This window comes from Magnetospirillum sp. XM-1, assembly GCF_001511835.1.
Taxonomy (GTDB): domain Bacteria; phylum Pseudomonadota; class Alphaproteobacteria; order Rhodospirillales; family Magnetospirillaceae; genus Phaeospirillum.
The window spans coordinates 559,570-614,060 of the sequence record NZ_LN997848.1 but is presented as its reverse complement, the minus strand read 5'-3'; the positions used below and the strand labels follow the sequence as shown (position 1 = coordinate 614,060).

Below are 54,491 nucleotides of genomic sequence, written 5' to 3'. Positions count from 1 at the left end.
GTCTCCACCAGGAAGCCCTCGTATGCGGCGTTGACGCTGGTCCGCCCTCCTCCAAAGACCCTGGCCTCGCTGCTGTTCTCGACCGAGCGCAGAGAACCGTCGATGCGCCAGAATTTGACGTCATGGAGTGCCCACAGATTCTCTTCCATCCCTGACGGGTGGGGCTGAACAGGAGCGGCTGAAAGAATGTCGGCCATTGAGAGCGTCCCTTCCTGACGGTTCTGAGGGGCAATCAGGCTCGGCCAATCTATCCAAAGTTTGGAAAACGCAATCTGCGACTACCCGTTTCCCATTGCCACGGAACAGCTGGTGAAATGGTACGGGCCAAATCGCAGTACCCAGAGATTTACCGGCGCTTCGGCCAATTGCTGGCGGAAGAGCGGACGAGCCGTGGCCTGTCTCAGAGCGAGGTGGCCCGCCGCCTTGGCAAGCCGCCGTCCGCCGTGTGGAAGTACGAAAATGGCGAGCTTCGGCTGGACGTGGTGGAGTTCCTGGCCTTCGCCAAGGCGGTAGGCTTTGATCCGCTCGACCTGATGCGCCGCCTTGCCGTTCAGGACGAACAGAGCCCCGATCCGTAGGCGAACCGGGGCTCCGTCATTTCCTATGCTTTCCTCGGCCGACCCCGGCGGCGGGTCGGCTTCGACGGCACTTCGTGCCCGTGCAGCCAAGCCAGCACACTGGGGGGCCAGAACAGGACGGTGGCCTGACGGCTGCTCCCCACTTTCATGCGGGGCGGAGCATCACGACCGCGCTTCACCCTGTCGCGCAGGGTGTCTTCCGCCATGCGCAGGAAATAGGCGGTCTCGGCATAGGTCCAGGGAATGGTGAAATTGAGGGAAATGGCCTTCGTCTCGGTGGATTGGTCAGACATGGAGGGGCTCCCGGCGCCGGCCGAAGCCGGCGTCTAGGGGCGTCGCGCTCCTCGGGACCGCATGTGCGGATCGCCGGCGCGACGTCGCCGCCCGCGAATGAGGGCGGCGGGAGATCTGGGGAAGTTGATGCGCCGAAGGGCCGAGAGGTCCAACGGGGCGGCCGGTTCGCGGGGAAACGGCGAAACTCGCGAGGCGAGGGCAGCGTTCGGTCGGCTGACCGGGGCAACTACGATACCCCGTCGGAGACACCAAACGGCCCCGACTTCCTCACCCTAGCACCGGAACCGGCGGCGGGCAAGGTGAGGCGTTCCCCGTCGTGGTGTAATTTTGGTGTACCGGGGTGCAAATTTTGGCCCCGATGAGGCCCCCAAGCCCACCCCAAGATGCCCCCATATTTGGCGCTATCTCATTGAATTTACTGGCGAAAAATTGGCGTCCCGGAAGGGAAGAAACCTTCAATTTCAATAAGTTACTGAGTTATTGAAAATAAATGGTTTTTCGGCTCAAAATGGTAAACACAAATGGTAAACATGCCCTTGTGGGGGTGCTATGGCAGTGGTTTGGCGGGGGGCATCCTGTCGCTTTGTGATCCGGGTGCCGGAAGACCTTGTGACCACCTTAGGAAAGCAGATCTCTGAGACCCAGAAGGGGCTATCGCCTGCTGTTCCAATGCGACGGATAAAAGATCTCGAGCTGCAGTGGCGGGCCTCAAAAAAGGAGATGTTCGAGCAAGTTCGAACTGCGTCAAACGGATCCCACTACATTTCTCGGCTGGAACTTCGTCAGGCTGCCAGGGATGCGGCATTGCGCGGCGTTGGGCATTTTCCCGATCCCATCACAACCAGTGGCCTCGGGGTTGGTGGAATGGCGCCACCCCCGCCAACGGTTGGGGAACTTCGCGCCGAACTGGATGCCATCGGGGTGACATCCAAGATTTATGCCGATGGCTGGATAAACGACAAGGGATGGGTGTTGGCGAAGGAGGGGTATGACTTCTTTTTGGGCTGCGTCCGGAACGCACTTGAAGATCGGATTGCCTATGACCTCATGAAGCATCTGGGGCACATAGATGATCGTGGAGGCGATCTGGCGACGCAATTAATGCTGCATCCTGCTCGCTCCCCAGGTGAAAAATCGATCCTTAACCAGAATAAAATTGATGATGCTGAGTGGAATCTCGGCCGCCGTCGCCTGACGTTGATACAGGCAATCGGTGAGTTTAAGCAGAGAAATGACTTTGATCGGCTGCGCTACACAACCAAGATGACATTTGAAGATACATTTGTTGTTTTAACCGCAAAGTTCGGGGCGACCCGTGAGGTTCACACTATTGTCCCCGAAGATTTTTCAGCTCTCGGCGCAGATTTGCCGAAGCTGCCACTCTATATGAAGCGAAAGATTAAAGACGGATATAAGCTTGAAGCCTTAACCAAGGAAAATGATGAGAAAATTGCAAAGGCAACCGTAAACCGTCATATTAGCAATATTAAGCAGATATGGAAGTGGCTCGCCGCCCAGCGCCTGATAAAGCATGATTCAACTGGTGAACTTAGAACAACCAAGGGGGAGCAAAAGCACCCGCGTCAGGTTCTGACTTCCGATGACATAAAGAATATTTTTATTTTGAAGGCTGAGGAGATTCATGGTGGCGACATGAACTCGATGAATTTCTGGCTGCCGTGGATTGGGCTGTACACGGGGGCAAGACGGGGCGAGATTGCCCAGCTAACGCCAAACGATATACGAATGTATGCAGGCGTTGAGTGCTTCCATATCGAAACACTCGAAGACAATGGCGCGATATCAGAAAAAACAATTAAGACAAACGCATCTCGGCGAGTTGTGCCTGTTCACTCGAAGCTTATTCAGCTTGGCCTGCTTGATTTTCGTGAGCGAGCAAAGGCGAATGAGAATGGCAAGCTTTTCTGCGAGTTGACGTGGAATCGCACCCATAGATGGATGGGAAGAGTCGAAAAATATTTGTCGCGGGTGCTGCACCCTGTAATGGGCGGGCGCCAATCGGGGAAGACATTCCATTCCTTCCGACACACCGTCAACAATCGGCTGCTTTGGAAGGCCGAGGTCGATCCTGGCATCGTTGACGCGCTGCTTGGCTGGTCGTCGGAGGAGCGCAAGGACGTCACGGCAGAGATCAAGAAAGACCTCATGCGTATGCACTATGGCAAGGCCACCCTGGCGATTGACCGTTTGAGGGATGGCATCGAAAAACTCGTCTTTCCCGAGCTTGATTGACAGCTGAATGATGGGGGCCATGACAGTCACCGAGACGATATCGCGATCAGGAGGACTGCGGCTCCCAGCCGATGTGACCATCGAAGATATTCTTGGCCAGATCACGCTGCCTTTACCGTCCCAGATGCCCCCCATACCCTCTGGGTCTTCTGGAGTGGTGGCTTCGATAATCAGAACCCCTTGCCAGGAACCGTGCCTGCATGACGCGGTTTACGTCGGCTACCACCTCATCCCAGCATCCCTGACAGCAAGAGTTCGTCCGGGATGCGACGTCCATGAACTGCTCTATCTGCTCGAGGCCGCTACGCCCCATGTGCCGATAGGTCGGTGTTCGTGCTGTCATGCTCCTGGCCGGGAAACCACAGGGGTGGATTTCCAAGATCTGGCCTGCCACCTGGAGATTGATCGGCAATCACCCGATGAAAGCTATGAGCACCTCGGGGTGTGGTCGTCTTTTGTGGGCGATCATTGTTGGACCACCCTTGGACTTCATTGGGTTATCCGTACCACTCGTTTGGAAAAGTCGTGGCTACGTCCCGGATGCCGACCTTTTCGCCGAGTTGGATATCTTTGGGGTCGAAAGCCTTAATTTTCATCGTGGGGCCTGACGTCTAGCGCGGGTGGATGCTGTGCTCTTAACACGGTACGGTAACTGCCGTAATATCCCATGATGGGGTCAGATCTGGTCACTGTTTGTCTCTGGCGTTTTCTCTATGATGCCGGTCGATTAGTGTCAAAACTGGACACATTACGGTGAGCCTGCGCTCTTCCTTGGCTTGACAATGCGGTAGCTCTGGCTAGGTTGTTCAACTGCCAATTTGCGCAGAAGAATCGCGTTTACACCTTGCGAAACGTCACACAGGGGCGGCATCCGGCAGGCTTAAACTGAGAAGGTTTGGGGGGAGCGTCAGAGTTACGTGCGGTCAGATATTCTCCAGTGGCTAGCGACCTCGAAGAATGGGCTCGAAATTCGAGCCTTGGCGAAGGCGCTTGGCTGGGACGATTTAATATCCCTGAACCGAGAGCTTCTTTCGCTCCAGAGCAATGGATACACAAGAATATCGCAGAATCGCTGGCAGGTTACGCCGAGTGGCCGACAGACGGTAATCGCGAATACCAAAAAGCCAACCAGTCGATCTCAGGCCGTCAAGGTTGAGAAATCTGGCAGCAAGCTCGAGACTGCAGCACCGGCAAAAACCTCCAATAAGATAGATGCTGACGCGCTGGCCACCATCCCTGTGCAGGCGCGCCGTCAGCAAGAAGCTGTTACCAATGTTTCCGCCACACGGTCCCAGGGGGGGCTCAATGTTCCCGCTCTGCTGTCATACTACCGCGCTTGCCTGTCTATCGAAGACCGGAGCGACCCGAAGGCAGGCTGGGACGAGGCTGGAACTCGGTTTGCGCCCGTTCGTCTGAGCGGGCCTTGGTGGCCAACGGATGGTCGTCCAGCAATTCTCACTGTCGCCCGGTCACTATTGCCTGAAGGTTTCCAACAGGCGATGGGGCGCTCCACCGGCGACGGAACGATTCATCTCGGCTTCCCACTCGACGTTTTCGGTCAAAAGTCCGCCGGGATCATGGTGCGCGCTGTGTGCTCAGTGCCTTTGCGCTGGAAGGCCACGCAGGACGATGTCGTCGTTTTTGAGACCGTAGAGACCAGCGTCACCCTCAATGCTGGGTGGATGGCCTATCACCGTAAGCATGTGAATTTCCAGGCGTTGGCGGAACGCATCGGTAATGGTGTGGTCGACGACGACACGGAGGATGGAGAGGCTGATGCGCTGCAGACGCAGCAATTCGACCTCAAAGAACTCTGCCTTTTGCTCAACATGGCGTTTGCCAAGAAGCGAAATGGCGACCTGAAGCCGGAAGCCACCGACTTCAGCCTTCCTTCGTCAGTGGGCATGCACAACGTCGCTGCCTTGTTTGTGACCAGCGGCGCCCGTTATTCCGCCGCCTCTATCCGTGACCTCGAGGTCCTGTCCAAGGCCCCGGTGACGGAACACCAAGGGACAGCCTTGGGCACGTTGCTCGGCCTTACGCCTCCTGCCCGGACGGATGATAATGCCGTTCTCGAGCCTATCGACCTAACTTACAGCCAACTGGCTGCCGTCAGGAGTGCGCTGTCCGAACCACTGACTGTCATCACCGGGCCGCCCGGGACTGGCAAATCTCAGGTGGTGACCGCCATTTTAGGCAGCGCCGCAGCACACGGGCGCACCGTACTTTTTGCCAGCCGAAACCATGCGGCGCTGGATGCCGTGGAGCCTAGGCTGGCCGAGTTGTCGCCAGACCGGCCGCTCATGGTGCGCTTTAGTCGACGTTGGGGCGACGGGACGTCGGTGCGCATCGCCGACCTTATCCGCGCCATTGTTGCTCGACCCGTGACTGCCCAGGATGCTGGGGCCCCCGACAACTTGATTATGTCGCTCTCTCACCTGGATAAGGAGAGGGCCGCGGTAATGGGCCGCGCGGCCAAAATAGCCTTGGATCGTGAAGCGGTTGCAGCGCTATGCTGCCGTCAGCTTGATCAGATGCGGGGTAATCAGATACTGCCCAAGCGCCGCCGTGGTGGTCAGCGAGACTCGGCCCGCGACAAGCTGTTCGCGCTCGGCGATTGCCCGTGCGGCATCGTCGGCGGCGGTGATCGACGGCTTTGCCATGTCATAGATGCGCTGCCCCTCATCCGTCAGCGATAGGGCTCGCGTTGAACGCTGGAACAGCGACGTTCGCAAGAGCAGCTCAAGATCGGCAAGTCTTCGGCTTACGGTGGATTTTGGCAGGCCGAGTGTCTTGGCCGCAGCTGTGAAGCTGCCTTCGTCGGCAATGGTCACGAGCAGCGCAAGATCGTCGAGCGATGGCTTCATTGTTCTGAAAATGGAACAGTGCTGTCCAAACTTCAAGCCTTATGTGGACAGTGATTAAGGCGCATATGGATATCAACACAGTCAGAGGACTATGCCATGATCCGTTTTACGTCTGTCTACACCCCGACGCAGATGCGCCATGGCGCGGAATTTGCGGCCCGCCAGTATCCTCGCCAGGCGTTTGGCAACCTTATCGATCCGGTCATCAACATTGACTGGTTCGAAATGAATGCCCCAACCTTTCCGCCTCACCCCCATGCGGGTTTCTCCGCCGTCACCTATCTGTTCGCCGATTCGCCCAATGGGTTCATCAATCGCGACAGTCTGGGCGACGTACAGCCCATTCACCCTGGTGGCCTGCATTGGAGCCGAGCGTCACGCGGGTTGATGCATGAAGAATTCCCGGTTCCCGAAGCAGGTCTCGTGCATGGGCTGCAGATTTTCATCAACCTGCCGGCGGCCAGCCAGGCCGATCCCGCCGCAGCCTTTTCGGTCCCGGCCGCCATGGTCAAAAGCCTTTCCGGCAAAGGCTGGGAAAGCCGTGTCGCGGTCGATGGAACGACGGTGGGTGAAATCGCCGGAGCCCTGCCGTCACCGGTCCGGATCGAGGAAATCTCGCTGGCCCCATCGGCGATGCGTGACATCGACATACCTGCGGGTTGGGGGGGCATTGTCGTTGTGCTCGAGGGAGACGTTTCGATCGGTGACGTGACCCTTGCCGCCACGCAGGCTATTGGCTTTGCCACCGACGTCGAAGGGCCGTTCCGGATCGCCACAGGTGCTGGTCAAGCCCGCATTGCGGTGGTTTCGGGGGCGCAACTCAAGCAGCCGATTTATGCCCAAGGCCCGCTCATGCTTGCCAGCCACGAGGCCCTCGAAGAGGCGCGTCGCCGCGTCGCCTCGCTCAGCTTGCCCGCCTGACCCCTGCCACATGTTATCCACACAAAGGAATCACATCATGACGAACCGCTTTTCTGCTGAAAATGCCGCGCTTCTGCTGATCGACCATCAGGTCGGCACCATGCAGCTGATCAAGAATATCGACCGCGATCTTGCCGCCAAGCAGTCGATCGCCCTGGCCAAGATGGACAGGCCGTGATGGATGCTTCGGGCTCGCCCAGCGATATTTCGGAAGAGTTCTCACGCCAGCGGATGCACGACGCAGGTGTCGTCCTGACCGCCACTAATACGCTGATGGCGGAAATTGCCCAGGACTGGTTCCCGAATCACCTTCTGACGTCTGCGGCTCCACAAAGAGTAGATCGACAAGGATGCCGACACTAGACCCATGGTTCCGGCCAGGAAGATGAAGTGGCCTTCCACGGAGCCTCCGCTGGTCATGGGCTCTGTCAGCCGCTCCAAGACGAACAGGGCCGTCGTGATGCAGACAGCCACCACCGCATGGAAGCCCTTTTCCAGCCTAGTCAACGTCCGCCTCGTGGGATTGTCCATAATCCACGCCCCCTTCTCGATGTCCTCGGCATATGGTCATTCTTGGGAACCCCCACAAGAGATGTTGACAAGTTTAGTAGGATATTGGCCGCTGCCCCGCGGACAGTGACGTGGAGCGCGGAGAAACAATCAAACCTCCAACGGCGTCCTGCTCCGTCATTGCCCGGAGACAGCCGCGTATGTGCCGCTAGTCCTGAGTGCTTTGGCAGGGTAAAGCAGAAGCCGCCACCACATCAGTTAACCACGGACAGGCCCCGATTTTTGAATCGCTTGAGCATGTCCTCAACCGGTTCCGGGTCATGATTGATGGCATCCTCTTCTGCTCGCCATGAACCGCAACTGACCCATTTTTCGACGATATTCACCCGTTCGCAGCTACTTCCATTCCCCCGGACCCAGGCGCTGGTCGAAGAGATCGTCCGATCCCCGCCGAGGTTGGTCAGGTTGACCTTCCGGATCTCCGGACCCACGCCGAACTCGGGATGCTTTCCGAGCCAAGAACTGACGCATGCCCGCAAATCGTTGACATTTGGAACCCGCGAGTTTGGGAAGAACTGCTTGGTGAAGATGCTCACCATCTCGTGCAATTTGGGGGCTGACACATAGGTAAAGGCTTCATCGCCGAAAACCTCATGGGCCACCATTTCCCAGGCTGGCCGTTGGTTGCTGGCCAATTCATTGAAATCTTCACCATGATAGGCGCTCGGAGCACCCTTATCCTTGTGTCGGACAAGAATGTTGTGCAGCCAGCGCCCAACCTCGCGGGCGTCTCGAGTGACCCAGATGTTTTCTGAGATCCACAACTTTGCCTCGTCGATGGTGATACCTCGCAAGTCGGCAATAACCTCTGGCATGGGTCTCGATGCTTTGATTACCGACCAACGGCGGTCGCTATTGTCATGGCCAACTCGAATTACACCCCGAATATCATTTCCGCCAATTAGGTATAGTGCCGTGTTTTCAACTTGATATGGTCGCTGAAATTTTTCGTTGATGACAACATATCGGTTTCCGACAAGTCGCTTCATCTTTTCCATGTCCAACTTATCATTCTGACTTTCGTCGATAAATACGATCGTTTTTCCAGCAATAACGCCATTAAACGAACCTGATACATTATCTGTACTGACGGAAGCCACTTGGTGCCGTCCGAAAATTGTGCAAAGGACGTTGTCGACAAAGACATTTTTGCCAATTCCTCCTTGCGGATAAAACACCATGCAGGGGATGGTGAAATCCTCCGGCCGTAGATATTTGCGAGCAATCACATGCTCAATGTGGTCCTGCGCCTCCTCATTTTCGCCGGATAAAGTCCAGGTGAGATAATTAAAAAATGGGTGAACATCATCGACGTTGGGCTGGACCCAGTCGCGCCGGTCAATGAGATTGAGGTGCTGCTCCGGCGCCTGATCGAAGGTGGCGGTGATATCGCGGTAAATGCGGCCATCCGCCTCCAAGATCTTGGTGAAGAGCATAAATCCCTCACTCGATTGGAGTTCGGCGTGGCTGTTTTGCAAGGCCTGCTTATTGAGAAATCCCCAACCGGCCGGGCTTCGTTCGACATAGCAGCCTTGGCCCCGGATGTAGCGATAGTCCTGTCGCTGAATGATCTCCTTGATCCGACGTTCAAGGTCCAGCCGTTGCTGCTCGCGCAGCGCGGCAGCAGCCTGCTTATCCGCCTGGGCCGCAGTCTTCCTGGCAACCTTCAGTTGTTCAGCCTGGATCGTAAGGTCTTGGATTTTGGCGTCAATGGAGGTGTTCATGCCAGGCCTCCTACGAACTTGCCGTTTGCGAAATTGATCAGGTAGCCAAGGCTGATACCCTTACCCTGTCGCACCTGCTGGAGACAGTGGCGCCACTTGGCATCGCAGTCTGCCGCCGACTTTTGCCGCATCAAGCCCCCGAGGCTGACGGAACGGAAATCATCCAGAGTGAATCCGTTGCTGGCCATGGCAATCCCAATCCGCCACCAGATGGGCTCCTGGCCGACATACCGCCCCTTGAGCTTGGCCAGAAGTTTGTCTCTTTCGGTGTCAGTAATCTCTCGATGTTCGATGGCAGGGGCTGTTTTTTCCCGTTCGATACGGGCTGCTGCGGCTGTCGCCCACCCCGACCATTCCAATACCTGGCCATCGTTGACCCATGATTCTGCCAGGACCAATCGATCGGCGGGACATGTTGGGAGATAAAATCCGCGACTCAGATCAAGCTGTGACCGATCCCCGATGCCCGCCCAAGCTTTGATCTCGGGACGCATGTCGCGGAACACTGCTGCCGGTGCAGGCGTGTTTAAAGGGAAGAACGCCCGAAATGCATCCTGGCCGCCTTTTTTGGCCGAGCGGTGGGAATAGGTTGTATAGGCCACATGCCTCCATGGTCGGAACTTGGCCTTGAAAGCGGAAATGCTGAAGCCGCCATCTATGTCCAGGGCCAACATACTGTATTCGACCACATTGGCCGCACAGCGCCGGACTGGATCTCCGCCACCTTCAACGAAGCGGGCGGGGCAGACCATCAGGGTGTCCTTGGCCTCGGTCGCGGTATGGGCGGTCAGTAATGAACAAACTGCATCCCAGTTGGCACTTTCACCAACAGAAGCAATGTTGTCTTTAGAGTTTCCAAAAAATGTTAAATGATACTTCATCGCTACACCTCATATGTTGTCCCGACAGGAGGCTTGCCTCCTCCTGCCGGGAAGTTGTCGCGAGGTGGGGGCGACGATGTGCATACTTATTTATCGATGCTGTAAACGCGCACAGACTATATTTAATCATCGCAATATCTCCACCTCGTTTTATGTAGTCACAGGCAAGGACGACATTAGTTGTATTTATTTTTGTTAGTCGCCTGAGTGCGTCGATATTCGGTTGTCATGTATGCTGACTGATCGTGGTGAATAAATGTCGCAATCGCAGCCATAAACTGGTCCATCCAAAAGCGATTCATGCGGCTGAAGTCATATCCATGCACGCTCACGACATGATCAATGATATCGCCTGACGTCTTGAGTGCATCCGGAGGAAATCCATCTATGTTATCGTATACTGCTTGAAGATCGGCCTCCGGAAAGCCAACGCCAATGTCGTTGATTTCAAATATAATGAACGCTCTATCACTCATGATCACATTACCCTTCTGATAAGCCTGACGCGGAATGCGTAAGCAACTCATTGGACGATATCTGTCGCTGTGGTATTCCGTCATTATTTCGTTTTACTTCCTGTGTTGTGCCCGCCAGGGAGTGTTAGTTGCCGCGGAATGCAACCACGCCGAGCTATCGGCAATAATTGATCCCCCTTGTGCGGCGGCAGAGCGCAGTATTCAGCCCATAACTCTGTTGTGGCGCCCGCGACCCGGAGCGGATTCAAAAGTGAATTCTTGGGAATGCTGCGAAATCGCCGGGACGAGCGTCGCAATTTGTTGCGCCATCTTGATGGCGAAAGATATCGAAAAATGCAAAACGAGGGGCTAACGTTGCGTCATACCCAAGCAACACGGAGGTAATAATGGGTGTGACGAATAAAATAGGAAAGCACATGCCAAAATTGTGCTCAGCAAGCCACGCAATGGCGACGCTTGATCCAGACTTGTTTGTTATAAAGCCGCCACAATCATTTGATGGTCTTGACGTTATTGTTATCCGGCTTACCGATCAAGTGGCAGCTGAATTGCTTCGATCTGCTCGCAAACGCGGCGATGTCATCAGGCGTGCATCCACTGGACAGCGATGGATGGGGGCAGTCGAGGACGTCTGCCTGATCAGTCCTGATCCAAAGCGACGCAAGGAGATATTGGCGATGGGCAAAATTAATTATAGCAACATAATTGAAATGTAGGAGCTGAAAATGGCTGATGCAAAAATTACAGAATCAAACGATTGTACAATAAATGATGGCACCAAGGATCCCTCAATCGATTATAAAGCAAGAATAAATGCGATTACATCGCAATTAAATGAGGTAATTGATCTTATGGAACGTGTGCGGGACTACATGGACGGTCGCACCAACGAGTTGGGAGAGTATGTTTACGATGAGGATTTTGATGGTCATCGCATGCTTTTGGATGGCCTTATATTAAAAAAGAGAGCGCTTGGAATTGAGCGCGCAAAGGAACTGCTTTGGGTAAGAGACAAAGAATTCCAAGAGAAGACCATGGAGGATCTTGAGTTCATAAATCAATACTTTGCACGAGGCTACCTTGATCTCGAAGATAAGGGGAGGTTTGATATTTCCGATGCGGAGTTGATGTGCATTGAGTATCTTTGTGAGCTTAAATTCGAACATATCCTTATAGGCAAAAGCGTTGAAATGTTTGGGTCGGAGGGCGCGGCTGAGTATTTTCAGGATGAAATCCACGAGACGCGCTATAAGATAAGAGAGTACATTCATGATGCAGCTCTAAATGGTAGCATTAAACTGTCTGTTAAACATTAATGTCATCTTCTAAAGATGTGTGTGCGTTCTAACTGAGCGCACACATACCGCTTTATTGCATTCAAGGAGGCCATCAATGGCTGACCAAAAGGTATCTTTTGCCGCCCGCATCGTGGCTTCGTACTTGGGTAACCACGAGGTCCCCATTCACGATCTCTCCGCGCTCATCAAGGCGACCTATACAGCTTTGGCCGGGACTGAAGCGCCATCCCCAGTCGATGCGGATCGTCCAGTCCCGGCAGTACCTATCAAAAAGTCCATAACGCGCGATTTTGTCAGCTGCCTTGAGTGTGCCAAGAAGCAGAAGATGCTTAGGCGCCATTTGGCGACCGCGCATGGCCTCTCTGTCGAGGAATATCGGGCCAAATGGTCTTTACCAGCCGATTACCCCATGGCCGCCCCAAGCTACGCCAAAAAGCGCTCGGAGATGGCCATTAAGATTGGCCTTGGGCGGAAACCCAAGGCTGCTGTGGCAGAGGCGGGCGTCGATACGGTAGAGGCGGAGAAGCCGCTCCACACCTATCCTGCATCCCGGTGGTCGAAGCCTGCGGGGTGATGGGGCCGTGAGCATATCGGCGAAGGGTGGTGGGTTCTATCCAGAGTAGGATCTCGCCTTCACGAACTCACATTACCCCCAATATCCACCCCTCTACCTGGGCCACGGTGCGTTCCGGAGGCGATAGGTGTGGCTGAAGGTACTGGCCAAGGCTTTCATCACGATCAACGCCAGCCATCCAAGCCGCGATGCTGTAGGCATCATGTTGGTCCGATGTTCGATCCTGACGAGGAAAACCGCGGCTGTATAAGGCCGGATAGGCTTCAACGACAGCTGACTTACCGTGAGGAATGGACCAGCCATCAAACGGCCAAAAGTGAACTCTGTGGCCGACCAGTTTTCGGATGTGTCGCAGCCATGGGATCCCGGCATGGGTCGATTTCGCGACCTGGCCTTGGATGTCAAAATGAAAGTTAGATTTGGCCTTGGCGCGCTCTTCGCACAATCGTCTCCAGCGGCTGTTGCCTATTCGGGCTGCGCCATTCCCAACCGATCCATCCCGGACGAAATCAACGTAAACGTAGTCGCCATCCGTCGGCCAATGAGCCTGGAAATCATCCAAAAACGTCGGCCAATCCGGCGGGATTCTATGAAGCTCGAAATACCTCAAGGGAAATGAAAATCCGTGGTCGATACCGACCAGAGTGGGGATATCGCTGGATAGCTGCTCCACCAGCCAGTGGGCGATATCCTTGCGTGACCAGTAGCGTCGGACTGCAGTTGGGGATTTTGACGGTGGGGGTGGAATCTCGACCGGATCAGTGGGGCCATCGGTTGAAAACACCCGAAGACCTTTCAGATTGGCGGTAGGGACCTCTGCGCCGCTGTAGTCGATGCCGATGTAGCGTTGGAAAAGCGGCATGATGATGCTCGATTAGGCGTGATCCGGCCCGATCATGGTCCTTCTGTCTAAGGAAGGGTAGCGCTATCCGATTTGGCAAACAAAATGGTAAACATTTATGGTAAACGCGCCTTGCGGCACATCTGGTAAGTTATTGATTTTATTGAAAAAATCGGCGATGGCGTCCCGGAAGGGATTCGAACCCCTGACCTACGGTTTAGGAAACCGTTGCTCTATCCTGCTGAGCTACCGGGACGCGGGACGCTGCGGTCGGGCGGGTTATATCATTGCGGCGGGGCGGGGCGGAAGGGTGATTCGGTCGAGGGAGAAACGCGCGGATCCCTTCCCGCAGCCACGGCAACCCGCCCTTGACCCGCGCCCTGCTTGACGGTGACGCGGGGGCTTTCTACAGTGATCGTTCCCGCGCGATGATCTTTTCCGCGCGGTGACGGGCGGGTGGTCGCGCTTCCCCTGTCCGCCGTTGGAATTCGACAAGGAACCTGCCTATGAAAGTTGTGACCGATTCCTCGTTCGAGGCCGAGGTGCTCAAGGCTTCCGGCCCTGTTCTGGTGGATTTCTGGGCCGAATGGTGCGGCCCCTGCCGCCAGATCGCTCCGGCGCTCGAGGAACTCTCCAAGGACAGGGCCGACAAGATCACCGTCGCCAAGATCAACATCGACGAGAATCCCGGCACCCCGGGCAAGTACGGCGTGCGCGGCATTCCCACCTTGATGATCTTCAAGGACGGCCAGGTCGCCGCCACCAAGATCGGCGCTCTGCCCAAGAGCAAGCTTTACGAATGGGTGGATTCCAGCCTGTAACAACGGCCGGAATCGTCCTTCACCGGATGATCGAGCCCCGCTTCGGCGGGGCTCGATGCGCTTCTCGGGGCAAACCATGGCCGTTTTCGACGAGCAGAGCCGCCAGCGGCTGATCACGTTCCTGCAGCAATCCTTCGACGACGACAACGCCGCCGACATGGAGAGCTTCGCCCAGAATTTCCTGCACAACGGCGCCCTGTGGGACCGGCTGGCGGATTTGTTCCCCACCGCATCGGCCTCGGCCATGCGCGCGACCATGACCGAAGCCTTCGCCGCGTGGCAGAAGAGCCGCCAGACCCTGCACTGAGCGCTCAGTCGTCGAGCGTGAAGCCCACCTTGAGCACCACCTGCCAGTGGGCCACCTGCCCCTTGTCGATATGGCCGCGAGTCTCGGTGACCTCGAACCAGCGCAGATTGTGGATGGTCTGCGACGCCTTGGCCACGGCGTTGCGGATGGCGTCCTCGTAGCTCTTGTCCGAGCTGCCGGCCAGTTCGACGATCTTGTAGACGTGCTCTCCCATGACGATTTCCCTTATTCCAGACCCGGGTATTTTCTGGATATGGGAGCGGGTTCCCGCCGCCGCCAGACCCGCGGGCTAAATCGGTACTCTGATGCCGAATTAAGCGATTGACGCGGCCTCCGCCCCCCGATACCCTTCGTCATAGATCTTCCCTGACGAGAGGCGATGATGGGCTATTCCCTGGCAGAATTCCTGGCGCATGCCATTGCTTTGGAGACCGAGGCGGCAGAGCGCTACGCCGAGCTGGCCGACATGATGGAGGCCCACAACAACCTGGAGACCGCCGCGGTGTTCCGCGACATGGCGCGGTTCTCCACCCTGCACGGCGACGAGATCCGGCAGCGTTCGCGCGCGCTGGAACTGCCCAAGCTGATGAGCTGGCAGTATCGCTGGAAGACTCCGCCGGAGGTGGGCGACGAGAACGACATCCACTATCTGATGACGCCCTACCACGCGCTGCGCTATGCCCGCGACAACGAGATCCGCGGCATGGAGTACTACAAGGACGCCGCCGCCAATTCCTCCGACCCCGAGGTGCGGCGCCTGGGCACCGACTTCGCCGCGGAAGAGGCCGAGCACGTGGTGGCGCTCGACAAGTGGATCGAGAAGACGCCGCGCCCCTCCATCACCTGGAGCGAGGACGCCGATCCCGCCCAGTCGGGGGAATAGGCGGTTCGCCGACAATGGTGAAAGGGGGCCGAAAGGCCCCCTTTTCTTTTCAGCCGCGTAGGGTCTTGTCGTGGCTGCGCTTGACCACGGCGACGCCCAGCACGCCGAGCGCGATGCCCCAGATGGGCGCGGTGTTGACCAGGGCGGTGATGATGCCCGGCGCCTGGGCCGGCTCGACGATGATGGCCCAGGAAATGGCGCCCATGGTGGCGGTCCAGGTGGCCGCCACGGCATAGCCGAAGGTGGGCCGCCAGCAGCGGACATAACGGTCGCCCGAGGCGGCTTCGGCCCGCATGGTGGCGTTGATCTCGGCCAATTGGCGGGTTTCCTCGCGGGCCAGCTCGACCTCGTGGGCCAGCCAGGCCTGCTGCAGCTGCAGCGCCAGGGCGGGATCGGCCTTGATGGCGGCCAGGGCGTCCTCGCCGCTCGGTTTGCCGGTGACGCTTTTCGCCACGCCGACCACCTGGTCGGCGACCTTGGCCGCGCCTTCCGCATCGTCGCCGCCGATCCAGCGGATCAGGCCGGGGACGAACTGGGCGAGGCCCAGCGCGATGGTGATGGGGTCCATGATCGTCGTCTCCTAGCGGGCGGCCGACTGGGCGCCGTCCAGCTTGCCCTCGATGCGGACCAGATGCTCGGTGAGCCGCTGCTCCACGTCCTTGAGATAGCCGGTGGTGGCGTAGCTCTTGGCCACCTCCAGCTTGTAGGCGGCCAGGGCCTCGCGGGCCTGGCCCATGCCCACGTCCAGGCGATGCTCCAACTCGTCGATGCGATGGTCGGCCTCGTGACGGACCCGCCAGACAGTCATGGCCATGGCACCCAGGACGGGCAGCTCGACGGCGGTGACCCACCAGCGGGGGTCGAAAGCGATGGAATCCATGAAATGTCTCCTGATGACAGCCGCCGCCCGGCGACTGAGGGGCTAGAATTCAAAATCCGAATGGGCCACCACCGCGCGGCCGCCGGGCCGCCAGTCGGGGCGGCCGGCGATGGCGGACAGGGGGCGCGACAGGCGCACCGGCTGGGACAAGAGGCAGCCGGCGACGGCGTCCAGGCCATCGTCACGGCCCTTGCCGCCGGGCTGCCATTCGCGCATCTCGGCGATGAAGGGGGTGTCCCAGACACTGCGGTGGACGTGGAGCGCGCCCGCGGCCAGCACGGCGTCGAAGGCGTCGATGATGCGCTGGTCCTTGGCCCGCTTGGCCACGGCCTCGATGACGGCGCAGGAGATGCCGGCGCCCCCCAGTTCCCGGCGCAGCAGCCCGGGCAGGAAGCGGCCCAGCCCGTTGGTCTCCAGTTGCACCGCCGGCAGATGCAGGTCGGCGGCGAAGCGGGCGACCTGGCGGCAGAGCTGGGTGGCCTCGTCGGTCTCGGTGCGGGCGGGATCGTGCTCGAGATAGCGCACCCGGTGCAGCCAGTAGAGGCCGTCCTCATCGGTGAACAGCGCCGCCACCACCGAGGAATCGCCCTTGCCGGGCGCGCCATAGGCCGGGTCCCACCAGCAGGCGGCCGAGACCATGCGCCTGGCCCCGATGGTCAGCAGCGGAACGCCGTTGCCCTCGCCATAGGACAGCTCGGCCTCGTAGAGGCGCAGGCGGTCGGGGTCGAGACGGCCATCGGCGATGTTGACGGGGCGCAGCATCATCTGGCTGTCGAACTTGTTGGGACCCGAGCGCTTGCGCAGGTTTCCGATGCGTTCGGGCGGAAAGCGCTCGGGCCAGGCGGAGCGGCCCTTGGAATCGATCAGCGGCAGTTCCAGGCGGTGAAAGCCGTCCAGGAACGGTCGGCTCTCGCCCGCCTCGAGCCGGGGGCGGTCGGCGTAGATGGTGTAGAAGGAATGGGGCGTGCCGACGTAAAGCTGGGTGCCGCCCGGCACCATCACGTATTCGATCTCGGCCAGCCGCTCGCGCAAATCGGTCCGCTTGGGCGCCGAGTCGCAGGTGTTGGGCACCTCCACATCGTCGCAGATGACGATTTCGGCGCGCGAGCCGGTGATGTTGGCGCCGATCCCCTTGGCCACCATGGAAGGATCGCGCAGCTCGCCCGGCCGGTTGACGGTGAACTGGTCGGCAGCCCACTGGTCGCGGCGCCTGGGCTTCAATCCCTGGGTCAGCGGGTGGCGCTCGACGATGCGCTTGACGTTTCGCACCATCTTCTTGGCCAGGGCGAAGTCGGCGGCCAGCACCATGATGCGCAGGTCGGGATTGACCGCCAGCACCCAGGCGCAGAACAGGCCGACGATGGTGGACTTGCCGCTGGAGCGGAACGCCATCAGCAGCAATTCCCGTTCCCGCCCATGCCAGCGCGCCGCCAGCCAGCGGGCCATGCGCAGCTGGTGCCGGGGCGTGCCCAGCCCCAAACGCTGGTTCCAGATCCAGACGAATTCAGGGAAGTTGACGGATTTCATTGCTCCTCCTCGTCGATGGCGTCGAGGGCGGCGCGGGCGCCTTCCAGCAGGCGCTCGAAGCCGTCGTCGCTATCGGGCTCGGCCGAGCCCTCGGCCCAGCGGGCCAGCTTGACCAGCAGGTCCACATGGGCCAGCGCCGCCTTGGCCGCAGCGTGCCAGGCGGCAAAGCCCTTGGCGTCGGTGGGCGGCGAAGTGGCGGTGAAGTCCTCGTAGCCGGCCAGCGCCGCCGCCACATCCTCGGGCAGGGTTACGGCCAGCCGTCCACGCAGGCCGGACAGGTCCTCGGCCATGGTTGGCCTCCTCTTGGCGGGCGGTGAGAAAATACGCCCCCGCCGCCCGGGAATGGGCGGCGGGGGCATTCCCTAGAAGGCGCTCAGGTCAGGCGCGGATTGCTCCTGGCGCTCGCCTTGTCGGGAAGGTCGGTCAGGTTCCGCGACTTGAGCAAGGCGTCGGCCGACGGCAAACGGATGTGAGTGGTCATGCTGTTTTCCTTTCGGACATGAAAAAGCCCGCCGGTTCATGCGACCGGCGGGCTTGGTCGTCCCCTTGCAGGGAAAGTGGAATCAGGTGACGAGGGCGGCCCGTAGAAGGGCGGCCTGGGCGTTGAGCTCGGCCAGCATGGCGACGTCGGCGGCTTCCGGAGCGGTTCCGGCGGCCTGGGCCTCCAGGATGGCGCGCAGGGACCGCACCGACCTGGCGTCGGTCTCGGCCAGCCGCGCCCGGATCCCGGCATTGATCTGCTCGGGAGAGGGCGGCTGCGCCGTGAACTGGCTGCCATCCCAGCAATCGCCGAGCGAAGCGGTCTCGGAAGCGACAAGGGCGGCCCCTTCCGGCGCAACCCAGTCACTGCCGGAATCGTGCATCACGACGTTGGTCACGATGCCGTTTTCGATGATTGCGGTGCGAATCATGGCTAATACCTCACGATGACTGCGCCGGCGCTTCCGCCAACGCTGCCGGTACCGCCGGCGCCGATGGTTACGGTGATCTGCTGGCCGGGGGTGACGGGGATCAGGGCAATGGCGACCGCGCCGTTATTACCCTTCATGAGTGAGCTCCACGGGGCGTAAGTGTCCCCTTGGCCGTAGGTGGTGGGCTTGTTGCAGTCGGAGGGAGCCTCGACGCCGGTACCCATGCCAAAGACGCCGGCCCCCACCACATAGGCTGGAGGCGTACCGCTGCCGCTCGCCGTTAGCGTCGGCCCGCTTCCCGAATACGTCGCTCCACCGCCGCCGCCCGGAGCAACGGCGTAGGAACCGAAGGACGAGCTTCCGCCGTTGCCTCCGGGGGTGCCACTGCCGTTGGTGTAGCCCGACCCGCCGCCGCCGCCGATGACGTTGACAGCCAGCAGGGTCACTCCGGCAGGGACGGTGAATGTCCCCGAGGAGGTGATGATTTGGCTGTTGGCAAAGGAGGCCAGCGGGGACCATGCACCATCTCCTCGAAGGAACTTGGTGGCATCGGGAATTCCCGCGCCCAGCCCGGCGAATGGAGGGGCGCCGCTGAACGCCGCCCCGAGAAGTCCAAGGGGCCGCATGCTAGTAGTCCTTGCGCTGGGCGCTGACCACCACGCCGCCGGCCAGGGCCACGCCGATGGCGGCATAAAGCTTCCAGCCCGATTGCAGGCGCAGCGGGTTGAACTCGGTGATGGCGGTGCCGTCGATATGGGTGAACGCCGTCGCGGCCGCCAGGGTGGTCTGGGCCATGGTGTAGGCGGGCATCAGGGTGGTGGCGATCAGGAAGTAATTGGCGCCGTCATGGGCGTAGAGCTGCGCCTGGGTGGCGGTCACCGTGGCCCGCGGAATGGCGGCGATGTGGGTGTATTCGGACCCGTTCGAGCCGGCGGAAGACAGCAGGACGGCGTTGGTCCCGTCGTTGTAGGTGGTCTTGGCCGCCGTGCAGACGCAGGCGTCCAGCGCCATGCCCTGTGCGAAGGCGGCGGTATTGGTCACGGTCATCTCTGATCTCCTTAATGGCTGAGCGCCGCCGCCATGGCGTGCAGGGCGGCGACGTTGGGAAGGTTGGCGCCGGCATTGCCGGCGGCGAGCGCGGCGGCGCTGCCGAGGGCGGGCTTGCCCGACAGGTCGGCATAGGCGCCGCTGGTGGCCACGTTCGCCAGCCCCGTCACCGACAGGGTGAGGCTATCGCCGGCGGGGTCGGTGCTGATCGCCATGTTCGCGCCCGCCACCAGGATCAGGGTGTCGCCGGTCTGGTCGGCAGACAGGCTCCCCTGCCCCGCCACCGCGACGGTGCTGAAGGTGTGGACGCCCGCCGCCGCCTGGGCCAGTGCCGCCGAGGCCGCCGCCGCGCTGGCCGAGCCCGAGGCGCTCAGTTCCGAGGCATGGGCCGAGGCCTGGCTGGTCACGGCGGCGCCGGCCGCCGCCTGGGCGGTAGCGGCGGCGGCGGCGGCACTGGACTGGGAGGCCGCCGCATCTGCCGCCGCCTGAAGAGCGACGGCCTCGCTGGCCTGGGCGGCGCCTTGCGACAGGGCGGCGGCGGCGGCGGCGGCATCGGCGGCCAGGCGGTCGGCCTGCACCGCGATCCGGTCCGCCGCCACACCGACCCTGTCGGCGGCCACGGCGGTCCGGTCGGCGCCGGTCACCACCACGTCGGCGTCGCAGATGTCGCGTGCCGTCACCGCGCCGGCGGCGGCCGACGACGCTGAAACCTGGCTGGCGGCGGCGGCCTCCGCCTTGGCCGTGGCCAAGGCCAGAACGGCATCCACCTCGACGGCGCTGTTGGCCAGGCCGTCGCCGGCATCGTTCCAGCGGATGGCGCGGCCGGCGGATGGTTCGGGCAGGGTCAGGTCGGCGGTGGACAGGCTGCGAAACGAACGCTTCACCGCCAGCCCGGCCTCGTCGGCGACCTGCTGCAACGCCGCCACGTGGTAGCCGAACTCCTGATTCAGCGGCTTGGCCTGAACCGAGGTGTCGGGAAATTCCGGCATCCGGTTGATCGCCATGCGGCGGCGCAGCGTCACCTGGGACGAAGCCGGCGGCGGCACGGTGAAGATCACGGTTCCCCCCACCGCCACCCCCACGCCGGAGATGGCGTAGGCCTCGGCCGGCTGAAGACTCTGGTCGACCCAAACCTCCATGTCACCGGGTTCATAGACGGGAAAAGGAAAGCCGAACGCCGCCTGGACGCCGTTGGCGACGAACTGGACGCGCGGCACGAGAGTTTGACTGATCATGTTATGTTCTCCTTGGAGTACTGTGCGCCAGATCTGGCGCACAGCACGATCAGCCGCCATTGAGGCGGCGGCCAAGCGGCCGGAAGGCCGCGCCCGGCGCGAGGGACAAACAGGTAACTTATTCGGCCCCCTTGATCTCGGTGGAGACCGAGATGACGGTGCAGGGCAGCGGCAGGTCCTGCTCGATGCGCCACAGGGGCTGCATGACGTCGCGGGTCCAGCCGATGGCCCGGACCTTGACGTCGCCGGAAAAGGCCGGCGGGCGGGTGGCGAAGCGGTCGGCTCCCCGCCGCCGGAACGGTATCGGGGTGGCGCCGCGCCCGGTGTCGATGAACAGCGCCTTGGTCTCCAGCACCCGGAAGCAGGCCTGGACCAGCCGGACGGCACGGCCCGTCGCCATGGGCTGTCCGGAAGCGGCCTGGGGCGGCAAGGGCTCGATGCGGTGGGCATAGGCCAGGCCGGCCTCGATGGTGGTCGCGGCCACCGGCAGGGTGATCTCTCCATCCACCACCATCACCTCGGCGACGGTGGTTCCGTCCATCAGCACCCGCACGCTCCGTCCGTCCAGATGCCCAAGACCGTTCCAGACGGCAGACGGCGTCTCGCGGCTTCCCGCCAGGGCGGCGTCGAGGTTGAGGGTCTCGTCGAAGCACTCGATGAAATGGCCGCCGTCGCGCTGAACCAGCACATAGGTGTCGCCGTCCACCGCCGCCACCGACTTGAAGGCGCCCTGGGTCTCGAACACCGTCCAGGCCGTCACCTTCTCGGCGCGGTAGACGGTGAGCGTCGCCATGGTTCCGTCCGCCATGACCACATGGAACAGGCGGCGGCCCGCGTCGTAATCCTGGTCCACCGGATCGTTCATGACGTGCTTGGCGACCATGGCGAGGTCGTTGGCCTGATAGGCCTGGTCCACGTCGGCGAACAGGAACTCGCGCAGGTCGCGGCCGTTGCGCGAGATGAAATGGGTGGCCCCGTCCACGTCCCGGGGGGGGACGCTGCGCTCTACCGGCGAGCCCACCCGGGTCTGGCGGTTGAGCTGGATCTTGGTCGGCGTGAGCGGCGCGCCCACCACCATCCATTCCGCTCCCGAGGTGAACACCTGCAGGTGGCGACCCGAGAACACCGCCCGGATGGCGTCCACCTGGGTGGACAGCAGGCTGAGTTCGATCGCCTCGTCGTCCAGACCGGTCCCTAAGTCGAAGTTGAACAGGTCCATGGACTTGGACAGCCACAGACGGTTGGGCAGATCGCGCGAGCCGCCGATGGCCAGCCGCCCCTGGTGGAAGCAGGCCGAAACCGGCCAGCCGCGCAGCGAGGAAAAGGACGGTTCCTCCCAATCCTTGGTGGCCGCCGTGCCGGACAGGGTTTGCTTGACCTCGGCATTGGCTTGGGTGGGCGACGAAACCGACGTGATCAGCACCTGCTTGCCCCCCACCCGGAAGCGCAAGCCCACATGGGCCGCCTGGAACACCGGGGCGGACGCCGACAGGGTGATGGAGCCGCTGGTGCCATTGGGGGCCAGCGTCACCCCGTCCTCGGCGAATTTGTGGGAGGGAACGAACAGGACGCCGTTCTCCTCGAAATAGCTCCACTCGGCCATGGTCCAGGTATCCACCCCGGTGCGGGTGATCTTGCGCGGCGCCACGTCGGGATGGACCACCAGCAATGTGTCGGCGCTTTGGGTCCAGTTCAGCTGGGCGACCTGGGCGGCATTCCACGGCGTGGCCAGCTCGGCCACCTTCTCGCCCTCGGCATAGATGTCCAGCCAGCCGTCGGACAGGGCCAGCAGGTAGGTCTGCTCGGTGTTGAACTCGAAGGCGACCAGCCGCCCCGGCCCCCGGGCCGTGGCCACGTGGCGCAGCCCGGCCCGGCGACGGACCCCGCCGATGGGGGCCACCACCACGTTGCGTAGAACCCGCGCCCCGTTGGCGTAGAGCGCCAGGTCGCCGCGCCCGGCCAGATCCACATCGACCTCGCCGGCGGTGAAGCTGGTCTTGGTGAAGATGGGCAGGCCGCTCATGACCGCACCTCCACCAGGGGAAAGTCGGTGATGGCCGACGGCGTGTGGCTCTGGGCGTCGATCAGCTTGGCACGGCGGAACTCGTCCTCGGCCAGGCGGAACAGGAACTGCGCCCGTGTGGTGCTCTCGGTGAGCGGAATGCAGAACTCGGCGGTGAGCCGCGCCATCAGCATCTGGTCAAAATAGGGCGGAAAGGCCGCTTCGTCCGGGCGGTAGACATAGGTCAGCACCACCTCGTCGGCATCGCACAGAAGGCGCGAGCCGCTGATGCGGAACACCAGGCCCGAGCCCCTGCCGCTGGGCCCGGCCGACAGCACCCGCAGGAAGTCGGTGGGCAGCTGGTAGGCATGGGCGAAATCGGCGAGCGGCTCGCCGGCCAGGCGGGCCAGGGTCGCCTGGCCGGTGGCGAAGCTCCACGGATGGGACGACAGCGCCCCGTCGCGCAAGGGGGGATAGAGGTTGGCGGCCACTTCCGATTCGGCCGAGCCGTCGTCGAAGCCGGCGATGGGGGCGGCGCCCAGGCGGATCAGGGCGCGCGAGCACAAGGCGATGGCGGACAGGGCCATGGCGGGTTCTCCTGGAATGTGTGTCTTGAATGACGGGCTATCGCCCGGATCCATTTGGGGCGATGCCCCAAACCCCCTTCATTTTCAAAACCAAGGGTGGTCTGGAGGCACCGCCTCCAGCCGGGGCCGGGGCGGGAGCCCCGCTAACTCCAAGCCCCGCCCCCGCTGCGTGAGAGGATCGCGCGGGGGCGGGGCGGCGGCCGGCGGCTGACACGGCGGGGGGAAGGGAAAACCCGCCGGAGCGCCAGGGCCGGAATTGTGAATTGCCAAGAAGGGCCTCCCCCGGATTCCTCCGGGGGAGAGGGTTCCGTCTCGTCCGCGAACCGGGAACCGGTCCGCGGGCGAGACGGCAAGCGCAAGGCGCGCCGCGGCTTATGCCGCGAGAGCCAAGCCGCCGGAGGCGGCGCCCGGCGATTGAGGGCGAATAGACCGGCTAGCGCGTATCCGCGCCGCCGATCTGGGTCAGGTCGTTGACGTCGACCACGCCGCCGGTATTGGCGGAGACCAGGAACAGGCCGGCCTTCATGGTGCCGGCGGTGTCCACGTTGGCGACGACGATGTCGCCGACGCGCAGCATGGTCGAGGCGGCGTTGAAATAGCCGCTGGTGTCGACCGTGTTGGCGGTGTCGGCGGTGGTGTAGTGCCACAGCGTGAAGCCGTTGGCATAGGCCAGGACCGACAGGTCCTTGGACTGATAGGCCATGATGGAAGCTCCCTTAGGATTCGAGGCAGCGCAGCGAGACGACGCCGGTGGAATCGACCAGCGCGGCGCCCTGGCTCATGAAGTTGTTGACGAACCAGGCGGCGCGATCGCCCTGGTAGGTGATCTCCGACTTGACCTCGGCGCCGCAGGCATGGCCGATTGCCGATTTGTGGTACCAGTAGCAGTAGCGCACGCCCGACGACTTGGTCAGACCCGAATGCGGCATCCAGGTGGTGCCCAGCCACTTCTTGGCCTGGGTGCCCTTCCAGGGCAGGTCGGCGGAACCGACATAGTCGGTGCTGGAGAATTCCTCGATGCCCATCAGCTCGGACCACTGCTTCCAGCCGACGATGGCATAGCGCTCGCCGTCGTCGGGGACTTCGGCGTCGCCCAGCATCTCGAAGGCTTCCAGCACCTTGTCCCGGGTCAGGCCGGTGGTGCCGTCCAGGGCGTAATTGGCCGACTTGTCCAGCTCGGCGATGATCAGCTCGTCGGTCTTGCGGCCCAGCGCGTAGGCGCCGGCGTTGACCAGCACGGCGCGCTCGTCGTGCTCGACCTTCAGTTCGTCCAGCTTGTCCAGCCAGTCGCCGGCGTAATAGTCGAACAGCTGGCATTCGACGGACGAGTGGTCGATGTTCATCACCGGCACCTTGCCGTGGCGGGCCTTGGTGCTGGCGGTGCCCTTGCCGACCTTCTGGAAGACGGCGATGGCGCCCTTGACGTTGTTGCGCACGCGCACGGTGTTGCGCAGCTTGGTGCCCATGCGCTGGTAGGCGGAATGGACCTCGTGGCCGTACTGCGTCGAGTAGGCGTTGACGATGCTCGTGGACATGTTTTGTTCCTCTGCGAGGTTGTGTGGCGATGGCCTTGGGCCCCGTCGGTTCTGCCCGGCCGGGCGCGCCGGCGGCCGGGCGCCGTCGAAAGCGGTGCCGGACAATCCGGCGGGCCGGGCCGAGCGGCCCGGTTGTCCCCGGATGAAGAAGAGAAGAAATCTGGTTCGACACCCCTGCCGTAGACGCAGTTCGGGTGTTGATGGGAATTTATATACCGGCTAATGGGAATATTGTCAACACGAATTTTTCATCGGCAGAATTCGTCACCAGCCGCCGCTGGACCTGCGCCGGCCTCTGCGTAACAATACATACATGCGCAATAGGGATGCGAGGCCGCCATGCTGATCTGGCGCGACGCGATGGCCATCGGCCAGCCCGACATCGATCACGCCCGCAAACACGTGATCGGGCGAATAAACGATTTCGAGCGGGCGCTGGGCACCAGCGGGCCCCACATCGCCCTGGGCCTGTTCCTGACCGGCCTTTACGAGGAAACCAGCACCGCCTTCAGCCGCGAGGAGAAGATCCAGCGCGAATGCTCGTTCCCCTTCACCGAGCCGCACCACCGGGAACATGCCGCCCTGCTGGAAAAGGTCGAGGTGATGAAGGAGCAGTACGACGAGCTGGACGCGCGAAGCGACTGCACCTTGCTGGTCCGCGAACTGGCGATGCTGGCCAAGGAATGGATCACCGTCCACATCGTCCAGAGCGACCTGAAGCTGAAGCCCTACTGGCTCAACCACAACGGCATCTATCTCAGGGGCCAGAGGTAGCCGTCACCCAAAAGCAGAAGGCCCGGTCATTTCTGACCGGGCCTTCGCTATTTTGGTGGAGCTAGACGGAATCGAACCGACGACCTCTTGAATGCCATTCAAGCGCTCTCCCAACTGAGCTATAGCCCCTGAAACTTGTTACCTGCGGGCTTGGGGCCCCGCCGGTGGAGGCGGAACATATGGTTTCCCGGGTGGCCTTGCAAGCGAAAAATTCGCTCTTCGGCACACTTCGGAAAATCACACCTCGTCCTCGATCTCCTCGTCCATGTGCTCCATGACTTCGGCCATGTCGTCGTCGTCCTCGCCCAGGTCGGACGCGTCCTCGATCAGGCCGCTTTCATCGTCGTCGGCGCCATCGGCCTCGGTGTCGAGGGCTTCGTCCTCGTCATCGACCGCCGGCAAGTCATCGGCATCGATATCCGCCGCCACAGGAACGGCCGCCGCCACGGGCGCCGCCTTTTCCGCCGCCGCCGCGCTGCCACGACGCACCTTGAAGGGCATGTCGGGCTCGACCGTCGACCCGCACTTCGGGCAGACGATAGGGGTGCGCGTCAGGTCATAGAAACGGCATCCGCAGCTCTGGCAGGTGCGCTTCTGTCCCCATTCCGGCTTTGCCACTCTCGTCCTCCTTCAACGTGTCACTCGAACTCAGGTCGAAGGGGCCATTTGCCATGTTCCCCACCCTGTGTCAAAACGAAAAAGCGTGGGCGGTGCAGCATGGAACGCAGGTCTATGACGCCGATGCCGCCTATGCTAGAGCTTCGCCGGGCAACTTTTGCCCTTGCCGCTGGTTATCAGGAGTGATCATGGCCAAGCCGCTTTCATCCCGTCGGGCCGCACCTTTGGCCGGTTCGGCGCGCGTGCCGGGCGACAAGTCCATCTCGCACCGCGCCCTGATGCTGGGCGCGCTGGCGGTGGGCGAAAGCGTGGTGACCGGCCTGCTGGAAGGCGACGATGTTTTGCGCACCGCCGCCTGCATGCGGGCCCTGGGCGCCGAGGTGGAGCGCCAGGCCGACGGATCGTGGCGGCTGTTCGGACGCGGCGTCGGCGGATTGATGGAGCCGGCGGACGTTCTGGACATGGGCAATTCCGGCACCGGGGCGCGGCTGCTGATGGGCCTGGTGGCCACCCATCCCTTCACCAGCTTCTTCACCGGCGACGGATCGCTTCGCTCGCGGCCCATGCGCCGGGTGACCGAGCCGCTCGGCCGCATGGGCGCCCGCTTCGTCAGCCGCGACGGCGGCCGCCTGCCGCTGGCGGTGACCGGCACGGCGCAGCCCACGCCCATCACCTACGAGCTTCCCGTCGCCTCGGCCCAGGTGAAGTCGGCCATCATGCTGGCCGGCCTCAACACCGCCGGCGAGACCACGGTGATCGAGCGCGAAGCCACCCGCGACCACACCGAGCTGATGCTCCGGAATTTCGGCGCCACCGTGCGGGTCGAGGACGCCGAGGGCGGCGGCCGCGCCATCACCGTGGTGGGCTTTCCCGAACTGACCGGCCGCCCGGTGGTGGTTCCCGCCGACCCCTCGTCGGCCGCCTTCCCGGTGGTGGCGGCCCTGCTGGTGGAAGGCTCGGAAATCCGCCTGCCCGGCGTCGGCACCAATCCGCTGCGCACCGGGCTTTACCAGACCCTGCTGGAAATGGGCGCCGACATCCGCTTCGACAATCCCCGCGACCAGGCGGGCGAGCCGGTGGCCGACCTGGTGGTCCGCGCCTCGCGGCTTAAGGGCGTCGACGTCCCGGCCGAGCGCGCACCGTCCATGATCGACGAATACCCGATTCTGGCCGTTGCCGCCGCCTTCGCCGAGGGCACCACCCGCATGCGCGGCCTGGGCGAACTGCGGGTCAAGGAAAGCGACCGCCTGGCCGCCATGGCCCGTGGGCTGGCCGCCTGCGGCGTGGCGGTGGAGGAGGAGCGGGATGCCCTCATCGTCCACGGCACGGGACGCGTTCCCGACGGCGACGCCACCGTCACCACCCATTTCGACCACCGCATCGCCATGTCCTTCCTGGTGATGGGCATGGCCTCGGCCCGCCCCGTTGCCGTGGACGACGCCGAAGCCATCGACACCAGCTTCCCCGCCTTCGTCGAACTGATGAACGGGTTGGGAGCGAAGATTTCCGGGGAAAATCCGTGAGCATCGTCATCGCCATCGACGGACCGGCCGCCGCCGGCAAGGGGACCCTGGCACGGCGTCTGGCCGCCGAGCTGGGCTTCGATTATCTCGACACCGGCCTGATCTACCGCGCCGTAGGCATGAAGCTGGCCCGCGCCGGGCGTGATCCCGCCGACGTGGCCCTGGCCGAACAGGCGGCCCAGTCCCTGTCGCCCGCCGACCTCGCCGCCGATGACCTGCGCATCGACGCGGCGGCTCAGGCGGCCTCCAAGGTGGCCTCCATCCCCGGCGTGCGCGCCGCGCTCCTTGACTTCCAGCGCCGCTTCGCCGCTACGCCCCCGGGGAGCAAGGGGGCGGTTCTCGACGGCCGCGACATCGGCACGGTGGTCTGCCCCGAGGCGGGCGTGAAGCTGTTCGTCACGGCCAGCGTGGAAAAAAGGGCCGAGCGGCGGCTGAAAGAGTTGCAGGAAAAGGGCCTGGGGGCTATATACGGCACCGTCCTGGCCGACATGCGGGAACGTGACGAGCGCGATACCAACCGCGCGGTCGCCCCGCTGGTTCCGGCCCAGGATGCCGCCGTGCTGGACACGTCCGACCTCGATGCCGACCAGGCTTTCGCCGCCGCGCTTCGGATCGTCCGCTCCAAACGGTAGCCTTACAGAGCACATTGACGCCGCCTGGGCACCCCTGGGCGGTGGTTTTGTTTTTTTGAGAAACACCCCGTTTTCAAAGACCGCCGGAGACAACCGGCAGGCCGGAAAGACACGACACGAAAGGAACTACCCTTACAATGACCAATACCGCTACTGCGCAGGCCGTCGACGATTTCGCCGCCCTGCTGGACGAGACCCTCGGTGTGGGCGGCTCGTTCGAAGGCTCCGTGATCACCGGCACCATCGTCGAGGTCGACGGTGACGTCGCCGTGATCGACGTGGGCCTCAAGTCCGAGGGCCGCGTCCCTCTGAAGGAATTCGCCACCGCCGGCCGCGCCGCCGACATCAAGGCCGGCGACCAGGTCGACGTGTTCGTCGAGCGCTATGAAGACCGCAACGGCGAGGTCGTCCTCAGCCGTGAGAAGGCCAAGCGCGAAGAGGCCTGGACCCTGCTGGAGAAGTCGTTCGAGGCGCAGCAGCGCGTCACCGGCGTGATCTTCGGCCGCGTCAAGGGCGGTTTCACCGTCGATCTGTCGGGCGCCGTGGCGTTCCTGCCGGGCAGCCAGGTCGACATCCGCCCCGTGCGCGACATCACCCCGCTGCTGGGCACCCCCCAGCCCTTCCAGATCCTCAAGATGGACCGCTCGCGCGGCAACATCGTGGTGTCGCGTCGCGCCGTTCTCGAAGAGACCCGCGCCGAGCAGCGCTCCGAGCTGATCGAGAACCTCAAGGAAGGCCAGATCCTCGAGGGCGTGGTCAAGAACATCACCGATTACGGTGCGTTCGTGGACCTGGGCGGCGTCGACGGCCTGCTGCACGTCACCGACATCGCCTGGAAGCGCATCAACCACCCGTCCGAGGCGCTGCACATCGGCCAGACCGTCAAGGTCCAGGTCATCCGCTTCAACCCGGAAACCCAGCGCATCTCGCTCGGCATCAAGCAGCTTGACGCCGATCCGTGGGAGGGTGTCGAGGCCAAGTACCCGGTCAACGCCAAGTTCTCGGGCCGCGTCACCAACATCACCGACTACGGCGCGTTCGTCGAGCTGGAGCCCGGTGTCGAGGGTCTGGTGCACGTCTCCGAAATGTCGTGGACCAAGAAGAACGTCCACCCCGGCAAGATCGTCTCCACTTCGCAGGAAGTCGAGGTCATGGTGCTGGACGTGGATCCGCAGAAGCGCCGCATCTCGCTCGGCCTCAAGCAGACCATGAACAACCCGTGGGAAGGCTTCCTGGATCGCTTCCCCCAGGGCACCCTGGTCGAGGGCGAGATCAAGAACATCACCGAGTTCGGCCTGTTCATCGGCCTGCCCGGCGACATCGACGGCATGGTCCACCTGTCGGATCTGGATTGGGCGACTCCTGGCGAGCAGGCCATCCAGAACTTCAAGAAGGGCGATGTGGTCAAGGCCAAGGTTCTTGACGTCGACGTCGAGAAGGAGCGCATCAGCCTCGGCATCAAGCAGCTGGGCGCCGACCCCTATCAGGACGCCGTGGCGTCCATCAAGAAGGGCGACGTGGTCACCTGCACCGTGACCCAGGTTACCGAGAACGGCCTGGAAGTCACCGTCGAGGGCATGACCGGCTTCATCCGCAAGTCCGAGCTGTCGCGCGAGCGCTCCGAGCAGCGCCCCGAGCGCTTCGCGGTCGGCGAGAAGATCGACGCCAAGATCACCGCCTTCGAGAAGGCGGCGCGCAAGATCACCCTGTCGGTGAAGGCGCGCGAGGTCGAGGAAGAGAAGCAGGCCATGGCCGAGTACGGTTCGTCCGACTCGGGCGCCTCGCTGGGCGACATCCTGGGTGCCGCCATGCGCAAGGCTCAGGAGAAGGAGTAATCCTCCTCCTGAAGGCTTCCGCCTGAAAAAGGGAAGGCCCGGTACCGCAAGGTACCGGGCCTTTTCCTTTGGTTCATCCGGCTGGCGGCGGGGATTTCTTCATCCGTCATGGCCGGGCTTGACCCGGCCATCCACGTGGAGCCGTTTGGCGATGTCCCAGACGAGCCATATGGATGCCCGGAACAAGTCCGGGCATGACGAGAGCCGAGGCGATCCGGCGCTCCCCTCGACGCGTTAATCCCGCAGCAGCTCCATGGCCTGGTTGAGCTGGCTCATACGGTGATGGTTGCCGTGGTTGCTGTCGGGATGATGGATGGTGGCCAGCATGCGGAACTTGGCCCGCACCGTGCGGCGGTCGGGCGAGGCGCCGGGCGGAAAGCCCAGGATATGCAGCGCGTCGGCCCGGGTCATCACGCCGCCTGGCAGCGGTTCGAAGGACAGGACGTTGATGATGGCGCGCAGCCGCTCCAGTTCCTCGCTGGCGGCGGCCATGGCGGTGGCCTGGTCGCGCCCCCCGCGGCGGCGCTCCACCTTGGGATAGGCCTCCTCGGCGTCGGAAGGCGGCGGGGGCGGAGGTGGGGGCGGGGCGGAAGCCGCGGGCGCCGCCGCCGGCTCTTCTCCCGGCCGCTCGACCCTGAGGCGGATGTCGCCCTGGGCCATGGACAGCGCCAGGCCTAAGGCGCGGCGGATGGCCTCGACGCTGTAGCCAGGCGCCATGCGCACCTGCAGGCGCGGCTTGCGCCGCCAGGGGCGACCCTCGGCCGGGCCGGATTTCAGGATGACGGTTTCGCGGTCGTCGGGCTCCGGCTCGCCCGGATCGGGAAAGACGGCGATGGTCTCGGGCGGCACCACCAGCAGCACCGAGCGGGCGATGTCGCCCACATTGACCCGCCGGCGGAGCGCCAGCTTGTCCACCGCGTCGCGAAAGGCGCTGGCGCAGGGGATGGTGTAGGAATGCTTCACCGTATTGGCGGCGGCGGTCGCGGTGTGATCTTTCATGGTCCGGATTCGACAGTCAAATCGGGTGCCCTCACCCACCCGAAATGAATAGGGCCAATAGGTCAAACCCGTCAACTACTAATGTTGGCCGCTCATTGATAAACTGAAGATTGCCCAATCATCTCATTGAAATAATGAGATAATCCAAATCAGGCTTCGGCGGGCAGGCGCGACGGCGCCAGATTGAGCCGGCGGCCTTCGGCCAGCAGGGCGCGCAATCCGTCGGCGGGCAGCGGGCGCGAGAAGAAGTAGCCCTGCATCTGGTCGCAGCCCAGGTTGCGCAGGAAGTCCAGGTGCTCCTGATGCTCGACGCCCTCGGCCACCACCTTGAGCCGCAGCGCCTTGGCCATGGCGATGATGGCGTCGACGATGGCGGCGTCGTTGGGGTCGGTGGTGACGTCCAGCACGAAGGAACGGTCGATCTTCAGCTTGCTGATGGGGAATCGCTTCAAGACCGACAGCGAGGAATAACCGGTGCCGAAATCGTCGATGGAGCAGGCGATGCCCATCTCCTTCAACTGATTGACCACGGCGATGGCGTTGTCGGCGTCACGCATGGCCGAACTTTCGGTCAGCTCCACCTCCAGCCAGCGGCTGTCCAGATGGTTGTCCACCAGGGCGCGCTCGCAGGCGGCCAGCAGCCGCCGGGCGTACTGGAACTGCCGGCCCGACACGTTGACCGCCACGGGAATGGCCGGCAGGCCCTGGTCCTGCCATTCCTTGTTCTGGCGGGTGCATTCCCACAGCATGAATTCGCAGACGCCGTCGATCAGGCCGGATTCCTCGGCCACCGGAATGAAGTCGGCGGGCGAGACCATGCCTAAGTCCGGGCTGTTCCAGCGGACCAGCGCCTCCATGCCCACCACGTTGCCGACCAGCAGGTCCACCTGGGGCTGGTAGTGGGCGGTCAGCTCGCCATGCTCGATGGCGCGCCTGAGCCGCGTCTGCAGCGACAGGGTCTTGGCGGCCCGCGCGCTGATCTCCTTGGTGAACACCTGCAGGCTGGCCGGTCCCTGGGCCTTGGCCAGTTGCAGGGCGGCGTCGGCGTTCTTGATCAGGGTCTCGGGATCGTCACCGTCGCGGGGATAGAGCGCGGCGCCCATGGCGGCCGACACGTCGAAATCCTGTCCGGCGGCGGCCACGGTGGCCTGGGCCGAGGCCCTCAGGCGGTCCAGCGCCTCCATGGCCTCGCGCTTCGAGCCCAGCCCGGCGATCAGCACCAGGAAGCGGTCGCCCGAGGTCCGCGCGATGACGTCGTTGACCGAAAGCGCGGCGCGCAGCAGGTCGCTGGCCGCCATCAGCACCTGGTCGCCGATGGCGTGGCCCATGGTGGCGTTGATGATACCCAGACGGTCGAGGCCGATGCTGACCACCGCCAGCATGGTCTGGTCGCGGGCGGCGGTTTCGCGGGCGGCGGCAAAGCGCTCCATGAAGGCGGTGCGGTTGGGCAGCCGGGTCAGCGGATCGAAATAGGCCAGGAAGGACAGACGCTGTTCCGCCTGCTTGCGGTCGGTGACGTCGAGCATGACGCCGTCCCACACCACGTCACCGCCATTGCGCAGCGTGGGCCGCGACTGACCGCGCAGCCAGCGGCGGCGGCCGTCGGCGCCGGGCACCGACATCTCCTCGTCGAAGGGCTCCATGGTCCTGGCCGAGCGGCCCAGTCCGGCGAAGAAGCTTTGGCGTTCGTCCTCGGGGATCAGCGAGAGAAACAGCTGGGGATTGTCCATCAGCTGTTCCGGACCCAGGCCCAGGATGGCCCGGCACCCCTCGCTGACATAGGAAAAGCCGAGGCTGCCGTCGGTGCGCAGCACTCTTTGGAACACCATGCCGGGCACATTGGCGGCGATGGCGCGCAGCCTCTCCTCGGATTCGCGCAGCGCCGCCTCGGTCAGCTTGCGCTCGGTGATGTCGCGGCCGATGCCGACGAACAGGCGCTGCCCTTCCAGCCGCACCTCGGTGGTCGACAGTTCCAGGGGAAAGGTCGAGCCGTCCTTCCTGAGGCCCATCAGCTCGCGCGCGCCGCCGCCGACGATGCCGCCGGCCGAGACTTCGGCCGCTTCCAGCAAGTCGTCCGCGTGCATTTCGGGCGGCAGCAAGGTGGTGAAGGGCTTGCCCGCCAGTTCGGCCATGGTCCAGCCGAACAAGACCTCGGCGGCGGCGTTGACGCTGTCGATGGCGCCGTCGGATTCCACCACGATCAGCGAATCGCCGGCATGGTCCATCAGCATTTCCAGGCGCAGCTCGGCGCGGCGCCCGTCGGTGACGTCGACCATCACCCCGTCCCAGACGACGCTGCCGTCGCCCTGGCGGCGGGGCTCGGAGGCCCCCTTCAGCCAGCGGACCTCGCCCTGGGCCGTGATGGCGCGGAATTCCTCGCGGCAGGTGTCGAGCTGCCGGGCGGAACGATGGATCTCGGCGAGATGGGCGTCGCGGTCGGCCCAATGAACGGCGTGCAGGCAGCCTTGCGAATTGACGCCCATGGCCTCGGGAGCGAAGCCCAGCAACGCCCGGATGCTGTGGCTGAACCAGGGGTATTGGAGGGCGCCGTCGGGCCCGAGGACGCGCTGGAAGGCGAAGCCGGGCAGATTGGCGGTCAGCCCGCCCAGGCGGGCCTCGGCCTCGGCCAGGCGGGGCAGAGCCTCGGCCGGGGAGCATGAGCCGCGGTCGGCCCTCCCCTGAGTGGCCGCCGAAATCGCGCCTCTTCCGGAATCGCTGCTGCTTGTCAAGCTTGGGTCCTCTCCCGGCAAAGGGCCGGGAACAATGGAAAAACTAGCTTTTGGTAATGGTATCGGGCGTTTGAGCCGAGGTCAAAACCCAATTCTCCGGCCAAGCCTCCGCCAATCATCAAAGGTTACCGGGATTTAAGGGACATCTGGGTGGATTTAGCGCCCGAATCACTTACTCTGCCGCCCGGCACGGCAAATGAAGACCGAGGACGATCATGATGATGACCTGGATCACCGACCCCGAGATATGGCTCAGCCTGGCGACCCTGTCGCTGCTGGAGATCGTGCTCGGCATCGACAACCTGGTTTATCTCGCCATCATCTCCAACCGCCTGCCCGAGCCCATGCGTCCGCTGGGACGCCGCCTCGGCCTGGCCTTCGCGGTGCTGACCCGCCTCGGCCTGCTGGCCTCGCTCAGCTGGATCGTCGGATTGGTCGAGCCGGTCTTCGTGGTCTGGGACCACCCGGTCAGCTGGCGCGACATCATCCTGATCGGCGGCGGCACCTTCCTGGTGGCCAAGGCGACCCACGAAATCCACGGCAGCCTGGAAGGCGAGGACGAGGCGGAAGCCGGAACGCCGGAGGCCGGCTCCGGCCAAGCCGCTTCGGCAGGACTGGCGGCGGTGATCGTCCAGATCGCCATCCTGGACATCGTCTTCTCGCTGGATTCGGTGATCACCGCCGTGGGCATGGCCCGCGAGCTCGGCGTGATGGTCGCCGCCGTCATCCTAGCCTCCGCCGTCATGGTGGTCGCCGCCAATCCCCTGTCGGCCCTGATCGCGCGCCACCCCACCATCAAGATGTTGGCGCTGTCGTTCCTGCTGCTGATCGGCGCCACCCTGGTGGCCGACGGCACCGGCTTCCACATGCCCAAGGGCTACATCTACTTCGCCATGGCCTTCTCGCTGGGCATCGAAATCCTCAATCTGCTGGCGCGGCGCGGCAAGCGGGCGCCCGTCAAGCTGCGCAACCCCGTGCCGTGAGTTATGTCCCGGCGATCGGAACCGATCACCGGGATCGCCCTCGAGCGGCGGGCGGGCGCCTTGCGCCCTTGCCTTCCGCGGCACCGCACGCGAAGGCGTGCTTCCGAAATATTTGCCGGCGGAGCCGGTGCCCGCGCGGCCCCTTGGGCCTAGGCTGTATCGACATTCAGGGAATTCGGCCGATTTCAGGCCAGAATGCCTGCCTGAGAGAAATTTCAGCCACAGATGCACACAGATAAACACAGATGAATGAGGAATATTCCTTATCTGTGTCCCGCGTAGCGGGAATCTGTGTTCATCTGTGGCCTGAATCCCAGCCCATCCGCTTGAATGTCGATTGGCCCTAGCCCAATCCCCATACGTGGATTGGGCGTTAAAACCATTTCTCCGCCAGGGTTGAGGCGGCGGGGGGGAGTGTGGTATCGCTTCCGCCGGATTTTCTTCCGGCGAAAGGCAGCCTGCCCGCCGCTTCACGGTTTCAAGGGATATTGGAGAACGACATGGCTTACGTCGTCACCGAGAATTGCATCAAGTGCAAGTATCAGGACTGCGTCGAGGTTTGCCCGGTGGATTGCTTCTACGAGGGTGAGAACTTCCTGGTGATCAACCCCGACGAATGCATCGATTGCGGCGTCTGCGAGCCGGAATGCCCGGCCGAAGCCATCTTCCCGGATTCCGATCCCAAGGCCGCCGCCTGGACCGACACCAACCGCCAGTACGCCGGTTCGTGGCCGAACATCACCCGCAAGGGCGACGCCCCGGCCGACGCCGACCAGTGGAAGGGCAAGCCGGACAAGGCCAAGCTGCTGTCGCCCAACCCGGGCCGCTGACCTTTCCGCAAGATATTGTGGCCGACGCCGCCCCCTGACCCAGAGGGTCGTGGGGCGGCGTTTGCGCATGGGGATATGGCGGAAATGCAGGGCCTTGGGGAATTTTCCTGTTCTTCACAGAAGGCGCCTGTGCTATAAGGGCAAGTCCGTCGAACTGTGCCGACGGATCGCTAAATTGGCATAGCCATCGGGGCGGGAGTTCGCCCACCAAGACAAGCTGCGAAATTTCCACCAGCCCGTCAAGGGCGCGGCTGGCGAGTATCTTTCGTCTCTTGTGAGGTGGGCGTATCGGGCGTTTGCCGGATCCAGACCTTCTGTCGAGGGAATTGTTGAAGATGACGATCGTTTCTTTCTCCCAGGGCGACTATGTGGTCTACCCCACTCACGGCGTGGGCCAGGTGGTGGCCGTCGAGACCCAGGAAATCGGCGGCATGAAGCTGCAGCTGTTCGTCATCACCTTCGACCGCGACCGCATGACGCTGCGCGTCCCGGTGACCAAGGCCCAGAAGTCGGGCCTGCGCAAGCTGTCGTCGCGCTCGGTCATGGACACCGCGCTGTCCACGCTGAAGGGCCGCGCCAAGGTCAAGCGCACCATGTGGAGCCGCCGCGCCCAGGAATACGAGGCCAAGATCAATTCCGGCGATCCCGTCTCCATCGCCGAGGTGGTCCGCGACCTGCACCGCAACGCCAACCAGCCCGACCAGTCCTATTCCGAGCGGCAGATCTACGAAGCCGCGCTGGAGCGCCTGGCCTCGGAACTGGCGGCGGTGGAGCGCATCGACACCCAGGCGGCGACCGAGAAGCTCCAGGGCCTGCTCGAAGCGGCTTGATGTTTGGCTCGGCGGCTGCGACCATGTCGTCCGGTTGCAAAACCCGAGCGGATTTATGAACGTCGAAGCCGACCGGCCATCCACGACTCTGGCTGATTCCAACGTCTTCGCCACCCTGCGGGGCGGCGGCCGTATCTGGGCCGTCGCCGCCATTCGGGGCGAACACGCGCGGCTGTGCGCCCTGCATGCCCGTCTGGCCCAGGAATTACAGCCGGGCGACCAGCTGGTCTATCTCGGCGATTACCTGGGATGCGGCGCGCCTGTGCTGCAGACCATCGACGAATTGCTGACCTTCCGCCGCGCCTTCATCGCCCGCCCCGGGGTCGAGGTCGACGATGTGGTCTATCTGCGCGGCACCCAGGAAGAGATGTGGCAGAAGCTGCTGCAATTGCAGTTCGCCCCCAATCCCGCCGAGGTGCTGCGCTGGATGGTCGACCACGGCATCGCGCCGACCGTCGCCGCCTATGGCGGCACGGTCGACGAAGGCGGCAACGCCATCCGGGACGGCATCCTGGCGCTGACCCGCTGGACCAGCCAGTTGCGCCAGACCATGCGCAATCACGACGGCCACACCACGCTGATGAGCGTGCTGAAGCACGCCGCCTTCACCGACGACAACACCTTGCTGTTCACCCATGCCGGTCTCGATCCCACCCGGCCGCTCTCCGCCCAGGTGGACACCTTCTGGTGGGGGTCCAGCCTGTTCGCGGGCATGGACGAGCCCTATTCCGGCTTCAAGCTGGTGGTGCGCGGCGCCGACCGCCGCAATGGCGGCGTGGTTTACGGTCCCTTCACCGTCACCCTGGATTCCGGTTCGGGCCACGGCGGCACGCTCACCGCCGCCTGCTTCGGCGCCGACGCCGGCATCCTGCAAATCCTGGAGGCCTGATCATGATCCTGTCACCCAAGACCGCGTGCCTTTGCGCCGCGGCCGTGCTGCTGTGCGCCTCTCCCGCCCTGGCCCAGGGCAGCCTGATGGACCTGGGCAAGGGCATGATCAAGCAGGAACTGGAACAGCGGGCGGGGACCTCGTCGGCGGGCGGCGGCTCGGCCGGCTCGTCGCTGTCGGCTTCGGAGATCGGTTCGGGCCTCAAGGAGGCGCTGCGCGTCGCCGCCGACAAGGTCACCGGGCGGCTGGGCCGCGCCGACGGCTTCAACGGCGACCCCTCGGTTCATATCCCCCTGCCCGACAAGCTGGCGACGGTGAAGCAGGGCCTTGCCCTGGCCGGCAAGTCGCAGATGGTCGACGACCTGGAACTGAAGCTCAACCGCGCCGCCGAGGCCGCCACGCCCAAGGCCAAGCAGATCTTCTGGGACGCGGTGCAGAAGATGACGCTCGACGACGCGCGCGGCATCCTGAACGGCCCCCAGGACGCCGCCACCCAGTATTTCAAGCGCACCATGACCCCCGATCTGCGCACCGCCATGCGCCCGGTGGTGGACGGCACCGTCTCGCAATCGGGCGCGGTGCAGTCCTATTCCAGCATGGCCGGCGCCGCCCAGGGGCTGCCCATGGTCGGCGACGCCCTGAAGGCCGGGCCGTCCATGCTCACCGACCACGTGCTCGACTACGCCCTTTCGGGCATCTTCAAGTATCTCGGCCAGGAGGAAGCGGCCATCCGCACCAACCCGGCCAGCCGCTCCACCGACCTGCTGAAGAAGGTGTTCGGCGGCTGATACGGGGCTTTGGAGAAAAGATAGAATTTTGGCCACAGATGAACACAGATAAACACAGGTAAAAGGAGATAAATCCCTATCTGTGTTCACCTGTGTTCATCTGTGGCCCATTCCCCGGCGCTACTCCACCCGGCAGGCCTCGGCGAAGTCCAGGCGCGGGCCCCGGGGGTACAGCCCGGCGGGATCGCCGTAGCCGATATTGACCAGGAAGTTGGAGCGGATCGGAGTGCCGGCGAAGAAGGCCGCGTCCACCTTGGCGTTGTCGAAGCCGCTCATGGGGCCGCAATCCAGGCCCAGGCCGCGCAGCGCCAGGATGAAATAGGCGCCTTGCAAGGTGCCGTTCCTGAACGCCGTGGACTGGATCATCGCCTCGTTGCCGACGAACCACACGCGGGCGTCGGCATGGGGGAACAGGGTGGGCAGCTTCTCGTAGAATTCCATGTCGTGGCCGATGATGGCGGTGACCGGCGCCGCCATGGTCTTGTCCAGGTTGCCCGGCGCCAGGGCGGGTTTCAGGCGCTCCTTGGCCTCGGCCGAACGCACGAAGACGATGCGGGCCGGCTGGCAATTGACGCTGGTGGGGCCCATGCGGGCCAGATCCCAGGCCTGGCGCAGCAGGTCCTCGGCCACCGGCTTCGCCTGGAATTTCGAGTGGGTGCGCGCGGCGCCGAACAGAATCTGCCGGGCCGTTTCGTCGATAATGCCGGTCATCCCCGCCTCTCCTCTTGAATTTTCACCCGCGAATGGGGCAAACATCGACAATGTAGGCGCCTCGGGCGGCGCCCGACAGGGGGCGATCGTGAAACAGTCTGTTGTCTTGGCGCTGCTGCTCTGGCTGGCGGCGGTCGTGGGCCTGCCGGCCTGCGGCTCGGCCGCGTGGGCCGGCGAGTCCGCCGTGGTGCTGGTCTATCACCGCTTCGACGACGACAGGGTCCCCGCCCTCAACACCACCACCGAGCTTCTGGCCACCCATGTGGCCGAGCTGAAGAACGGCGGCTTTGCGGTTTTACCGCTGGCCGAGATCGTCTCGGCGCTGCGCGCCGGCCGGGCGCTGCCCGACAAGGCGGTGGCCATCACCGTCGACGACGCGTCCGCCGGATTCTACGCCCGCGCCTGGCCGCTGCTGAAAAAGGCGGGCTTTCCCGTCACCCTGTTCCTCGCCACCGACGAGATGGATCGCGGCGGCCCCGAGGTGATGAGCTGGGGCCAGTTGCGCGAACTGACCGCCGCCGGGTTGACGGTCGGCACCCAGGGCGCGGCGCGGCTGCGCCTGTCCAAGGCCAGCCCGGAACAGATCGCCGCCGACCTGGCCCGCGCCGGCGCCCGCCTGGACAAGGAACTGGGCAAGGGGACCGAGCTGTTCGCCTGGCCCTGGGGCGAGGCCAGCGCCGAGGCCGAGGACATCCTGCGCCGTTCGGGCTTCGCCGCCGCCTTCGGCCAGCATTCGGGGGCGGCCTGGATCAAGGGCGACCCCTTCTTCCTGCCCCGCTTCGCCCAAAGCTCGGCCTATGGCGATCTGCAACGCTTCCGCCTGTCGGTGCGCTCGCTGCCCCTGCCGGCGGTGGACATCACCCCGGAAGACCCCGCCATCAAGGCCAATCCCCCCGCCTTCGGCTTCACCCTGGCCGAGGACGTGCCGGGCATCGACGGGCTGTCGTGCTTCGCCTCGCACCAGGGGCAGCTCAAGGTGGAGCGCCTGGGGCCACGCGTCGAGGTGCGCATGTCCAAGCCCCTGCCCTCGGGCCGGACCCGCCTCAACTGCACCGTGCCCGCCCTGGAAGGGCGCTGGCGCTGGTTCGGCTGGCAGTTCTCGGTGCCGTGATATTTCTCATCGTCACCCTCGGGCTTGACCCGAGGGTCCATGGATTGCCGGGTCAAGCCCGGCAATGACGGCGGAGAATGAGCTTCCACCCGAACTCTAAAACGGCTCCAGCTCGCTGTCCCAGTACAGGAAGTCGCGCCAGCTTTCGTGCAGGTAATTGGGCGGAAAGGCCCGGCCGTTTTCCTGCAGCTGCCAGATCGAGGGCTGGCCGGGGCGGCTGAGCAGCCCCATGCCCACCTCGAACAGCAGGCGGTCGCCCTTCATCAGGTTGCACGGCGCGCAGGCGGTGACCACGTTGTCCCAGGTGGTCCGCCCACCCTTTGAGCGCGGCAGCACATGGTCGAAGGTCAGGTCGTGGGTGGGGAACCACTCACCGCAATACTGGCAGGAAAACCGGTCTCGCAGGAAAACGTTGAAGCGGGTGAAGGCGGGCTTGCGCGCCGTCGGGATGAACTCTTTGAGCGCGATGACGCTGGGCAGGCGCAGGGACTGGCTGGGCGAGTGGATGACGCGGTCGTATTCGGAGACCACCGCCACGCGATCGGAAACCACCGCCTTGATTGCGTCCTGCCAGGACCACAGGGACAGGGGAAAGTAGCTGAGCGGCCGGAAGTCGGCGTTCAGCACCAGGGCAGGATGGCTGTCGAATGCGACCAAACCCCTCTCCCTTTCCAAGGGAAGACATTCACAAAATATAGTATTCCCTATTGTTGTTCCATACCCCTCTTCGTGATGGTTGAGTGACGGTGTGGAAGGATCAGCCGGAAATGCCGAATACCTGGCCCAGGAAGCCCATGGCCATCTCGGCGCCGGGGCCGTCGATGCCGTGGCCGAGGCCGGGGCGCAGTTCGGTCAGCACCGGCACGCCCACGGCGGCCAGCGCCTGCTCGGCGGCCTCCAGGCAATTGGGGTTGACCACCTCGTCGGCGGCGCCGTGGATCAGCAGGGTGCGGGGACGGGCGGTGATCTCCTTGGGCAGGGTGTCGGGATCGACCAGGGCGCCGGAAAAGCCGATGACGGCCGCCGGCGCGGCGGCGCGGCGCAAGGCCACGTGCAGCGCCATCATGGTGCCCTGGCTGAAGCCGATCAGCGCCACGTCGGCGGGCTGCACCCCCCACAGGGCGATCTGCTCGTCGATATAGGCGTCGAGAATGGGGGCGGTGGCCCGCACCCCGGCCGAGATGGCGGGGATGGAGCGGTCGGCCAGGCTGAACCACTGGCGGCCGAAGGGGGCCATGTCGAAGGCGAAGGGCGCGTCGGGGGCCACGAAGGCGGCGTCGGGCAGGATGGAGGCGAAGAACGGCGCCAGCTCGATCAGGTCCGAGCCGTCCACCCCCACCCCATGCAGCAGAATCACCAGCTGGGCGGCGGGACCGCCCGAAGCGGGCTCCACCGAGGGGCCGGACAGTTTGACGGGGGCGGGGCTGGACATGACGGCTCCTGACGAATGGAATCGGCGGCATTATGGTATGGTTCGTGCCATCTGTCCTGCCAAAGCTCGCGACATATTGTGACCATTACCCGCTTCGCTCCCAGTCCCACCGGGGAACTGCACCTGGGCCACGTCCATTCCGCCCTGTTCGCCTTCGCCGAGGCGAGGAAGGCCCAAGGGCGCTTCCTGCTGCGCATCGAGGACATCGACCGCACCCGCTGCCGCCCGGAATTCACCCAAGGAATCTTCGAGGACCTCGCCTGGCTGGGCCTGGACTGGGAAAGGCCGGTCCGCATCCAGTCCGGGCATTTCGACGATTACCGCGCCGCCCTGGACCGGCTGGACTCCATGGGTCTGCTCTATCCCTGCTTTTGCACCAGGAAGGAGATCGCCCGCGAGGTCGACGGCGCCGGCCATGCCCCCCATGGCCCCGACGGGCCGCTCTATCCCGGCCATTGCCGCCATCTGTCGGCGTCCGAGCGGGCCGAGCGGGCGGAGTCCGGCCAGCCCTTCGCGCTGCGTCTCCACATGAGTGCGGCGGCCGGGCAAACCGGCCCCTTGCGCTGGCACGACCGCGAACGGGGCGAACAGGCCGCCCGGCCCGAGATGTTTGGCGACGTGGTGCTGGCCCGCAAGGACACTCCGGCCAGCTACCATCTGGCGGTGACGGTGGACGACGCGCTGCAGGGCGTCACCCTGGTGACGCGGGGCGAGGACCTGTTCGACGCCACCCATGTCCACCGCCTGCTGCAGGCCCTGCTGGGCCTGCCCGTCCCCGATTACGCCCACCACCGCCTGCTCACCGACGAACACGGGCGGCGCTACGCCAAGCGCGACCGGTCGCTGACGCTGCGCTCCCTGCGCAAGGCGGGACAGACACCGGAAGAGGTGCGGGCGCTGGCGGGGTTTGGCGGGGCATGATCGGGCTATCGCCCGAACCCATTTGGGGCGATGCCCCAAACCCCCTTTCTGATTGATAAATCAAAGGGTGGCTTGGAGGCATCGCCTCCAACCGGGGTACGGGGCGGGAGCCCCGTATAATCGAGCCTCAGGCCAAGCCCTCGGCCTTGAGCGCCGCCTGGGTGGCGGGGCGGGACTTGATGCGCTCGAAATGGGCGACCACATGGGGCCAGGCGGCGGTGTCGATCTTCAGGCGCGGCAGCCAGGTCATCACGGTGAACAGGTAGAAATCCGCCACGGTGATGCGCTCGCCCATCAGGAAGGGGCCCTTGCCCAGCGCCTTGTCCAGGTAATCCAGGCGGCGGCCCAGGATGGTCTTCAGCACCGTCTTGCCGTCCTCGGGCATGGCCGGGTTGAACTGGGTGCCGGCCGGCTTGTGCAGTTCGGTGGCGATGAACACCAGCCATTCCACCAGCTTCATGTAGTCCTGGGTGCCCACCGCCGGGGCCAGCCCCTTTTCGGGCGCCATGGCGGCGATGCGCAGCAAGATGGCGACACCCTCGGTCAGCACCGCGCCGTCGTCGATCACCAGGGCCGGAATGTAGCCCTTGGGATTGATGGCCAGGAAGTCGCCGCCCGTCTCCGTCTTCTTGGCGACCAGATCGACCGCCTCGAGGGCATAAGGGATGCCGGCCTCTTCCAGGGCGATGTGCGACGCCAGCGAGCAGGCGCCCGCCTTGTAGTAGAGCTTCATGGAACGACTCCTCGGTCTAGGCGTCAGGGGGCAGTTCGTTGATGGAATCGCACCCGGTACAGCGATAGAGCAGGTTGACCTTCATGCTCCGGATGGGCACGTCGTGCATCATCTCACGACCGCAGACGCCACAGTGAACATTATCGCCGCCCATACCGATCATGGCGGCGCCGGTATCGACGACATCGCGATCGCCCACCTTATCCTCGGCGACGTGCCTTAAAACAATGGTGCCCATGGAATCCTGATCCTCTCGTTTAAAATGCCGCCACGACGCCGTCGGCGCGGGGATCGGCGGCTCCCTCGATGAGTCCGTCGGGCCGCCGCATCAGCGCCCCGGCGTGCCCCAGCAGCGAATCCCACTCTTCCACCACATGGACATGGTGCCCGGCTTCGGCCAGCTGCCCCCGCACTTCGGCGGGGATGCGCCCTTCCACCTGGATGCCGGCGGGCGGCGGTTCGCCGTCCAGCGAGCGGGCCAGACACCAGCGCGGCGCCGACACCGCCTGCTGCAGGCCCTGACCGTACAGCGCCACGCGGGTGAATATCTCGGCCTGGACCAGCGGCTGGGAATCGCCGCCCATGGTGCCATAGACCAGGGTGCGGCCGTCCTTCAGGCGCGCCAGTCCGGGCGACAGGGTATGGAACGGACGCCGCCGGGGTTCCAGCGCGTTGCGATGGTCGGGGTCCAGGCTGAACGAGCAGCCCCGGTTCTGCCAGACCACGCCGATCTCGGGCAGCACCACGCCGGAGCCGAAGGCGTGGTACAGGCTCTGGATGAAGCTGACGGCGCGGCCCTGGCCGTCGATCACCCCCAGCCACACGGTGTCACCCTCCCGGCCCGCGCCGGGCTGCGGGCTGGCCTTGGTCTTGTCGATCTCCCAGGCCATGCGGTCGAGGATGCCATCCTCCAGATAGGTGGTGGCGTGGATGGACATGCGCGCCGGATCGGTGACGTGGGCGTCCCTGATGCGATAGGCCAGCTTGGCCGATTCCACCAGTCCGTGGATGTGGTCGAAGCCATCGGCCTCGGTGATTCCCAGGCGCTGGTACAGGCCCAGCAGGATCAGCGAGGCCAATCCTTGAGTGGGCGGCGCGGTGTTGAACAGGTGCCCACACGGCAGGTTGAGCGACAGGGGCCGGCGGCGCATGCCGCGATGGCGCGCCATGTCCTCGGCGCGCAAGGGCGATCCGGCGGCCTGCAGCCCGGCGGCGACGGCACGCGCCACCTCGCCGCGATAGAAATCGTCGAGGCCGGCATTGGCGAGGCGCTCCAGCGTGTCGGCCAGGGCCGGCAGGCGCAGCACCGAGCCGGCGGCGGGAACCTTGCGCTTGGCCAGGAAGGTTTCGGCGAAGCCGGGCAGGCGCTTCAAATCGGCCAGGCCGCGCTGGGCGGCGGCGGCCTGATGGCGCGACACGGCGAAGCCTTCGCGCGCCGCGAACACCGCGTCCTCGAACAGCCGGCGTAGCGGCAACCGTCCGCCCCAATGGCCCGAGACGTCGAGCGCCAGCTGCCAGCTGGACACCGCGCCGGCCACGGTATTGGCGGCCAGCGGCCCCCTGGCGGGAATGCGCTTGTGGCCGGCCTTGCGATAGAGCTCGATGTCCACCTTGGCCCCGGCGGCGCCCGAGCCGTCGATGGAAACCGGCGGCTTGCCCGGCTCGGCGATCAGCCAGAAGGCGTCGCCGCCCAGCCCCGTCATGTGGGGATAGACGACACCCAGCGTCGCGGCGGTGGCGATGGCCGCCTCGATGGCGGTGCCGCCTTCGCGCAGGACGGCCAGCCCCGCCTGGGAGGCGAGGTGGTGGGGAGAAGTCACCATGCCCCGGCGGGCCATGGGCGAATGCAGCATCGGGCGGGGTCCTTTTGTGGCAGGGCGATTGTTGCGAAAATGCCGCCCGCCGTCCAGAGTGGCGATACCATTCATCAGCACTCGGCCCGCACTCCATGGATCTGGACCCCTCGTTTTCCCGCACCCGCCCCCTGTCGTGGGAGGAGATACACGCCGTTTCGCGCCAATTGGCCCAAAGCCTGAAGGCCAAGGGGCCGTTCGCCGGCATCATCGCCATCGCCCGCGGCGGGCTGGTTCCCGCCGCCATCCTGGCCCTGGAGCTGGATATCCGCCAGGTGGACACCGTGTGCATCGCCGGCTACGACGAAAGCACCCGCCACGACCTGGAGGTCTTGAAGCGCGTGCAGGGCGACGGGACCGGCTGGCTGGTGGTGGACGATCTGGTCGACACCGGACGCACCGCCCAGGCGGTGCGCGACATGCTGCCCGGCGGCCACTACGCCACGCTTTACGCCAAGCCCGCAGGCAGACCCATGGTCGACACCTATGTGGACGACGTGGAGCAGGAAACCTGGCTGATCTTCCCCTGGGAGGTCACCGAACGGGTTTGACCCGCCGGCCGGGGATATGAATAATCGGCACTCCGATACCGATTTCCGGAAGGCCGAGCCCCATGAGCGTGTTTGCCGTGACCAGGCGGGTGAGCTGGGGCGATTGCGACCCGGCGGGCATCCTTTACACCCCGCGCGTCTTCGACTACTGCACCGAAGCCATCGAACGCTGGTACGCCGGCCCCATGGGCGCCGACTGGCCGACCATGAACCGCCGCGACAACATGGGCTCGCCCACCGTCCACGCCGAATGCGACTATCTGGTCCCCATGCCCCCCGGCCTGGAACTGTCGGTGCGGGTGCTGGTCACCAAGGTCGGGACGTCGAGCATCAATTTCGAGATAGAAGGGGTGGCGGCAGAGGGAACCGTCCACTTCCGCGCCCGCTACGTCGCCTGCATCACCGACTTCGCCCAATCCAAGGCGGTGCCCATTCCCGAACCGCTGCGCAGCCGCATCGAAGCCTATGGAAACGCGTGCCGGGCGTAACCATGTATGGGAAATGGCGATTTCGGCTAAGTTCATAATACTAAAGCCCTAATTCCCAAAAAAATTGGCTCTATGGGACTTTATCTTTCGAAGAACTCTATGTTAGCGTTGAGATAGATCAATTCCACTCCCCCCGGAAAGGGCGGTTGCCACCATGACCATGATCACCGTTCGCCCCTACAGCCACGCCCTGGACCGGCTCCGCGCCGTGGGTCTGCGTCCCACCCGCCAGCGTCTGGCCCTGGCCCGCCTGCTGTTCGACGGCGGCGACCGCCACATCTCGGCCGAGCAGCTGCATACCGAGGCGCTGTCGTCCAGCATCCGGGTCTCGCTGGCTACCGTCTACAACACGCTGCACCAGTTCACCGACGCCGGTCTGCTGCGCGAGATCGTGGTGGATGCGGGCCGCAGCTACTTCGACACCAACACCAGCGACCACCACCACTTCTTCTACGAGAAGAGCGGTAAGCTGTGCGACATCCCCGCCGACCTGATCGCCGTGGCCAAGGTGCCCGACGCCCCCGAGGGCTTCAACATCAGCCGCGTGGAAGTGATCGTCCGGGTGGACGGCTGAGGCTACACGTTTACGGTTCCCTCATCTCCAAGGGAACGAACCGGCCCCGGGGTGCCTCTCGCGAGAGAGGCACCCCGGAGTCGTTTCTGCCGTTATGAGATATTTCAGCTGGTGGGCGGGCCGTCGCGCCGGGCCAGGACCTCGTCCAGGCAGGCCACGTCGCCCATGAAGCCGCCGTTGGGCGCGCGCACCGCGTAATGGGCCACCACCATGCGCCCCCTCTCTTCATAGAGGAACAGGTCCAGGGTGCAGACCTTGACCCGGTACTGCCAGATCTCGGCCGGGGGATCGCGGCGCACGAAGCCGGGCTTGCCGAGCGCGTGCCGGATGGCGCCGGCGCTCATCCCCTTCAGCGCGGCGGGCGCCATGGTGCCCGGGGCCGGTGGGCTCATCAGCGCCAGTTGCTCCTCATTCTCCGCCCCCGAGACGGTGGTCGCCGGGCCGCCGCCCGTGGCCGAGCCGCCCGCCCCGTTGCAGGCGACCACCAGGAGCAGAAGCGAAAGGGAGGCGAAGCGCTTGATCATTCTTTCCTCAGGGACTGGAAGATGTGGACCATGAAGGCGGTGGCCACCACCGGCGCGGTAAGGTTCAAGAGCGGAATCTGGAACAGCAGGTTGATGGCCGCCCCGCACAGCCACAGCCGCCCGAGATTGTTGCCAAACACCATGCGCATGGAATCGGGCTCCATCCGCCGGGCCGCCACCACCTCGAAATATTCGCGGCCCAGCAGGTAACCGTTGACCGCGTAGTTGAGGATGATGCCGAAGCCCAGGAACAGCAGCGCCAGATAGAACGGCGCCGCCACCAGGGTGATCAGCCCCATGACCAGCAGGAAGCGGGTGGACAGGCGCAGGATCTCGGCCCACCCCATCTCGCGGGCCGGACCCAGCTGGGGATAGTGCTCCGCCTCGACGATGTCGGCGACATCATCCAGCCAGAAGCTCATGACGAAGGTGGCCAGCGCCGAGAAGAACAGGATGGGCAGCAGCAGCGCGGTGATGCCCAGCACCACCCCGGCGCTCATGTCGGCCAGGGTGTTCTCGAACAGATGAATTTGGCGCAGCAGGGCCGAGGCGCCCAGCGCCAGACCGATCCAGCAGGCCAGCGCCGCCGCCACTCCCAATCCCAGGATGCGGCGCAGGCGCGGGTCGCCCAGTTGGGCGAAGGCCTTCAGGAGAGCGGCGGGAATGGTCATGGAACCCCTGGGCAAAGCGGCGGCACGGCCTGGGATTCAAGCACGCATGGCCCGTCTCGCCAAGTGTCAAGGCGGTTTTTGTTGTTTATGGCGGCCCCATGGCTATACTGCGCCGCAAAATGCCCCCGACAAACCGCGCGGCCCGCGCCCGGGGCACAGACTTTCCTTGCGAGAAGGCCCGTATCTGACCATGGCGGACAAGACCATTCACGTCGCCGGCATCGGCAACGCGATCGTTGATGTACTGGTGCATGCCGACGACCTGCTGCTGCACCGACTTGGCCTGACCAAGGGCGTGATGACCCTGATCGACGCCGAACAGGCCGAGTCCATCTACGCCCAGCTTCCCCCCGGCATCGAATGCTCGGGCGGTTCGGCCGCCAACACCATCGCCGGCATTGCCGCCTTGGGCGGCCGCGCCGCCTATGTGGGCAAGGTCAAGAGCGACCAGTTGGGCCAGGTCTTCCGCCACGACATCCGCAATTCCGGCGTCCATTTCGAGACGCCCGCCGCCGACGGCGGCCCGTCCACGGCGCGCTGCTTCGTGCTGGTCACCCCCGACGCCCAGCGCACCATGCTGACCTATCTGGGCGCCTGCGTGGAACTGGGACCCGACGACGTGGATACCGGCCTGATCGCCGGCGCCGAGATCACCTATCTCGAGGGCTACCTCTACGATCCGCCCGAGGCCAAGCGCGCCTTCCTCAAGGCCGCCACCACCGCCCACGGCGCCGGTCGCCTGGTGTCGCTGTCGCTGTCCGATCCCTTCTGCGTCGACCGTCACCGCGACGCCTTCCTGGATCTGGTGTCGGGCCACGTGGACATCCTGTTCGCCAACGAGGCCGAGCTGATGAGCCTCTACGAGACCACCTCCTTCGACGACGCGGTGCGCGCCGTGCGCGGCCATTGCCGCGTCGCCGCCGTGACGCGGGGCGAGAAGGGCTCGGTGGTGGTCACCGAGGACGACGTCCACGTGGTCGGCGCCGACGACATCGACCAGCTGGTGGACACCACCGGCGCGGGCGACCTTTACGCCGCCGGCTTCCTGTTCGGCTTCACCCAGGGGCGTGACCTCGCCACCTGCGCCATGCTGGGCGGCATCGCCGCCGGCGAGATCATCTCCCATTACGGCGCAAGGCCCGAGCGTTCGCTCAAGGACCTGGCCCGCGCCAAGCTGGGCCCCCATATCTTCGAAAATCTCCGGTAAGAACGAGTCCCATGGAACTGCGCAACATCGCCATCATCGCCCACGTCGACCACGGCAAGACCACCCTGGTGGACGCCATGCTGCGGCAATCGGGAACCTTCCGCGAAAATCAGCAGGTGGCTGAACGCGTGATGGATTCCAACGACCTGGAAAAGGAACGCGGCATCACCATCCTGGCCAAGTGCACCTCGGTCGATTGGAAGGGCACGCGCATCAACATCGTCGACACCCCCGGCCACGCCGATTTCGGCGGCGAGGTCGAGCGCATCCTGTCCATGGTGGACGGCGTGGTGGTGCTGGTGGACGCGGCGGAAGGGCCCATGCCCCAGACCAAGTTCGTCACCGGCAAGGCGCTGGGCCTGGGGCTGCGCCCCATCGTGGTGATCAACAAGGTGGACCGCGGCGACGCACGCCCCCACGAGGTCCACGACGAATGCTTCGACCTGTTCGCGGCGCTGGACGCCGATGACGACCAGCTGGACTTCCCCACCATGTTCGCGGTGGGCCGCGACGGCTGGGCCGACGATTCGCTGGAAGGTCCGCGCAAGGACCTGTCGGCGCTGTTCGACCTGATCGTCAAGCATGTGCCCGCGCCCAAGCGCGACCTGGACGCGCCGTTCTCCATGCTGGCCACCACGCTGGAGGCCGATCCCTATCTCGGCCGCGTGCTGACGGGGCGCATCTATTCCGGCACCGCCAAGCTGAACATGCAGGTCAAGGGCCTGTCCCACGACGGCAAGGTGCTGGAGCAGTTCCGCCTGTCCAAGCTGCTGGCCTTCCGCGGCATCGAGCGCATTCCGGTGGAGCAGGCCGAGGCGGGCGACATCATCGCCATCGCCGGCATGACCAAGCCCACCGTGGCCGACACCATCTGCGCCCCCGAGGTCACCGAGGCCCTGAAGGCCAACCCGATCGATCCGCCGACGCTCGCCATGACCTTCTCGGTCAACGACAGCCCGCTGGCCGGCCAGGAAGGCGACAAGGTCACCTCGCGCATGATCGGCGCCCGCCTGGCCCGTGAAGCCGAGTCCAACGTCGCCATCCACATCCGCGAGACCGAGACCAAGGACGCCTTCGAGGTGTCGGGCCGCGGCGAACTGCAGCTGGGCGTGCTGATCGAGACCATGCGCCGCGAGGGCTTCGAGCTCTCCATCTCGCGTCCCCGCGTGCTGTTCAAGACCGACGAGGACGGCAAGCGCCTGGAACCCATCGAGGAAGTGTTCATCGACGTGGACGAGGAATATTCCGGCGTCGTGGTCGAGAAGATGAGCCTGCGCAAGGCCGAGCTGACCGGCATGCGCCCGTCCGGGGGCGGCAAGACCCGCGTCACCTTCCTGGCGCCCGCCCGCGGCCTGATCGGCTATCACGGCGAGTTCCTCACCGACACGCGCGGCACCGGCCTGATGAACCGCATGTTCCACGGCTACGCCCCCTACAAGGGCGCCATCGAGGGCCGCCGCAACGGCGTGCTGATCTCCAACGGCCAGGGCGACGCGGTGACCTACGCCCTGTGGAACCTGGAAGATCGCGGCTCCATGTTCATCACCGGCAACGTCAAGATCTACGAGGGCATGATCATCGGCGAGCACAATCGCCCCAATGACCTCGAGGTCAACGCGCTGAAGGCCAAGCAGCTGACCAACATCCGCGCCGCCGGCAAGGACGAGGCGGTCAAGCTGACGCCGCCGCGCAAGATGAGCCTGGAACAGGCCATCGCCTATATCGAGGACGACGAGTTGGTGGAAGTGACGCCCAAGTCCATCCGCCTGCGCAAGCGCCTGCTCGACCCCAACGAGCGCAAGAAGGCCGAGCGCGCCGCCAAGAACGACTGATGAGACGGAACCGCCCCGACAGAAATGCCGGGGCGGTTTCACGAGGGATATAGGCCTTCGCCTGCCCCCTTGTCTGCCCCGCCGTCCCCTTCCCATATGACCCTGATCAGGTCCCAGGAAAGGGGAGGCCGCCCATGGCCGTCACCGACACCGCTTCATCCCAGGCCGCTCCCGTCCGGCAGGAAAAGGTCCGCGCCGTCACCATGGCCCAGGTGCTGGGCTGGGTGGCCGCCGGCTGGCGCGACATGCGGGCCGCCGCCCGCCTCAGCCTGCTCTACGGCGCGACCTTCGTGGCGGCCGGGCTTCTGCTTACCGGCGGGCTGGCCCTGGCCGGGATGGAATACCTGATCACCCCCCTGGTCGAGGGCTTCATGCTCGTGGCGCCGCTGCTGGCGCTCGGCCTTTACGAGATTTCGCGGCGCCTCGAACGGGGCGAGCCCCTGGAATGGCGGCCGATCCTTCTCTGCTGGCGGCCCAACCGCTTCCACATGATGACCGCCGGGCTGATCTACATGCTCTATCTGATGATCTGGGCCCGTCTGGCGGTGATCATCTTCGCCGTCTGCCTGCCCAACCAGCCCACCGACTGGCGTTCGCTGCTCGACGTGCTGCCCACCCTGGACGGAATCGCCTTCATCGTCACCAGCACCATCTTCGGCGGCGCGCTGGCCACCCTGGCCTTCGCCACCAACGTGGTGACCCTGCCCGCCATGCTGGACCGGCGCACTGATTTCTTCGCCGGCGCGGCGCTGTCGGTCATGGCGGTGGCCCGCAATCCCGGCCCCATGCTGCTGTGGGCCGCCCTGCTGGCCGGGATCACCGGGCTCGGCCTCGCCCTCGGGCTGGTGGGCCTGGTGATCGCCCTGCCGGTGGCGGGACACGCCAGCTGGCACGCCTATCGCGATCTGGTGGTGCCGGAATTGAGTTGAGCTGTTCAGAGCGGCCTGCGTTGAATCCGAACCACCTCATTGCGTCATGGCCGGGCTCGACCCGGCCATGACGGTTATGGTTTGAGGCTCCAGACCGGAACGACGAGCGAGGAAGCAGAAAGCCCCACCGCCCACGAAAAAGCCCGCCCCTTTCGGGGCGGGCTCGTTCGTTCCATCGGGACGCTCGCGACTACTCGTCGCGGCGCACGCCCATGAACTGCAGCAGGAACATGAACAGGTTGATGAAGTCCATGTAGAGCTGCAGGGCGCCGAACACCGCCTTCTTCTGGGCGATCTCGGAGTGGTCGCCCTCCCAGTACATCTGCTTGATGTTCTGGGTGTCGTAGGCGGTGAGACCCGCGAAGATCAGCACGCCGGCGGCGCTCATCACGAAGTGCAGCATGGGGCTGGCGAGGAAGATGTTGACGATGCCTGCGATCAGGAGGCCCCACACGCCCATGATCAGGAAGCTGCCGAAGCCCGACAGGTCCTTCTTGGTGGTGTAGCCATAGAGGCTCAAGCCCGCGAAGGCAGCCGCCGAGATGAAGAACACCCGGGCCACCGACGCGCCGGTGAACACCAGGAACACCGAGGCCAGCGAAGCGCCCATCAGGCCGGCATAGACCCAGAACAGGGTCGAGGCGGTCGAGGCGCGCATGCTGTCGATCCTGGCGCCCAGGAAGAACACCAGACCCAGCGGGGCCAGCATGAACACCCACTTGAGCGGCGAGTAGACGGCGATGGCGGTGAGCGCGGGGACGCTGGCGATCACCCAGGCGACGATGCCGGTAAGAGCCAGGGCCGAGGCCATGTAGTTGTACACGCTCAGCATGTACTGCCGCAGACCAACGTCGATCTGAGCAGCCTCCGCCTGGGCGGCACTCATATATCTGCGGTCTGTTCCGAAAGCCATGGTCGTTCCTTTGAACACTCAGTTGAACCTGAACACCAATATGAGGGACTTCCGGAAAGAATCAAGTTACACGGATTTCATTCATTCCTTAGTAATGGGGCGGTCTTAGCCCCAAGGGCCTGCCAGGTCCCGATGAAACCTGCCAGCAGCGAGGCCGCCATGCAGGCGACCAGCGTCAGCAAGGTGGCGCCGGGCAGGAACACCCAGTCGGTCTTCATGACGTGGATCAGGATGGCGCGCGCCGCCAGCGAGCCCACCAGGGCGGCGGCCAGCCCGGTGACCAGCCCGATCAGGGTGAATTCGGCCAGATGGGCCCGCCACAGCTGCGCCCTCGTCGCCCCCACCACTTTCAGCACCACCGCCTCCCACACCCGGCGGCGATGCCCGGCCATCACCGCGCCGGCCAGCACCAGGGCGCCGGCCGCCAGCGTCATCAGACCGGCCAGACGTACCGCCAGATCGGCCTCGGCGATGATGGCCTTGACCGCGTCCAGCGCCTCCTTGACCCGGATGGAGGAGACATTGGGCAATCGATCCGTCACCGCCTTTTCCACCACCGCGTCCATGGACGGTTGGGTGCGCAGCGTGGCGATATAGGTATGCGGCGCGCCGTCCAGAACCCCGGGCGACAGCAGGAAGGCGAAGTTCATGGACAGATTCGACCAGTCGATCTGGCGCAGGCTTGCCACCTCCACCTCGATCTCGCGGCCCAGCACGTTGAGGCCCAGACGGTCGCCGACCTTGAGGCCGAAGCCCTTGGCCACGGCGGCGTCCACCGAGGCTAAGGGCGGCCCCTGGTAATCCCCGGCCCACCACTTGCCCGAAACCAGCCGCGTGCCTTCGGGCAGCGCGGCGGCCGAGGACAGGCCGCGGTCGCCCCTGGCCGCCCATTCCGCCTCGGGCGCGATCTTGGCTTGGCCCACCGGCACGCCGCCGATGGAGGAGATGCGGCCTCTGACCATGGAGGCCTTGGACAGGATTGCGGCCGGGTCGGTGTCCCGCACCACCTTTTCCAGCTCGTCCACCTGATCGGGCTGCACGTCGATGAAGTAGAAGGACGGCGCCTGTTCGGGCAGCCTTTCGCCGAACTGGGCGGCCAGGTTGCCTTCCACCAGGGCGATGGTCACCAGCACCGAAAGCCCCAGGCCCAGCGACAGCACCATGCCCACCACCGCCGAGCCGGGGCGGTGCAGGTTGGCCAGGGCCATGCGCCAAGTGGGCCCCGCCGCCTTGCCGTGACGCGTCGCCAGCACCGCAGCCGCCCGCGCCAGCCCTCCGGCCAGCAGGCGGAACAGCACCAGGGTGGCGGCCGCCGCGACCACGAACCAGGCGGCCAGGGGGCGGTTGGCGGCGGTCGTCACGGCCAGCGCCGCCAGCCCGCCGCCGGACAGGATCAGGGCCGCCCAGATCGGCTTGCCCACCGGCCCGGCTTCCGGCGCCACCAGCCGGCGGAACAGCAGCGCGGCGGGCACCGCCTTGGCGCGGGCCAGGGGCCACAGGGTGAAGACCAGGGCGGACAGCGCCCCGAACCCGGCGGCGACCGCCAGCGGGCGGGAATAAAGCCCCACCTTCAGCGCCAGGGGAATGCGCTCCGCCCCC

59 protein-coding genes, 2 tRNA genes and 2 pseudogenes (1 of these 63 running past the window's edge) are annotated in these 54,491 nt (G+C 64.3%); 28 read left to right on the top strand and 35 right to left on the bottom strand.

Translation table 11 applies throughout. The features are described from left to right. Nucleotides 1-314 precede the first annotated feature (314 nt). On the top strand, nt 315-578 hold the full coding sequence (locus tag XM1_RS02995; protein ID WP_068429474.1) for a helix-turn-helix domain-containing protein: 264 nt from the start codon (nt 315-317) through the stop codon (nt 576-578). 23 nt (nt 579-601) lie between these two features. Here XM1_RS02995 and XM1_RS02990 read toward each other — a convergent pair whose 3' ends face one another. Then, nucleotides 602-871: a hypothetical protein gene (locus XM1_RS02990; RefSeq protein ID WP_068429471.1), complete on the bottom strand. Its 270-nt coding sequence runs from the start codon at nt 869-871 to the stop codon at nt 602-604. 586 nt (nt 872-1,457) lie between these two features. Between XM1_RS02990 and XM1_RS02985 the strand changes: the two genes are divergently transcribed. After that, nucleotides 1,458-3,125, top strand: coding sequence for a tyrosine-type recombinase/integrase (locus XM1_RS02985; RefSeq protein WP_172821878.1), 1,668 nt, complete (start codon nt 1,458-1,460; stop codon nt 3,123-3,125). 977 nt (nt 3,126-4,102) lie between these two features. After that, nucleotides 4,103-5,824, top strand: a complete 1,722-nt coding sequence (locus tag XM1_RS24805) for an AAA domain-containing protein (RefSeq protein ID WP_156428627.1) — start codon at nt 4,103-4,105, stop codon at nt 5,822-5,824. A 36-nt stretch (nt 5,825-5,860) separates the two neighbouring features. On the opposite strand, the pseudogene XM1_RS24800 reads toward XM1_RS24805, so the two are convergent. Further along, nucleotides 5,861-5,992, bottom strand: a pseudogene (locus XM1_RS24800) (LysR family transcriptional regulator); the annotation flags it as partial. 96 nt (nt 5,993-6,088) lie between these two features. Here XM1_RS24800 and XM1_RS02975 point away from each other — a divergent pair. Together XM1_RS02975 and XM1_RS24795 are read left to right on the top strand one after the other, a co-directional pair. After that, the gene (locus XM1_RS02975) at nt 6,089-6,913 is read left to right on the top strand and encodes a pirin family protein (protein ID WP_068429463.1); all 825 of its coding nucleotides are present in this window, start codon (nt 6,089-6,091) and stop codon (nt 6,911-6,913) included. Between the two features lie 37 nt (nt 6,914-6,950). Beyond that, nucleotides 6,951-7,091, top strand: a complete 141-nt coding sequence (locus tag XM1_RS24795) for a hypothetical protein (protein WP_231920676.1) — start codon at nt 6,951-6,953, stop codon at nt 7,089-7,091. Between the two features lie 41 nt (nt 7,092-7,132). On the opposite strand, the gene XM1_RS24660 is transcribed toward XM1_RS24795, so the two are convergent. The 4 genes from XM1_RS24660 to XM1_RS02955 all read right to left on the bottom strand — a co-directional run bounded on the left by XM1_RS24660 (nt 7,133) and on the right by XM1_RS02955 (nt 10,564). Next, a complete protein-coding gene (locus XM1_RS24660) occupies nt 7,133-7,444 on the bottom strand; it encodes a hypothetical protein (protein ID WP_068429460.1) in 312 nt (103 codons plus the stop codon). 233 nt (nt 7,445-7,677) lie between these two features. Then, nucleotides 7,678-9,207 carry a primase-helicase family protein gene (locus tag XM1_RS02965; RefSeq protein ID WP_068429457.1) on the bottom strand — a complete coding sequence of 510 codons (1,530 nt, stop codon included), beginning with the start codon at nt 9,205-9,207 and terminating at the stop codon, nt 7,678-7,680. After that, entirely contained in the window at nt 9,204-10,088 is an 885-nt protein-coding gene (locus tag XM1_RS02960) for a hypothetical protein (protein WP_156428626.1), read from the bottom strand. The genes XM1_RS02965 and XM1_RS02960 overlap by 4 nt, the downstream gene beginning before the upstream one ends. A gap of 176 nt (nt 10,089-10,264) precedes the next feature. After that, on the bottom strand, nt 10,265-10,564 hold the full coding sequence (locus XM1_RS02955) for a hypothetical protein (RefSeq protein WP_156428625.1): 300 nt from the start codon (nt 10,562-10,564) through the stop codon (nt 10,265-10,267). A 386-nt stretch (nt 10,565-10,950) separates the two neighbouring features. Between XM1_RS02955 and XM1_RS23840 the strand changes: the two genes are divergently transcribed. From XM1_RS23840 to XM1_RS02945, 3 genes are all read left to right on the top strand, one after another. After that, on the top strand, nt 10,951-11,280 hold the full coding sequence (locus XM1_RS23840; protein ID WP_156428624.1) for a hypothetical protein: 330 nt from the start codon (nt 10,951-10,953) through the stop codon (nt 11,278-11,280). 9 nt (nt 11,281-11,289) lie between these two features. Beyond that, nucleotides 11,290-11,880, top strand: coding sequence for a hypothetical protein (locus XM1_RS02950; RefSeq protein ID WP_156428623.1), 591 nt, complete (start codon nt 11,290-11,292; stop codon nt 11,878-11,880). Between the two features lie 76 nt (nt 11,881-11,956). Then, nucleotides 11,957-12,436: a MucR family transcriptional regulator gene (locus tag XM1_RS02945; protein WP_068429443.1), complete on the top strand. Its 480-nt coding sequence runs from the start codon at nt 11,957-11,959 to the stop codon at nt 12,434-12,436. Between the two features lie 67 nt (nt 12,437-12,503). Here XM1_RS02945 and XM1_RS23070 read toward each other — a convergent pair whose 3' ends face one another. Together XM1_RS23070 and XM1_RS02940 are read right to left on the bottom strand one after the other, a co-directional pair. Then, a complete protein-coding gene (locus tag XM1_RS23070; RefSeq protein ID WP_082700345.1) occupies nt 12,504-13,298 on the bottom strand; it encodes a hypothetical protein in 795 nt (264 codons plus the stop codon). 158 nt (nt 13,299-13,456) lie between these two features. Beyond that, nucleotides 13,457-13,533 (bottom strand) — tRNA-Arg (locus XM1_RS02940). A 250-nt stretch (nt 13,534-13,783) separates the two neighbouring features. Between XM1_RS02940 and trxA the strand changes: the two genes are divergently transcribed. Continuing rightward, entirely contained in the window at nt 13,784-14,098 is a 315-nt protein-coding gene (trxA, locus tag XM1_RS02935; RefSeq protein WP_068429439.1) for a thioredoxin TrxA, read from the top strand. Nucleotides 14,099-14,174: 76 nt separating this feature from the next. Continuing rightward, the gene (locus XM1_RS02930) at nt 14,175-14,405 is read left to right on the top strand and encodes a hypothetical protein (protein WP_068437448.1); all 231 of its coding nucleotides are present in this window, start codon (nt 14,175-14,177) and stop codon (nt 14,403-14,405) included. 4 nt (nt 14,406-14,409) lie between these two features. Here XM1_RS02930 and XM1_RS02925 read toward each other — a convergent pair whose 3' ends face one another. Then, nucleotides 14,410-14,619 (bottom strand): dodecin, encoded by a 210-nt coding sequence (locus XM1_RS02925; RefSeq protein ID WP_068429436.1) that lies wholly within the window; start codon nt 14,617-14,619, stop codon nt 14,410-14,412. Nucleotides 14,620-14,784: 165 nt separating this feature from the next. Between XM1_RS02925 and XM1_RS02920 the strand changes: the two genes are divergently transcribed. Beyond that, a complete protein-coding gene (locus XM1_RS02920; protein WP_231920675.1) occupies nt 14,785-15,288 on the top strand; it encodes a ferritin family protein in 504 nt (167 codons plus the stop codon). Between the two features lie 49 nt (nt 15,289-15,337). On the opposite strand, the gene XM1_RS02915 is transcribed toward XM1_RS02920, so the two are convergent. The 12 genes from XM1_RS02915 to XM1_RS02860 form a co-directional block, all read right to left on the bottom strand. Further along, nucleotides 15,338-15,856, bottom strand: a complete 519-nt coding sequence (locus XM1_RS02915) for a holin family protein (protein ID WP_068429432.1) — start codon at nt 15,854-15,856, stop codon at nt 15,338-15,340. A gap of 12 nt (nt 15,857-15,868) precedes the next feature. After that, complete coding sequence (locus XM1_RS02910) at nt 15,869-16,168, bottom strand: hypothetical protein (protein ID WP_068429429.1); 300 nt, start codon at nt 16,166-16,168, stop codon at nt 15,869-15,871. 42 nt (nt 16,169-16,210) lie between these two features. Next, nucleotides 16,211-17,695: a phage terminase large subunit gene (gene terL / locus XM1_RS02905; protein WP_068429425.1), complete on the bottom strand. Its 1,485-nt coding sequence runs from the start codon at nt 17,693-17,695 to the stop codon at nt 16,211-16,213. Continuing rightward, on the bottom strand, nt 17,692-17,985 hold the full coding sequence (locus tag XM1_RS02900) for a hypothetical protein (protein ID WP_068429422.1): 294 nt from the start codon (nt 17,983-17,985) through the stop codon (nt 17,692-17,694). Before XM1_RS02900 ends, terL begins: the two co-directional genes overlap by 4 nt. A 273-nt stretch (nt 17,986-18,258) precedes the next feature. Further along, nucleotides 18,259-18,606, bottom strand: a complete 348-nt coding sequence (locus tag XM1_RS02895; RefSeq protein WP_068429419.1) for a hypothetical protein — start codon at nt 18,604-18,606, stop codon at nt 18,259-18,261. 2 nt (nt 18,607-18,608) lie between these two features. After that, nucleotides 18,609-19,232, bottom strand: coding sequence for a hypothetical protein (locus tag XM1_RS02890; RefSeq protein WP_068429415.1), 624 nt, complete (start codon nt 19,230-19,232; stop codon nt 18,609-18,611). Between the two features lies 1 nt (nt 19,233). After that, nucleotides 19,234-19,653 (bottom strand): hypothetical protein, encoded by a 420-nt coding sequence (locus XM1_RS02885; RefSeq protein ID WP_068429412.1) that lies wholly within the window; start codon nt 19,651-19,653, stop codon nt 19,234-19,236. Between the two features lie 11 nt (nt 19,654-19,664). Further along, on the bottom strand, nt 19,665-20,888 hold the full coding sequence (locus XM1_RS02880) for a hypothetical protein (RefSeq protein ID WP_068429409.1): 1,224 nt from the start codon (nt 20,886-20,888) through the stop codon (nt 19,665-19,667). 118 nt (nt 20,889-21,006) lie between these two features. After that, the gene (locus tag XM1_RS02875) at nt 21,007-22,911 is read right to left on the bottom strand and encodes a hypothetical protein (RefSeq protein ID WP_068429406.1); all 1,905 of its coding nucleotides are present in this window, start codon (nt 22,909-22,911) and stop codon (nt 21,007-21,009) included. Beyond that, entirely contained in the window at nt 22,908-23,477 is a 570-nt protein-coding gene (locus tag XM1_RS02870; protein ID WP_068429403.1) for a hypothetical protein, read from the bottom strand. The genes XM1_RS02875 and XM1_RS02870 overlap by 4 nt, the downstream gene beginning before the upstream one ends. Nucleotides 23,478-23,910: 433 nt before the next feature. After that, nucleotides 23,911-24,180 carry a hypothetical protein gene (locus XM1_RS02865; RefSeq protein ID WP_068429400.1) on the bottom strand — a complete coding sequence of 90 codons (270 nt, stop codon included), beginning with the start codon at nt 24,178-24,180 and terminating at the stop codon, nt 23,911-23,913. A 13-nt stretch (nt 24,181-24,193) separates the two neighbouring features. Then, nucleotides 24,194-25,012: a phage capsid protein gene (locus tag XM1_RS02860; RefSeq protein WP_068429397.1), complete on the bottom strand. Its 819-nt coding sequence runs from the start codon at nt 25,010-25,012 to the stop codon at nt 24,194-24,196. 339 nt (nt 25,013-25,351) lie between these two features. Here XM1_RS02860 and XM1_RS02855 point away from each other — a divergent pair, with 339 nt between their 5' ends. Then, complete coding sequence (locus tag XM1_RS02855) at nt 25,352-25,786, top strand: bacteriohemerythrin (RefSeq protein WP_068429394.1); 435 nt, start codon at nt 25,352-25,354, stop codon at nt 25,784-25,786. A gap of 53 nt (nt 25,787-25,839) precedes the next feature. On the opposite strand, the gene XM1_RS02850 is transcribed toward XM1_RS02855, so the two are convergent. Both XM1_RS02850 and XM1_RS02845 read right to left on the bottom strand, forming a co-directional pair. Further along, nucleotides 25,840-25,915: transfer RNA gene (locus tag XM1_RS02850), tRNA-Ala, on the bottom strand. A gap of 108 nt (nt 25,916-26,023) precedes the next feature. Beyond that, nucleotides 26,024-26,404, bottom strand: a complete 381-nt coding sequence (locus XM1_RS02845) for a TIGR02300 family protein (RefSeq protein ID WP_068429391.1) — start codon at nt 26,402-26,404, stop codon at nt 26,024-26,026. 188 nt (nt 26,405-26,592) lie between these two features. On the opposite strand from XM1_RS02845, the gene aroA reads away from it, so the two are divergent. The 3 genes and pseudogenes from aroA to rpsA all read left to right on the top strand — a co-directional run. Continuing rightward, nucleotides 26,593-27,927 carry a 3-phosphoshikimate 1-carboxyvinyltransferase gene (gene aroA / locus XM1_RS02840; protein ID WP_068429388.1) on the top strand — a complete coding sequence of 445 codons (1,335 nt, stop codon included), beginning with the start codon at nt 26,593-26,595 and terminating at the stop codon, nt 27,925-27,927. Next, nucleotides 27,924-28,559, top strand: a complete 636-nt coding sequence (gene cmk, locus XM1_RS02835; RefSeq protein WP_068429385.1) for a (d)CMP kinase — start codon at nt 27,924-27,926, stop codon at nt 28,557-28,559. The genes aroA and cmk overlap by 4 nt, the downstream gene beginning before the upstream one ends. A 113-nt stretch (nt 28,560-28,672) precedes the next feature. Beyond that, a pseudogene (gene rpsA, locus XM1_RS02830) lies at nt 28,673-30,394 on the top strand (30S ribosomal protein S1); the annotation flags it as partial. 234 nt (nt 30,395-30,628) lie between these two features. Here the strand turns inward: rpsA and XM1_RS02825 are convergent. Both XM1_RS02825 and XM1_RS02820 read right to left on the bottom strand, forming a co-directional pair. After that, a complete protein-coding gene (locus XM1_RS02825) occupies nt 30,629-31,393 on the bottom strand; it encodes a J domain-containing protein (RefSeq protein ID WP_068429379.1) in 765 nt (254 codons plus the stop codon). Nucleotides 31,394-31,542: 149 nt separating this feature from the next. Beyond that, nucleotides 31,543-34,122, bottom strand: a complete 2,580-nt coding sequence (locus tag XM1_RS02820) for an EAL domain-containing protein (protein WP_231920674.1) — start codon at nt 34,120-34,122, stop codon at nt 31,543-31,545. Nucleotides 34,123-34,337: 215 nt separating this feature from the next. On the opposite strand from XM1_RS02820, the gene XM1_RS02815 reads away from it, so the two are divergent. The 5 genes from XM1_RS02815 (at nt 34,338) to XM1_RS02795 (ending at nt 38,442) form a co-directional block, all read left to right on the top strand. Continuing rightward, a complete protein-coding gene (locus XM1_RS02815; RefSeq protein ID WP_156428622.1) occupies nt 34,338-35,105 on the top strand; it encodes a TerC family protein in 768 nt (255 codons plus the stop codon). 500 nt (nt 35,106-35,605) lie between these two features. Continuing rightward, nucleotides 35,606-35,935 (top strand): ferredoxin FdxA, encoded by a 330-nt coding sequence (fdxA, locus tag XM1_RS02810; RefSeq protein ID WP_068437436.1) that lies wholly within the window; start codon nt 35,606-35,608, stop codon nt 35,933-35,935. Between the two features lie 335 nt (nt 35,936-36,270). Beyond that, nucleotides 36,271-36,765 carry a CarD family transcriptional regulator gene (locus XM1_RS02805; protein ID WP_068429376.1) on the top strand — a complete coding sequence of 165 codons (495 nt, stop codon included), beginning with the start codon at nt 36,271-36,273 and terminating at the stop codon, nt 36,763-36,765. A gap of 55 nt (nt 36,766-36,820) precedes the next feature. Next, entirely contained in the window at nt 36,821-37,654 is an 834-nt protein-coding gene (locus XM1_RS02800; RefSeq protein WP_068429373.1) for a hypothetical protein, read from the top strand. Nucleotides 37,655-37,656: 2 nt separating this feature from the next. Beyond that, nucleotides 37,657-38,442: a DUF4197 domain-containing protein gene (locus tag XM1_RS02795; protein WP_068429370.1), complete on the top strand. Its 786-nt coding sequence runs from the start codon at nt 37,657-37,659 to the stop codon at nt 38,440-38,442. A gap of 120 nt (nt 38,443-38,562) precedes the next feature. On the opposite strand, the gene XM1_RS02790 is transcribed toward XM1_RS02795, so the two are convergent. Further along, nucleotides 38,563-39,153, bottom strand: coding sequence for a malonic semialdehyde reductase (locus tag XM1_RS02790; protein ID WP_068429367.1), 591 nt, complete (start codon nt 39,151-39,153; stop codon nt 38,563-38,565). An 88-nt stretch (nt 39,154-39,241) separates the two neighbouring features. Between XM1_RS02790 and XM1_RS02785 the strand changes: the two genes are divergently transcribed. Continuing rightward, nucleotides 39,242-40,264 carry a polysaccharide deacetylase family protein gene (locus XM1_RS02785; RefSeq protein WP_231920673.1) on the top strand — a complete coding sequence of 341 codons (1,023 nt, stop codon included), beginning with the start codon at nt 39,242-39,244 and terminating at the stop codon, nt 40,262-40,264. 96 nt (nt 40,265-40,360) lie between these two features. Here XM1_RS02785 and XM1_RS02780 read toward each other — a convergent pair whose 3' ends face one another. Beyond that, entirely contained in the window at nt 40,361-40,921 is a 561-nt protein-coding gene (locus XM1_RS02780) for an HNH endonuclease (protein ID WP_068429361.1), read from the bottom strand. A 100-nt stretch (nt 40,922-41,021) separates the two neighbouring features. Beyond that, on the bottom strand, nt 41,022-41,696 hold the full coding sequence (locus tag XM1_RS02775) for an alpha/beta hydrolase (protein ID WP_068429358.1): 675 nt from the start codon (nt 41,694-41,696) through the stop codon (nt 41,022-41,024). Nucleotides 41,697-41,774: 78 nt separating this feature from the next. On the opposite strand from XM1_RS02775, the gene gluQRS reads away from it, so the two are divergent. Continuing rightward, complete coding sequence (gene gluQRS, locus XM1_RS02770; protein WP_068429355.1) at nt 41,775-42,617, top strand: tRNA glutamyl-Q(34) synthetase GluQRS; 843 nt, start codon at nt 41,775-41,777, stop codon at nt 42,615-42,617. A 127-nt stretch (nt 42,618-42,744) separates the two neighbouring features. Here gluQRS and gstA read toward each other — a convergent pair whose 3' ends face one another. From gstA to XM1_RS02755, 3 genes are read right to left on the bottom strand one after another with little or no spacing between them, the layout of a single operon-like run. Next, nucleotides 42,745-43,350, bottom strand: a complete 606-nt coding sequence (gene gstA / locus XM1_RS02765; protein WP_068429352.1) for a glutathione transferase GstA — start codon at nt 43,348-43,350, stop codon at nt 42,745-42,747. 16 nt (nt 43,351-43,366) lie between these two features. Further along, complete coding sequence (locus XM1_RS02760; protein ID WP_068429350.1) at nt 43,367-43,588, bottom strand: hypothetical protein; 222 nt, start codon at nt 43,586-43,588, stop codon at nt 43,367-43,369. 19 nt (nt 43,589-43,607) lie between these two features. Next, nucleotides 43,608-45,203, bottom strand: a complete 1,596-nt coding sequence (locus XM1_RS02755; protein ID WP_068429347.1) for a gamma-glutamyltransferase family protein — start codon at nt 45,201-45,203, stop codon at nt 43,608-43,610. A gap of 95 nt (nt 45,204-45,298) precedes the next feature. Here XM1_RS02755 and gpt point away from each other — a divergent pair, with 95 nt between their 5' ends. The 3 genes from gpt to irrA all read left to right on the top strand — a co-directional run bounded on the left by gpt (nt 45,299) and on the right by irrA (nt 46,816). After that, nucleotides 45,299-45,754, top strand: a complete 456-nt coding sequence (gene gpt / locus XM1_RS02750; RefSeq protein WP_068429345.1) for a xanthine phosphoribosyltransferase — start codon at nt 45,299-45,301, stop codon at nt 45,752-45,754. Nucleotides 45,755-45,816: 62 nt separating this feature from the next. Beyond that, nucleotides 45,817-46,242 carry a thioesterase family protein gene (locus XM1_RS02745; protein ID WP_068429342.1) on the top strand — a complete coding sequence of 142 codons (426 nt, stop codon included), beginning with the start codon at nt 45,817-45,819 and terminating at the stop codon, nt 46,240-46,242. A gap of 154 nt (nt 46,243-46,396) precedes the next feature. After that, a complete protein-coding gene (gene irrA, locus XM1_RS02740; RefSeq protein ID WP_068429339.1) occupies nt 46,397-46,816 on the top strand; it encodes an iron response transcriptional regulator IrrA in 420 nt (139 codons plus the stop codon). Nucleotides 46,817-46,920: 104 nt separating this feature from the next. Here irrA and XM1_RS02735 read toward each other — a convergent pair whose 3' ends face one another. Then, complete coding sequence (locus XM1_RS02735) at nt 46,921-47,340, bottom strand: hypothetical protein (RefSeq protein ID WP_068429336.1); 420 nt, start codon at nt 47,338-47,340, stop codon at nt 46,921-46,923. Then, nucleotides 47,337-48,011 carry an EI24 domain-containing protein gene (locus tag XM1_RS02730; protein ID WP_068429333.1) on the bottom strand — a complete coding sequence of 225 codons (675 nt, stop codon included), beginning with the start codon at nt 48,009-48,011 and terminating at the stop codon, nt 47,337-47,339. The genes XM1_RS02735 and XM1_RS02730 overlap by 4 nt, the downstream gene beginning before the upstream one ends. A 190-nt stretch (nt 48,012-48,201) precedes the next feature. On the opposite strand from XM1_RS02730, the gene XM1_RS02725 reads away from it, so the two are divergent. From XM1_RS02725 to XM1_RS02715, 3 genes are all read left to right on the top strand, one after another. Continuing rightward, nucleotides 48,202-49,218 carry an adenosine kinase gene (locus XM1_RS02725; RefSeq protein WP_068429328.1) on the top strand — a complete coding sequence of 339 codons (1,017 nt, stop codon included), beginning with the start codon at nt 48,202-48,204 and terminating at the stop codon, nt 49,216-49,218. A gap of 11 nt (nt 49,219-49,229) precedes the next feature. After that, complete coding sequence (gene typA / locus XM1_RS02720) at nt 49,230-51,050, top strand: translational GTPase TypA (protein ID WP_068429324.1); 1,821 nt, start codon at nt 49,230-49,232, stop codon at nt 51,048-51,050. Between the two features lie 134 nt (nt 51,051-51,184). Next, a complete protein-coding gene (locus XM1_RS02715) occupies nt 51,185-51,979 on the top strand; it encodes a DUF2189 domain-containing protein (protein ID WP_068429321.1) in 795 nt (264 codons plus the stop codon). 190 nt (nt 51,980-52,169) lie between these two features. Here the strand turns inward: XM1_RS02715 and XM1_RS02710 are convergent, their stop codons facing one another. Continuing rightward, nucleotides 52,170-52,892, bottom strand: a complete 723-nt coding sequence (locus XM1_RS02710; protein ID WP_068429318.1) for a Bax inhibitor-1/YccA family protein — start codon at nt 52,890-52,892, stop codon at nt 52,170-52,172. Between the two features lie 77 nt (nt 52,893-52,969). Beyond that, on the bottom strand, nt 52,970-54,491 hold the 3' portion of the coding sequence (locus XM1_RS02705; RefSeq protein ID WP_068429315.1) for an ABC transporter permease. 1,001 nt of this gene lie beyond the right edge of the window; the window shows 1,522 of its 2,523 coding nt (coding positions 1,002-2,523); its start codon lies beyond the right edge, outside the window — the gene reads right to left on this strand; the stop codon is at nt 52,970-52,972.

Coding starts and splice junctions, on each gene's coding strand:
- XM1_RS02995 (WP_068429474.1), top strand. CDS start 315: ATGGTACGGGCCAAATCGCAGTACCCAGAGATTTACCGGCGCTTCGGC.
- XM1_RS02990 (WP_068429471.1), bottom strand. CDS start 871: ATGTCTGACCAATCCACCGAGACGAAGGCCATTTCCCTCAATTTCACC.
- XM1_RS02975 (WP_068429463.1), top strand. CDS start 6,089: ATGATCCGTTTTACGTCTGTCTACACCCCGACGCAGATGCGCCATGGC.
- XM1_RS24795 (WP_231920676.1), top strand. CDS start 6,951: ATGACGAACCGCTTTTCTGCTGAAAATGCCGCGCTTCTGCTGATCGAC.
- XM1_RS24660 (WP_068429460.1), bottom strand. CDS start 7,444: ATGGACAATCCCACGAGGCGGACGTTGACTAGGCTGGAAAAGGGCTTC.
- XM1_RS02965 (WP_068429457.1), bottom strand. CDS start 9,207: ATGAACACCTCCATTGACGCCAAAATCCAAGACCTTACGATCCAGGCT.
- XM1_RS02960 (WP_156428626.1), bottom strand. CDS start 10,088: ATGAAGTATCATTTAACATTTTTTGGAAACTCTAAAGACAACATTGCT.
- XM1_RS02955 (WP_156428625.1), bottom strand. CDS start 10,564: ATGAGTGATAGAGCGTTCATTATATTTGAAATCAACGACATTGGCGTT.
- XM1_RS23840 (WP_156428624.1), top strand. CDS start 10,951: ATGGGTGTGACGAATAAAATAGGAAAGCACATGCCAAAATTGTGCTCA.
- XM1_RS02950 (WP_156428623.1), top strand. CDS start 11,290: ATGGCTGATGCAAAAATTACAGAATCAAACGATTGTACAATAAATGAT.
- XM1_RS02945 (WP_068429443.1), top strand. CDS start 11,957: ATGGCTGACCAAAAGGTATCTTTTGCCGCCCGCATCGTGGCTTCGTAC.
- XM1_RS23070 (WP_082700345.1), bottom strand. CDS start 13,298: ATGCCGCTTTTCCAACGCTACATCGGCATCGACTACAGCGGCGCAGAG.
- trxA (WP_068429439.1), top strand. CDS start 13,784: ATGAAAGTTGTGACCGATTCCTCGTTCGAGGCCGAGGTGCTCAAGGCT.
- XM1_RS02930 (WP_068437448.1), top strand. CDS start 14,175: ATGGCCGTTTTCGACGAGCAGAGCCGCCAGCGGCTGATCACGTTCCTG.
- XM1_RS02925 (WP_068429436.1), bottom strand. CDS start 14,619: ATGGGAGAGCACGTCTACAAGATCGTCGAACTGGCCGGCAGCTCGGAC.
- XM1_RS02920 (WP_231920675.1), top strand. CDS start 14,785: ATGATGGGCTATTCCCTGGCAGAATTCCTGGCGCATGCCATTGCTTTG.
- XM1_RS02915 (WP_068429432.1), bottom strand. CDS start 15,856: ATGGACCCCATCACCATCGCGCTGGGCCTCGCCCAGTTCGTCCCCGGC.
- XM1_RS02910 (WP_068429429.1), bottom strand. CDS start 16,168: ATGGATTCCATCGCTTTCGACCCCCGCTGGTGGGTCACCGCCGTCGAG.
- terL (WP_068429425.1), bottom strand. CDS start 17,695: ATGAAATCCGTCAACTTCCCTGAATTCGTCTGGATCTGGAACCAGCGT.
- XM1_RS02900 (WP_068429422.1), bottom strand. CDS start 17,985: ATGGCCGAGGACCTGTCCGGCCTGCGTGGACGGCTGGCCGTAACCCTG.
- XM1_RS02895 (WP_068429419.1), bottom strand. CDS start 18,606: ATGATTCGCACCGCAATCATCGAAAACGGCATCGTGACCAACGTCGTG.
- XM1_RS02890 (WP_068429415.1), bottom strand. CDS start 19,232: ATGCGGCCCCTTGGACTTCTCGGGGCGGCGTTCAGCGGCGCCCCTCCA.
- XM1_RS02885 (WP_068429412.1), bottom strand. CDS start 19,653: ATGACCGTGACCAATACCGCCGCCTTCGCACAGGGCATGGCGCTGGAC.
- XM1_RS02880 (WP_068429409.1), bottom strand. CDS start 20,888: ATGATCAGTCAAACTCTCGTGCCGCGCGTCCAGTTCGTCGCCAACGGC.
- XM1_RS02875 (WP_068429406.1), bottom strand. CDS start 22,911: ATGAGCGGCCTGCCCATCTTCACCAAGACCAGCTTCACCGCCGGCGAG.
- XM1_RS02870 (WP_068429403.1), bottom strand. CDS start 23,477: ATGGCCCTGTCCGCCATCGCCTTGTGCTCGCGCGCCCTGATCCGCCTG.
- XM1_RS02865 (WP_068429400.1), bottom strand. CDS start 24,180: ATGGCCTATCAGTCCAAGGACCTGTCGGTCCTGGCCTATGCCAACGGC.
- XM1_RS02860 (WP_068429397.1), bottom strand. CDS start 25,012: ATGTCCACGAGCATCGTCAACGCCTACTCGACGCAGTACGGCCACGAG.
- XM1_RS02855 (WP_068429394.1), top strand. CDS start 25,352: ATGCTGATCTGGCGCGACGCGATGGCCATCGGCCAGCCCGACATCGAT.
- aroA (WP_068429388.1), top strand. CDS start 26,593: ATGGCCAAGCCGCTTTCATCCCGTCGGGCCGCACCTTTGGCCGGTTCG.
- XM1_RS02825 (WP_068429379.1), bottom strand. CDS start 31,393: ATGAAAGATCACACCGCGACCGCCGCCGCCAATACGGTGAAGCATTCC.
- XM1_RS02815 (WP_156428622.1), top strand. CDS start 34,338: ATGATGATGACCTGGATCACCGACCCCGAGATATGGCTCAGCCTGGCG.
- fdxA (WP_068437436.1), top strand. CDS start 35,606: ATGGCTTACGTCGTCACCGAGAATTGCATCAAGTGCAAGTATCAGGAC.
- XM1_RS02805 (WP_068429376.1), top strand. CDS start 36,271: ATGACGATCGTTTCTTTCTCCCAGGGCGACTATGTGGTCTACCCCACT.
- XM1_RS02800 (WP_068429373.1), top strand. CDS start 36,821: ATGAACGTCGAAGCCGACCGGCCATCCACGACTCTGGCTGATTCCAAC.
- XM1_RS02795 (WP_068429370.1), top strand. CDS start 37,657: ATGATCCTGTCACCCAAGACCGCGTGCCTTTGCGCCGCGGCCGTGCTG.
- XM1_RS02790 (WP_068429367.1), bottom strand. CDS start 39,153: ATGACCGGCATTATCGACGAAACGGCCCGGCAGATTCTGTTCGGCGCC.
- XM1_RS02775 (WP_068429358.1), bottom strand. CDS start 41,696: ATGTCCAGCCCCGCCCCCGTCAAACTGTCCGGCCCCTCGGTGGAGCCC.
- gstA (WP_068429352.1), bottom strand. CDS start 43,350: ATGAAGCTCTACTACAAGGCGGGCGCCTGCTCGCTGGCGTCGCACATC.
- XM1_RS02760 (WP_068429350.1), bottom strand. CDS start 43,588: ATGGGCACCATTGTTTTAAGGCACGTCGCCGAGGATAAGGTGGGCGAT.
- XM1_RS02755 (WP_068429347.1), bottom strand. CDS start 45,203: ATGCTGCATTCGCCCATGGCCCGCCGGGGCATGGTGACTTCTCCCCAC.
- gpt (WP_068429345.1), top strand. CDS start 45,299: ATGGATCTGGACCCCTCGTTTTCCCGCACCCGCCCCCTGTCGTGGGAG.
- XM1_RS02745 (WP_068429342.1), top strand. CDS start 45,817: ATGAGCGTGTTTGCCGTGACCAGGCGGGTGAGCTGGGGCGATTGCGAC.
- irrA (WP_068429339.1), top strand. CDS start 46,397: ATGACCATGATCACCGTTCGCCCCTACAGCCACGCCCTGGACCGGCTC.
- XM1_RS02735 (WP_068429336.1), bottom strand. CDS start 47,340: ATGATCAAGCGCTTCGCCTCCCTTTCGCTTCTGCTCCTGGTGGTCGCC.
- XM1_RS02730 (WP_068429333.1), bottom strand. CDS start 48,011: ATGACCATTCCCGCCGCTCTCCTGAAGGCCTTCGCCCAACTGGGCGAC.
- XM1_RS02725 (WP_068429328.1), top strand. CDS start 48,202: ATGGCGGACAAGACCATTCACGTCGCCGGCATCGGCAACGCGATCGTT.
- typA (WP_068429324.1), top strand. CDS start 49,230: ATGGAACTGCGCAACATCGCCATCATCGCCCACGTCGACCACGGCAAG.
- XM1_RS02715 (WP_068429321.1), top strand. CDS start 51,185: ATGGCCGTCACCGACACCGCTTCATCCCAGGCCGCTCCCGTCCGGCAG.
- XM1_RS02710 (WP_068429318.1), bottom strand. CDS start 52,892: ATGGCTTTCGGAACAGACCGCAGATATATGAGTGCCGCCCAGGCGGAG.